At 40.9% G+C, this 57,671-nt stretch carries 50 protein-coding genes and 4 tRNA genes (2 of these 54 cut by a window edge); 8 read left to right on the forward strand and 46 right to left on the reverse strand.

Annotated elements, in window-relative coordinates:
• Window positions 1–390, forward strand: partial view of an NADP-specific glutamate dehydrogenase gene (gene gdhA / locus ACQKMH_RS18755; protein WP_427588944.1) — the final stretch only. Its footprint begins 993 nt before the window's first position; only the last 390 of its 1,383 coding nucleotides appear in the window; its start codon lies beyond the left edge, outside the window; it ends in the stop codon at window positions 388–390.
• A 206-nt stretch (window positions 391–596) separates the two neighbouring features.
• Here gdhA and rbsB read toward each other — a convergent pair whose 3' ends face one another.
• The 12 genes from rbsB to ACQKMH_RS18815 form a co-directional block, all read right to left on the reverse strand.
• Window positions 597–1,517 (reverse strand): ribose ABC transporter substrate-binding protein RbsB, encoded by a 921-nt coding sequence (rbsB, locus tag ACQKMH_RS18760; RefSeq protein WP_427588945.1) that lies wholly within the window; start codon window positions 1,515–1,517, stop codon window positions 597–599.
• Window positions 1,518–1,532: 15 nt separating this feature from the next.
• Window positions 1,533–2,477, reverse strand: a complete 945-nt coding sequence (locus ACQKMH_RS18765; protein WP_141992385.1) for an ABC transporter permease — start codon at window positions 2,475–2,477, stop codon at window positions 1,533–1,535.
• Between the two features lies 1 nt (window position 2,478).
• Window positions 2,479–3,960 (reverse strand): sugar ABC transporter ATP-binding protein, encoded by a 1,482-nt coding sequence (locus tag ACQKMH_RS18770; protein WP_427588946.1) that lies wholly within the window; start codon window positions 3,958–3,960, stop codon window positions 2,479–2,481.
• A gap of 15 nt (window positions 3,961–3,975) precedes the next feature.
• Entirely contained in the window at window positions 3,976–4,368 is a 393-nt protein-coding gene (gene rbsD / locus ACQKMH_RS18775; protein WP_427588947.1) for a D-ribose pyranase, read from the reverse strand.
• A complete protein-coding gene (gene rbsK / locus ACQKMH_RS18780; RefSeq protein ID WP_427588948.1) occupies window positions 4,365–5,249 on the reverse strand; it encodes a ribokinase in 885 nt (294 codons plus the stop codon). The genes rbsD and rbsK overlap by 4 nt, the downstream gene beginning before the upstream one ends.
• A complete protein-coding gene (locus ACQKMH_RS18785) occupies window positions 5,246–6,232 on the reverse strand; it encodes a LacI family DNA-binding transcriptional regulator (protein ID WP_427589010.1) in 987 nt (328 codons plus the stop codon). The genes rbsK and ACQKMH_RS18785 overlap by 4 nt, the downstream gene beginning before the upstream one ends.
• A 357-nt stretch (window positions 6,233–6,589) precedes the next feature.
• Window positions 6,590–8,401, reverse strand: a complete 1,812-nt coding sequence (locus ACQKMH_RS18790) for an IucA/IucC family protein (RefSeq protein ID WP_427588949.1) — start codon at window positions 8,399–8,401, stop codon at window positions 6,590–6,592.
• Window positions 8,402–8,423: 22 nt separating this feature from the next.
• Window positions 8,424–9,752, reverse strand: a complete 1,329-nt coding sequence (locus ACQKMH_RS18795) for a lysine N(6)-hydroxylase/L-ornithine N(5)-oxygenase family protein (protein WP_427588950.1) — start codon at window positions 9,750–9,752, stop codon at window positions 8,424–8,426.
• Complete coding sequence (locus ACQKMH_RS18800) at window positions 9,727–10,311, reverse strand: GNAT family N-acetyltransferase (protein ID WP_427588951.1); 585 nt, start codon at window positions 10,309–10,311, stop codon at window positions 9,727–9,729. The genes ACQKMH_RS18795 and ACQKMH_RS18800 overlap by 26 nt, the downstream gene beginning before the upstream one ends.
• The gene (locus tag ACQKMH_RS18805) at window positions 10,301–12,103 is read right to left on the reverse strand and encodes an IucA/IucC family protein (protein ID WP_427588952.1); all 1,803 of its coding nucleotides are present in this window, start codon (window positions 12,101–12,103) and stop codon (window positions 10,301–10,303) included. Before ACQKMH_RS18805 ends, ACQKMH_RS18800 begins: the two co-directional genes overlap by 11 nt.
• Before the next feature lie 2 nt (window positions 12,104–12,105).
• Window positions 12,106–13,614, reverse strand: coding sequence for a pyridoxal phosphate-dependent decarboxylase family protein (locus tag ACQKMH_RS18810; RefSeq protein WP_427588953.1), 1,509 nt, complete (start codon window positions 13,612–13,614; stop codon window positions 12,106–12,108).
• A 7-nt stretch (window positions 13,615–13,621) separates the two neighbouring features.
• Window positions 13,622–14,974 (reverse strand): aspartate aminotransferase family protein, encoded by a 1,353-nt coding sequence (locus ACQKMH_RS18815; protein ID WP_427588954.1) that lies wholly within the window; start codon window positions 14,972–14,974, stop codon window positions 13,622–13,624.
• Between the two features lie 257 nt (window positions 14,975–15,231).
• Here ACQKMH_RS18815 and ACQKMH_RS18820 point away from each other — a divergent pair, with 257 nt between their 5' ends.
• From ACQKMH_RS18820 to pepT, 5 genes are all read left to right on the forward strand, one after another.
• A complete protein-coding gene (locus ACQKMH_RS18820) occupies window positions 15,232–15,915 on the forward strand; it encodes a polyphosphate polymerase domain-containing protein (RefSeq protein WP_427588955.1) in 684 nt (227 codons plus the stop codon).
• Between the two features lie 36 nt (window positions 15,916–15,951).
• Window positions 15,952–16,644: a DUF4956 domain-containing protein gene (locus tag ACQKMH_RS18825; RefSeq protein WP_427588956.1), complete on the forward strand. Its 693-nt coding sequence runs from the start codon at window positions 15,952–15,954 to the stop codon at window positions 16,642–16,644.
• A gap of 69 nt (window positions 16,645–16,713) precedes the next feature.
• The gene (locus ACQKMH_RS18830) at window positions 16,714–18,465 is read left to right on the forward strand and encodes a CotH kinase family protein (protein WP_427588957.1); all 1,752 of its coding nucleotides are present in this window, start codon (window positions 16,714–16,716) and stop codon (window positions 18,463–18,465) included.
• 483 nt (window positions 18,466–18,948) lie between these two features.
• Complete coding sequence (locus ACQKMH_RS18835) at window positions 18,949–20,412, forward strand: alpha-amylase (protein ID WP_427588958.1); 1,464 nt, start codon at window positions 18,949–18,951, stop codon at window positions 20,410–20,412.
• 159 nt (window positions 20,413–20,571) lie between these two features.
• Entirely contained in the window at window positions 20,572–21,807 is a 1,236-nt protein-coding gene (pepT, locus tag ACQKMH_RS18840) for a peptidase T (RefSeq protein WP_427588959.1), read from the forward strand.
• Between the two features lie 65 nt (window positions 21,808–21,872).
• On the opposite strand, the gene ACQKMH_RS18845 is transcribed toward pepT, so the two are convergent.
• A complete protein-coding gene (locus ACQKMH_RS18845) occupies window positions 21,873–23,939 on the reverse strand; it encodes a catalase (RefSeq protein ID WP_427588960.1) in 2,067 nt (688 codons plus the stop codon).
• Between the two features lie 378 nt (window positions 23,940–24,317).
• Window positions 24,318–25,766: a DEAD/DEAH box helicase gene (locus ACQKMH_RS18850; RefSeq protein WP_427588961.1), complete on the reverse strand. Its 1,449-nt coding sequence runs from the start codon at window positions 25,764–25,766 to the stop codon at window positions 24,318–24,320.
• Between the two features lie 299 nt (window positions 25,767–26,065).
• On the opposite strand from ACQKMH_RS18850, the gene ACQKMH_RS18855 reads away from it, so the two are divergent.
• Window positions 26,066–26,398 (forward strand): heme oxygenase, encoded by a 333-nt coding sequence (locus tag ACQKMH_RS18855; protein ID WP_427588962.1) that lies wholly within the window; start codon window positions 26,066–26,068, stop codon window positions 26,396–26,398.
• Window positions 26,399–26,461: 63 nt separating this feature from the next.
• Here ACQKMH_RS18855 and rlmN read toward each other — a convergent pair whose 3' ends face one another.
• The 25 genes from rlmN to ACQKMH_RS18980 all read right to left on the reverse strand — a co-directional run bounded on the left by rlmN (window position 26,462) and on the right by ACQKMH_RS18980 (window position 49,065).
• Window positions 26,462–27,529, reverse strand: a complete 1,068-nt coding sequence (gene rlmN / locus ACQKMH_RS18860; RefSeq protein WP_427588963.1) for a 23S rRNA (adenine(2503)-C(2))-methyltransferase RlmN — start codon at window positions 27,527–27,529, stop codon at window positions 26,462–26,464.
• An 80-nt stretch (window positions 27,530–27,609) separates the two neighbouring features.
• Window positions 27,610–28,089, reverse strand: coding sequence for a 23S rRNA (pseudouridine(1915)-N(3))-methyltransferase RlmH (gene rlmH / locus ACQKMH_RS18865; protein WP_427588964.1), 480 nt, complete (start codon window positions 28,087–28,089; stop codon window positions 27,610–27,612).
• Between the two features lie 527 nt (window positions 28,090–28,616).
• Window positions 28,617–28,778 carry a CxxH/CxxC protein gene (locus tag ACQKMH_RS18870; protein ID WP_230161662.1) on the reverse strand — a complete coding sequence of 54 codons (162 nt, stop codon included), beginning with the start codon at window positions 28,776–28,778 and terminating at the stop codon, window positions 28,617–28,619.
• Between the two features lie 176 nt (window positions 28,779–28,954).
• Window positions 28,955–30,175: a S1C family serine protease gene (locus ACQKMH_RS18875; RefSeq protein WP_427588965.1), complete on the reverse strand. Its 1,221-nt coding sequence runs from the start codon at window positions 30,173–30,175 to the stop codon at window positions 28,955–28,957.
• 260 nt (window positions 30,176–30,435) lie between these two features.
• The gene (locus ACQKMH_RS18880; protein ID WP_427588966.1) at window positions 30,436–31,230 is read right to left on the reverse strand and encodes an MBL fold metallo-hydrolase; all 795 of its coding nucleotides are present in this window, start codon (window positions 31,228–31,230) and stop codon (window positions 30,436–30,438) included.
• Window positions 31,231–31,236: 6 nt separating this feature from the next.
• Complete coding sequence (locus ACQKMH_RS18885; protein ID WP_427588967.1) at window positions 31,237–32,034, reverse strand: two-component system regulatory protein YycI; 798 nt, start codon at window positions 32,032–32,034, stop codon at window positions 31,237–31,239.
• Window positions 32,021–33,358: a YycH family regulatory protein gene (locus ACQKMH_RS18890; RefSeq protein WP_427588968.1), complete on the reverse strand. Its 1,338-nt coding sequence runs from the start codon at window positions 33,356–33,358 to the stop codon at window positions 32,021–32,023. The genes ACQKMH_RS18885 and ACQKMH_RS18890 overlap by 14 nt, the downstream gene beginning before the upstream one ends.
• Window positions 33,355–35,187 (reverse strand): cell wall metabolism sensor histidine kinase WalK, encoded by a 1,833-nt coding sequence (gene walK / locus ACQKMH_RS18895; protein ID WP_427588969.1) that lies wholly within the window; start codon window positions 35,185–35,187, stop codon window positions 33,355–33,357. Before walK ends, ACQKMH_RS18890 begins: the two co-directional genes overlap by 4 nt.
• A gap of 5 nt (window positions 35,188–35,192) precedes the next feature.
• Window positions 35,193–35,900, reverse strand: a complete 708-nt coding sequence (yycF, locus tag ACQKMH_RS18900; RefSeq protein ID WP_034316131.1) for a response regulator YycF — start codon at window positions 35,898–35,900, stop codon at window positions 35,193–35,195.
• 281 nt (window positions 35,901–36,181) lie between these two features.
• Complete coding sequence (locus tag ACQKMH_RS18905; protein WP_427588970.1) at window positions 36,182–37,597, reverse strand: peptidoglycan DD-metalloendopeptidase family protein; 1,416 nt, start codon at window positions 37,595–37,597, stop codon at window positions 36,182–36,184.
• A gap of 410 nt (window positions 37,598–38,007) precedes the next feature.
• A tRNA-Phe gene (locus ACQKMH_RS18910) sits at window positions 38,008–38,080 on the reverse strand.
• 30 nt (window positions 38,081–38,110) lie between these two features.
• Window positions 38,111–38,186: transfer RNA gene (locus ACQKMH_RS18915), tRNA-Asp, on the reverse strand.
• Window positions 38,187–38,214: 28 nt separating this feature from the next.
• Window positions 38,215–38,286 (reverse strand) — tRNA-Glu (locus tag ACQKMH_RS18920).
• A gap of 8 nt (window positions 38,287–38,294) precedes the next feature.
• Window positions 38,295–38,370 (reverse strand) — tRNA-Lys (locus tag ACQKMH_RS18925).
• A 259-nt stretch (window positions 38,371–38,629) separates the two neighbouring features.
• Window positions 38,630–39,922 carry an adenylosuccinate synthase gene (locus tag ACQKMH_RS18930; RefSeq protein ID WP_427588971.1) on the reverse strand — a complete coding sequence of 431 codons (1,293 nt, stop codon included), beginning with the start codon at window positions 39,920–39,922 and terminating at the stop codon, window positions 38,630–38,632.
• Between the two features lie 292 nt (window positions 39,923–40,214).
• Window positions 40,215–41,579: a replicative DNA helicase gene (gene dnaB / locus ACQKMH_RS18935; RefSeq protein WP_063234298.1), complete on the reverse strand. Its 1,365-nt coding sequence runs from the start codon at window positions 41,577–41,579 to the stop codon at window positions 40,215–40,217.
• 149 nt (window positions 41,580–41,728) lie between these two features.
• Window positions 41,729–42,178 carry a 50S ribosomal protein L9 gene (rplI, locus tag ACQKMH_RS18940; protein ID WP_427588972.1) on the reverse strand — a complete coding sequence of 150 codons (450 nt, stop codon included), beginning with the start codon at window positions 42,176–42,178 and terminating at the stop codon, window positions 41,729–41,731.
• A complete protein-coding gene (locus tag ACQKMH_RS18945) occupies window positions 42,175–44,145 on the reverse strand; it encodes a DHH family phosphoesterase (RefSeq protein WP_427588973.1) in 1,971 nt (656 codons plus the stop codon). Before ACQKMH_RS18945 ends, rplI begins: the two co-directional genes overlap by 4 nt.
• Before the next feature lie 36 nt (window positions 44,146–44,181).
• Complete coding sequence (locus ACQKMH_RS18950) at window positions 44,182–45,129, reverse strand: YybS family protein (RefSeq protein WP_427588974.1); 948 nt, start codon at window positions 45,127–45,129, stop codon at window positions 44,182–44,184.
• A gap of 250 nt (window positions 45,130–45,379) precedes the next feature.
• Window positions 45,380–45,619, reverse strand: coding sequence for a 30S ribosomal protein S18 (gene rpsR, locus ACQKMH_RS18955; RefSeq protein ID WP_230161608.1), 240 nt, complete (start codon window positions 45,617–45,619; stop codon window positions 45,380–45,382).
• A 47-nt stretch (window positions 45,620–45,666) separates the two neighbouring features.
• Window positions 45,667–46,197 carry a single-stranded DNA-binding protein gene (gene ssb / locus ACQKMH_RS18960; protein ID WP_427588975.1) on the reverse strand — a complete coding sequence of 177 codons (531 nt, stop codon included), beginning with the start codon at window positions 46,195–46,197 and terminating at the stop codon, window positions 45,667–45,669.
• Window positions 46,198–46,266: 69 nt separating this feature from the next.
• A complete protein-coding gene (gene rpsF / locus ACQKMH_RS18965) occupies window positions 46,267–46,551 on the reverse strand; it encodes a 30S ribosomal protein S6 (protein WP_053348321.1) in 285 nt (94 codons plus the stop codon).
• 190 nt (window positions 46,552–46,741) lie between these two features.
• Entirely contained in the window at window positions 46,742–47,842 is a 1,101-nt protein-coding gene (ychF, locus tag ACQKMH_RS18970) for a redox-regulated ATPase YchF (protein ID WP_427588976.1), read from the reverse strand.
• 168 nt (window positions 47,843–48,010) lie between these two features.
• Entirely contained in the window at window positions 48,011–48,208 is a 198-nt protein-coding gene (locus ACQKMH_RS18975) for a DUF951 domain-containing protein (protein ID WP_427588977.1), read from the reverse strand.
• A gap of 20 nt (window positions 48,209–48,228) precedes the next feature.
• Window positions 48,229–49,065, reverse strand: a complete 837-nt coding sequence (locus ACQKMH_RS18980; protein ID WP_427588978.1) for a mechanosensitive ion channel family protein — start codon at window positions 49,063–49,065, stop codon at window positions 48,229–48,231.
• A gap of 395 nt (window positions 49,066–49,460) precedes the next feature.
• On the opposite strand from ACQKMH_RS18980, the gene yyaC reads away from it, so the two are divergent.
• Window positions 49,461–50,093, forward strand: coding sequence for a spore protease YyaC (gene yyaC / locus ACQKMH_RS18985; protein WP_427588979.1), 633 nt, complete (start codon window positions 49,461–49,463; stop codon window positions 50,091–50,093).
• 55 nt (window positions 50,094–50,148) lie between these two features.
• Here the strand turns inward: yyaC and ACQKMH_RS18990 are convergent, their stop codons facing one another.
• From ACQKMH_RS18990 to mnmE, 7 genes are all read right to left on the reverse strand, one after another.
• Entirely contained in the window at window positions 50,149–50,850 is a 702-nt protein-coding gene (locus ACQKMH_RS18990) for a DUF554 domain-containing protein (protein WP_427588980.1), read from the reverse strand.
• 65 nt (window positions 50,851–50,915) lie between these two features.
• Window positions 50,916–51,776: a ParB/RepB/Spo0J family partition protein gene (locus tag ACQKMH_RS18995; RefSeq protein ID WP_427588981.1), complete on the reverse strand. Its 861-nt coding sequence runs from the start codon at window positions 51,774–51,776 to the stop codon at window positions 50,916–50,918.
• Entirely contained in the window at window positions 51,769–52,530 is a 762-nt protein-coding gene (locus tag ACQKMH_RS19000; protein WP_230161592.1) for a ParA family protein, read from the reverse strand. Before ACQKMH_RS19000 ends, ACQKMH_RS18995 begins: the two co-directional genes overlap by 8 nt.
• 264 nt (window positions 52,531–52,794) lie before the next feature.
• Window positions 52,795–53,655: a nucleoid occlusion protein gene (noc, locus tag ACQKMH_RS19005; protein ID WP_230161590.1), complete on the reverse strand. Its 861-nt coding sequence runs from the start codon at window positions 53,653–53,655 to the stop codon at window positions 52,795–52,797.
• A gap of 408 nt (window positions 53,656–54,063) precedes the next feature.
• Window positions 54,064–54,780: a 16S rRNA (guanine(527)-N(7))-methyltransferase RsmG gene (gene rsmG, locus ACQKMH_RS19010; protein WP_230161588.1), complete on the reverse strand. Its 717-nt coding sequence runs from the start codon at window positions 54,778–54,780 to the stop codon at window positions 54,064–54,066.
• 30 nt (window positions 54,781–54,810) lie between these two features.
• Window positions 54,811–56,697 (reverse strand): tRNA uridine-5-carboxymethylaminomethyl(34) synthesis enzyme MnmG, encoded by a 1,887-nt coding sequence (gene mnmG, locus ACQKMH_RS19015; RefSeq protein ID WP_427588982.1) that lies wholly within the window; start codon window positions 56,695–56,697, stop codon window positions 54,811–54,813.
• A 21-nt stretch (window positions 56,698–56,718) separates the two neighbouring features.
• Window positions 56,719–57,671: the 3' portion of a tRNA uridine-5-carboxymethylaminomethyl(34) synthesis GTPase MnmE gene (gene mnmE, locus ACQKMH_RS19020; RefSeq protein ID WP_427588983.1), read on the reverse strand. It continues 433 nt past the right edge of the window; only the last 953 of its 1,386 coding nucleotides appear in the window; its start codon lies beyond the right edge, outside the window; it ends in the stop codon at window positions 56,719–56,721.

The following is a 57,671-nucleotide window of genomic DNA, read 5'->3' on the forward strand; positions in this document are numbered from 1 at the left end:
CCTTGTGCCACACAAAATGAAATCGATGAAGAAGCAGCAAAATTACTGGTCAAAAATAATGTGAAGGCAGTCGGTGAAGGTGCTAATATGCCTTCAACCCTTGAGGCCATTGATGTATTCCTTAATAACGGCATCCTTTTTGGACCAGCAAAAGCGGCAAATGCAGGAGGCGTAGCCGTGTCTGCACTCGAAATGGCCCAGAACAGTGCCAGAATGCCTTGGACTTTTGAAGATGTCGATGCCAAACTCCATGAGATCATGAAAAACATCTATAAAAACAGTGTGGAGGCTGCAGAAGCATATGGTGAGCCTGGCAACTTAGTTGTTGGGGCCAATATTGCCGGATTCCTTAAAGTGGCGGATGCGATGCTGACTCAAGGTATACTCTAGCTTTCAGTTGATTTAGGAGGCGGTTCCGACATGGGCCGCCTTACTTTTGTAAAAGAGTGATTTCACTTTTTGATACCCACTCATTCATATCAATTCAAGCTGAGTATCCACAATTAGATAACATCAATTGGATTAAAAACATTTCTTTCTTACTACAAAAAAGAGTGCCGGAAAAGTTCCAGCACTCTTTTTTGTTTGGTAGACAATCATTCTTTGGTGACCAATTTCAATGGAACCGATATTGTGTCATCCACTTTGTCGCCTTTTAAGATTTTTTCAGCCGCATTAACCGCTTCTTCACCGATTAGTGCCGGTTGTTGGGCAACTGTAGCTTTAAGTTCACCATTTTCAACTGCTTTCAATGCATCATCATTACCATCAAAACCAACCACGATAATGTCTTTTCCTGCTGCCTTGATTGCTTCAATGGCTCCTAGTGCCATTTCGTCATTATGAGCGAACACCGCTTGGATGTCTTTATTGCCTTGCAGGATATTTTCCATGACGTTAAGACCTTTTGTCCGGTCGAATTCTGCCGTTTGACTTGTCAGAACATCTAATTGCTTGTCCGCAATATTGTGGAAGCCTTCCCCGCGTTCACGAGTTGCAGATGCTCCAGATACCCCTTCAAGCTCCACTACTTTCGCTTTTTCGCCAAGCTCTTTAACTAGATATTCTGCAGCCATTTCCCCACCAGCCACATTGTCGGAAGCGATGAACGTTTCGATATCGCCTTCGTCGGAAGATCGGTCAATCGTGATAACGGGAATGCCCGCTTCATTTGCTGATTGAACGGCTGAAGATATTGCCGCAGAGTCAGTAGGATTCACAAGAAGGACATCCACATTTTGAAGAATTAAATCTTCAATCCCGCTAATTTGTTTTGCCGTATCATCTTGTGCGTCAACAACCGTGACTTTCATGCCTTTTTCTTTTGCTTCTTTTTCAATACCATCTTTTAAGGAAACGAAGAATGGGTTGTTTAAAGTAGAGATGCTGACTCCGACTTTCACGTCTTTCATGGAGTCTTTCTTTTCTTTCTTATCATCTTTAAGACCAGAATCCATTGAACAGGCAGCCAAGACCATTAAAGAAAGAACCATGATGATCGATACTATTTTTTTCATTGATTACACCTCTGCTTATGATTTTTTACGGTCAAGTAAGACCGCGATTAATATAACTGCACCTTTTACCACTTGCTGGTAGAAAGAGGATACACCAAGTAAATTCATGCCGTTATTCAAGGTACCGATGATCAGGACACCCACCAGCGTACCGAACAACCGCCCTTTACCGCCTGAAAGGCTCGTTCCGCCTAGCACCACGGCTGCAATGGCATCCATTTCATAGGATTGGCCTGCGGTTGGCTGTGCCGAATTCAGACGGGATGTTAAAATGGCACCAGCAATTGCTGCCATCGTACCGGCCAGACCGTATATGGCCACCTTAACTCGGTCCACTTTAATCCCCGAAATACGGGAAGCCCTTTCATTTCCGCCAATGGCATATGTTTTACGGCCAAATGATGTTTTATGAAGCAAGAACCATAGGATGAAGAAAGCGATAACCATCACAACAGCCGGTACTGGCAGTCCGAGGAAGTAACCTCTCCCAAGCATTTGGAACATTTCAGAATCGCCAATTCCAGTAATTGGCTTACCATCGGTATATACAAGCGTTAATCCACGGAAAATCGTCATGGTGGCCAGTGTTACGATGAAAGGGGCCATTTTTCCTTTTGAAACGAGAATCCCATTGATTACACCCATTATTGCACCTAGTAGAATGCCTACTAATATTGCTAAAATCGGATCTAATCCCGAGACCATCATACCAGCCATAAGTGCGCTGGATAGAGCTAAAATGGAACCGACGGACAAGTCGATGCCGCCTGTCAATATGATAAAGGTCATCCCAAATGCAATAAGTGCATTGATCGAGGTTTGACGCAATAAATTCAAAATATTATTCGGTTCCATGAATGATGGATTTAAAACGGTTATTACGATAAATAATAGTACCAAGGCGAGTAAAGGTCCAAATTTCTGCCAAATCCCGCTTTTCCCTGTTGCCTCAAGTTTCATCCTAGTTCCCTCCTGTCGCCAATGCCATAATTTTTTCTTGCGTCGCTTCCTGCTTTAACACTTCCCCAGCAATCTTACCTTCGTGAACCACAAGGATTCGATCACTCATTCCAATGATTTCCGGAAGTTCTGACGAAACCATGATGATGGCGATGCCTCGCTCCGTCAATTCATTCATCAACTCGTAAATTTCACGTTTTGCACCAACATCTATGCCTCGGGTCGGTTCATCCATAATTAAAACTTTAGGGGAGGTCCCGATCCATTTGGCTATTACCACCTTTTGTTGATTTCCTCCGGATAGATTGCCGATGATCGTTTCAGCAGAAGATGTTTTCACATGAAGTCGCTTAATCATCATTTCGGCAAAGTTTATTTCATCTTCCGTTTTTACGATTCCACTAGGAGCAAAACTCTTGAGATTCGGCAAGCCGATATTTTCCCTTACAGAAAAGTCCAGGATCAATCCCTCTTCTTTACGATTTTCCGTAATGAAAGCCAGGCCGTGTCGAACTGCATCCGTTGGTTTTCGTATGGAAACTTTCTTGCCTTCAATGGTAATTTCACCGCTGTCTATTTGGTCGACCCCGAAAAGGGCGCGCATTATTTCTGTTCTGCCTGCTCCCATTAATCCGGCTACACCGACAATCTCACCTTGTCGAACCGCGAAATGGATACCTTCAAAAAGCCCCTTTTTAGTTAAACCTTTTACATCGAGGACTATGTCGCCAGGATTCGCTTCACGATGAGGAAAACGATCCTCCAGCTCCCGCCCGACCATTTTTTGCACGACTTCATCAAAATTTGTATCTGCAATTCTTTTCGTATCGACTGTTTTTCCGTCACGCATTACGGTGATCCTGTCACAAATGGCGAATATTTCTTCCATTCGGTGAGAAATATAAACAAGCGATACACCCTTATTGGTAAGTCCCTTCATCACTTCAAAGAGCTTCTCTATTTCTCTATCAGTTAAAGCTGCTGTGGGCTCGTCCATGATGATGACTTCCGCATCCGTCATCAACGCCTTGGCGATTTCAATCATTTGCTGTTCCCCGACAGAACAAAGTCCGGCTTCCTTATCGAAAGGAAGAGAGATATTAAGCGTTTTAAAAATCTCCTTTGCACACGCTTTCATTTGTTTGTTCTTTAAAACACCGAAAGGATTAGACATTTCCCTGCCGATAAACAGGTTCTCTAGCACGGTCATTTCAGGCCAAATATTCAATTCCTGACGAATAAATGCCATTCCCGCCTCTTCCGCTTCCTTTGAATCCTTGAATGAGGTTTCTGTGCTGTTAATCTTAATCGTTCCTTGATCTTGCTTATGCAGCCCAGTCAAAATGTTCATCAAGGTTGATTTCCCTGCTCCATTTTCCCCCATAAGCGCGTGGATTTCCCCGGCTTCCAAAGAAAAATGAACACCTTCCAATACCTTGTTTTGACCAAATGCCTTATAAATATTGTCCATTTCGATTTGCATGCCTTTCACCTCTTTTTAAAAGAATACTCCAGATTGCAAAATGCAATTTGAATACGGCGTTGTCTCCCCTGTCCGGATTATTGCCTTTGCTTTACTTGTCAGCTTTTTAAATTCCTCATGGGAAACATATTCAATGGGTTCTCTAAATTGCTGCTCCATATATTGATGCTGCTCTGGATTTTTCTCTTTCACTTCAGTTGCGGCAATTACTTTTTCAACAACCATATCTTCGTGAATGGCCCGAACGACATCTTGAAATGATGGCGTTCCAGGCGTTAACGCTAAATCTATCTTAGAAACTCCTGGTGGCACCGGGAGTCCGGCATCACCTATGACTATATAGTCCGTATGACCAAGGTCAACAAGGACCTTGGCTATTGAACTATTGATGATTCCTTGACGTTTCATGCTTCAAGGCCCCTTTCGACTTCTTCCTTTGTCGGCATGCCACCTTGAGCTCCTAACTTCGTCACGGAAATGGAGGCAGCCCGGTTCGCGAATAACAAACATTCGTCATAACTTTTCCCTTCTGCCACAGCCACCGCAAAAGCTGCATTGAATGTATCTCCTGCGCCTGTTGTATCCACTGCTTCCACGACAAAGCTAGGAACAACCTTTTCTTCATTGCCATCAAAATAACGGACGCCATTCTTTCCTTCGGTAATGAATAATTTATTTGGATATTCAGTCAAGACCTTCGTTTGTTCTCTCCCATTGAACAGTATTTCGAATTCATGCTCATTCGGCGTAAGGAATGCTGCCTGTTGAATGACTGCCTCACTTAGCTTACGGGCTGGAGCTGGGTTCAAAAGCAATTTCTTTTGAAGCTTTTTACACAATTCAGCCAGGTATTCCACCGTTTCTTCAGGTATTTCCTGCTGAACCATGACGATATCCGCATCCTCAATGACTTTTTTCGCCTTTTGTACATATTCAGGAGTGATGAAATCATTCGCTCCTTTTACGACAATAATACTGTTATCCCCTTCTGCAAGGGTAATGTGGGCGGTACCGGAGGCAGACCCTGTAACCGGTTCCACATAGTTCGTATTTACATGATTTTTTTTCAGGTTTTCTAAGATGATTTCCCCATAAAAATCATCTCCTACGCATCCTATCATCGATACTTCTGCACCAAGACGGGCTGCCGCAACAGCCTGATTGGCTCCTTTTCCTCCAGGAACTGTTATGAAAGAATCCCCTAGAACCGTTTCCCCTGCTATAGGACGCTTAGCTGATGTCACCACTAAGTCCATTGAAGAACTTCCCACTACTGCAATTTTAATCATGGCTTTTCCGCCTTCCTTCTCGTTGTTTCTCTTTCCACAAAAGAAACAGGGAGCTTTTTGTGTGTTTCTTCTATTTTTTCCTGATTGATCTTTTTAATTAGTAATTCCGCTGCCTTTGCCCCCATCTCATAGGCTGGCTGTCGTATGGTTGATAATGGCGGATGCAATAACGTAGTGAAGGCAATATCATCATAGCCGATCAATTGTATATCTTCTGGTATCCGTATACCCCTTTTCAAAATCTCTTGCAAGGCGGCTGCTGCAACAATATCATTACAGGCGATGATTCCATCAGTTTCCGGATAAAGCTCGAACAGTTTCTCTACACAAGCTTGTCCACCTTGAAGGGTAAGGGAAGAATCCATGACTTGCACATTCACTTTTGCTAGTGTCAATTCCTCCAATGCAGCCTTGTACCGTTCAAATACAGGTTTTATTTCGACTGGACCCCTAATAAGCACGATATTTGAACTGCCTCTATCAATCAATACACGAGCTGCCAGCTTACCGCCTGTCTTTTGATCAGAATAAACAGCTGGTAATTTCTCTGCTGTACGGTCGAGAAGGACAACTGGAATTTCCAGGTTATCGAAATTTTCATTGGCCTCTTCACTAGTTGAAGCAATCATGCCCACTACATTATTCTGCAGAAACGTGTCAATATATTCTATTTCTTTGTCTCTCTTTTCATCGCTATTTCCAAAAATTAACCGATATCCAAATTGCTGCAGATAATCCTCTACACCTCTTGCCATTTCCGGGAAGAAGGGGTTCGTAATGTCCGGCAAAATCAAACCAACCAATTTGGATTTACGTTTGTAGAGGGATCTTGCCACTTCATTCGGTTTATAATTTAGTTTTTCAACGGCTGCCATGACCGCCTTTTTTGTGTCCTCATGTGCATAACCGCTGCCATTCATAACTCTGGAAACCGTTGCGACAGAAACTCCCGCTTCCTTTGCAACATCCCGAATCGTTGCCAATATATCACCCTCAATAATTTTGTGTAACCGTTTACACAATAGCTTATCACCAATTTATATGAACGGCAAGTCCTATTCCAAAGTAATTTTTAGGCAATTTGGACCAACGAGGATAACACAATGCTTTTTTACGCGTACATTTAATATTTATCGAACTCTATCGTTTCTTTGCGTTACGCCTATATAGGCTTTTTCTCAAAGTTGATTAGAACTGGTGTAACCCGCGGAAAGCGAGTACCCTACGTTCCAATCAACGTTCGGATTTTTACAAACCCTAAAAAAAACTGTAGACGTACTCAATGATTATCGAGTTTGTCTACAGTCTGAAACTGCTCAAAGATCTGAGCCAATTTAACTTTATTGCGTTTTTGCCGGTAACTTTTCATAAAGGGCATTATTCACATACCCAAACTCAGATGCATGAGGACGATCCTCTCCATCGCTATATCCATATTGAAGCATCCGATTTCTATTCAGGCAGAGCTTTGTTAATTTTGGCGCAAAGAAATTGAATGTATCAAAACGATCCTGTAACATAGGGAATTTTTTCTGATGTGAAAGGATTGTTTGAGCGACACCTTCCCAAAAAACATTCTCATCCAAAAGGGACCTCTTCATCAGAAGTGTTGACAAATATCGGAAATGACAGATGAATAGTCCCGTGAAAATGAATTGAACTAGCCCCTCGGGAGTTTCACTTCTCAATACTTTTCTTAAATCATCAGGAAGGCTGCTTAATTCAGGAAGCGGCTGATCACTGACGTTTACATCATCCACAAAGTCCTTGATGGCTAAACGGTGTGGCTTGTAATCCTTCAAAACTAAAATGGTATTTTGACCATGCGGCGAGAAGACCAATCCATATTGATAGATAAAATGTAGTAATGGTGAAAGAATGACGTCGAATAATTGTGCCGTCCAGGCTTCTGCAGTCAATCCGGATTTTTCAATAAGGCTTTCCACATACGGTTTCCCTTTGCTGTCCACATGTAAAAGGGCCGCAAGCGTAATCGGCTTTTCGTCTTCTTCCATATAACTGTAAATGCTTTCTCTCCAAATTCCACCAAGCATCTCTAAATATTGGTAAGGTACATTCTCTAGCTTGGAAAAATACGGGTGATCTACGTTTAAACTGGCCACTTCACCAGGAAGCACTACTTTGCATTCTTCTTTCAAGAATGCATCATTTTCATAAATGTTCTTTATGTATGTTGTGATTTTTGGGGCAATGACTGTGCGCTCCGCTGGTAATCCACGGTAGACTAGCGTATTTAAAATGCTCATCGGCAGCTTGACGTGATGTTTATCCTTATTCGATACATTAACGAATGTCCGAATGGACTGCTGCGGCAGATACTCATCAGGACCATTTCCCAAAGCTACAATCAGACCTTTAGCCAAATCATCGGTAAAGTTCTGGATGATTACATTCTTCCACTGCCATTCATGGACGGGAAGATAGAAATAGTTTTCTGCGTTCAGCCCTTTCTCTGTCAATCTTTTTGCAAATGATTTTTGGGTTTCACCATCCAGTTCATTCTCCATCAATTGCTTATAGGATAGCGTTTCAATTGAATTGAACTCACCCCTCGTTTTATGGACAGCAATCCAAGATAACTGAACTTCTTTCTGATTTTCTGGAGCAAACTTCAAATAGTCATCAAAACCGAAACCGATCCGTCCTTTGTTATAAGCAATCCAAGGGTGACCGCTCATTTCTCCTTCAAGTAACGCATAATCCAGTTCGACTAAATCATCCGCGTCCTGTTCAGGTTTGGATAGCAATTGGAGATCCGCAAGCAGCGTATGATGGAATTCCTTGATTAAATGTCCTGTTGTTTCTGCAGTCATCCCAATTAACGGTTGGATGTCTAAAATGAATTGAATGGCATCAGTGGCCTGTGTTAAACCTTCCGTTTCACATACCTGAATCGACTCAGCCTGTACATCATAGCTGTCAAAAAGACGGGCCGACGCCAAAAATCGGTAAGATTTCCCCTCATTTATCTTTAACTCATATAGGTTTCCTGCTGCATTTTCGTTCAAGACAGCTGGATGGATCATATCTTCATACATATATTCAGAAATCATCTTAGCCAGCAGGTTTTGGTTTACTATCGACCAATTCTTTTCCGAAACTGCCTGTTCCACTTCATTTATGAACTGCATATAATGCTCCCCTTCCCTTCTCTTAGTAGGCCATGACTGGTGATTTTACACGGAATGACTGAAAAGCACCCTTAGGCTCGGATGGATAAACTTCTTTACCTGCCAATTGATTGATAATAATGGAATTTCTGAATGCCCCTAAGCCGAGATCCGGAGCACCCACGCCATGTGTATGCATCTCGCCATTTTGAATAAATAGGTGATTCGGCGCAGATATGGCCGTTCCTACCCGATAGTCTTTCGTTATTGCAAGACGTCCCAAGTCATCGCGGACTAAAAGGTCTTCCATGGTTTCAAGGAATGCCGGAAGGGTTGATTTATAGCCCGTTCCAAAAACAATCGCCTCTGTGTCCACATCAAATTCGCTATCTTCCACCCACTGTCGGCATTTCACTCCCCAGCCATTTTCAGTAGGGGTTACCGCCGTAACTTCCGTCATTGCCCGAAGTTCAATGGAAAGTTCGGCATTTCCAATCGACTTTTCATACATCTTGTCAAAAATGGCTGCAATTGTCGTAGCGCTGATCCCTTTATACAATAAATCCTGTTTCGGCAGAATTTCATCCTTCTTTTCCTGTGGCAGCCGATAAAAGAAATCAAGGTAATCCGGTGTGAAGTATTCCAACCCAAGTTTTGAATATTCCATAGGGAAAAATCCCTTGGATCTTGTATACCAGTTTAGCTGGAAGCCATATTTCTCCTGCTCATTCAGCAGATCCAGAAAGACCTCGGCTGCACTCTGTCCAGATCCGACAACCGTAACTGATTTTTTCTTTAAGATATTTTCTTTATTCCGTAAATAATCGGCCGAATGCAGGATGCTCTCTCCCATATATGGATGAAAGGCCGACGGAACAGTCGGGGCGCTGCCAACTCCCATGACCACATGACGACTATAATAGACTTCGATCTTTTGTGTTTGTGCATCCCTTACACTGATTTGATAGAAGGGTTCATCTTGATCCCCTATATATTCAACCGCCTCCACCGCTTTTCCAAAACGGCAGCTATCTAGTTGATGGGCAGTCCAGCGGCAATAGTCGTTATATTCTTTTCGTGGAATCAAGAATTTTTCAAGGAAGTAGAAATGATAGAGCCGATCATGCTGCTGTAAATAATTCAGGTAACTATATGGGCTTGTCACATCTGCCATGCTAACTAGATCAGCAAAGAACGGTACCTGCAAAGTCGTCCCTTCCAACAGCATCCCTTCATGCCAATTAAATTCCTGCTTTTTCTCAAAAAAGACGGCATTCAACTCCGGGGTTTTCTCCAAAAGGGCCGCAAGCCCAAGGTTAAACGGACCTATCCCTATTCCTACCAAGTCATAGATAGATTGTTGCTTCTCCATACTTCCACTTCCTCTCGAAATTCCCTCGTGTACATGACATAAGTAATGCAGTTTTGTCAGGGAGCTCAATTTCTTTAATTGGGGTAAACCCGCACTTTTCAAATAAGTAAATCATTTTTTCATTTCGAATATCCGGTTCAGCCATCACTTTGTTTGTGGTTGAAGTTAGTAGTTGGAATTTCACCATTGCACGTAAAAACGGCAAAGCCAGTCCTTTTCCTAGATAATCCGGATCACCAATGAGTAAATGAATACCTTGATCTCCCTCTTCGGATTCATAATAATCTTCAATGATATCGCCTTTTACCCAATACGATTCCCAATAGCTCATGGGAATTGAGTCCAGGCATCCTAAATAGAGTGTTTGGTGTGCATCAGCCAATGCCTTATTCAAATGGACAGCAAATTTTTCTTTTGTGAAATTTAAATTCCAGTAGGGTATCACATGTTCCTCATGCATCCATCCATGCAGGGTATCAATATCCCTCTCAAATTCAACTTTGACAAATGAAAGCTGTTGATTATGGTCCTTCAACATTTCTTCATAACTATTTTTCATAGACGGCCATAACCCCCTGCGCGAACGGATTTTCAATCGTTGTATAAACGGATTGCGTCTCAAGTGAGCCAACAAGTTCATCCAAATCATGAAATCGCGTCAGTAAATTAGCCTTACAAGATAATTCCCGGGCATGAAGCAACTTTGAAACAACTCGATTCAACCCTTCATCTTCGCTCTCCCTACTGCTTGTTTCCAGCTGTTCCTGAACGAGCTGTAACAGGTTCTTTTCTGATACTAATCCTTCCGTACCAAAATTATTGATCAAGCCTAATAAGTGATTAAAAAAGAAATAATATTGCAATCTTTCTTCAGCGACTTCATCAGAACAAATCGTGAAGCTTTTTTCACTTAGTTCAGGCAAGATCTTCAGCAGCCTGTCCACTTTGGACTCACAATAGTAATACCCTTGATTATCACGATAATAAAAAGTGGATGGATACCCATCTTGAAGTTGGATGATGGAATTCTGCTGATGGGCTTCTAAGACAATTCCATACTCTTCAAATAGCCAAAGCATCGGTTTTAATGTCATTGACAGATAGGTTTTGAACCAATCCATACTTACTTCTTCGGTACTGCGGTTTTCTTCAGCTGATAATTTGCGGATGATCGCTCCAAGCCTTGACGGTGCACCATAGGCATTATCCTGACATAAACCGGCAATCAGGCTTGCTTGTTTATTATTTTCATAAAAAGGGTTTTCCCGAATATCAACATCGAATCCTGATTCCTGCTCAGTCGTTTTGATTGTTAGATAAGCAGGGTCCTTTATAATTCGGAAGGAAGGGTGCCGTTCTTTTAGTTCGTCGCCCACTTTAGAATCTATTAATTTTGCAATTTCCACACCACGATCTAATTCTTTTTGCAGATTTGCACGTAAAGAATTCGTGATTTTAACCGGAACGGAAAATTTGTACATATATCTCGATGTGGCACTATATACCGTTCTAAAAGAAGAGGTTGCCGTAAATTTTTTCCCAAGAGGCCCCGCATAAACTAGTGTTCCTTGCTCGATTAGCCTCTTGACCTCTTCTTTTTCGATAAGCACTTTTGCCTGAAGCGGATGTGCTGGGATGATGATATAATGGCTTTCCCTTTGGCAATGCGTTGCACGGAATTCACTTGAAATTTCCAAGTCACCAGCTAATTCCTGTTTAATGATCTCACTTGCCGATCGGACTTCACTAGAATCTTGGATGACAATCGAAGGTTCCGCCAGAAAGTAGTGCAGCTGAAACTCCCCTTTTAATTCGGGTGAATATATCCATTCATCTTTTTCAGAAATGCCCTGCTTACTTTTCGGTGTCGGGTGGAACAGGTGCCCGAATAAAAGCGACTGCTCTGCTTCAATGTAGGTAAAATCAGGACTTTGAAGTGCATCAATATCTTCTGTCCTGGCTTCAACATATCGTTGAATATTTTGGCTGCTTAGGATGACACGCAGCATCAATTCATCTTCACTATCCGTTCGGCCCTGCTCATTCAATAATTCTTTGGAAACAATCGAGACCATTGTCACGTAATCTAATTCATGCACTTGTTTGGATGCCGTTTGGTAGTATATCGGGAAATTGAAAATATGACGCCCCGTTTCAGACCAATATTCAAGCGGAACAAGCAAAGCAATATCTTGGGATATGAGCTTACTGACCAATAATGTATCCTGTATGGATCCCTCCAAATTTGGCCAATTTTTCATTTCTTCTAAACTGCAATTCCCGGTTTCCCGGAAATAACAATTCAGAAAGCTTTGCATTGTCGCCCTTTCAGCTATTTGCTTACCATTCATCTTCATTCCTCCATCATCTTGAACATTTCACCTAATACTCGAATTTCGTCTAAAATGTCCTCTATGTGCTCTAGCCTTGTCATTGGATTCAATAGTGTCATTTTTAAATAAACCTGTCCTTCAAAACGTGTTTTCGCTAAAAAGGCCCGTCCGCTTTTCAGTAATTCTTGTTGAATCTGTTTATTTAATAAATTTACTAACTGATCACTTTCTCCCTCGGGATTATAACGGAATACAACCGCATTCAATTCAGGGTCTTTATTTAATACTGTGAACCCTTCCTCTTTATCGATCTTCACAGCCACTTCACGTGCAAGGTGACAAGTATAGTCAATCATTTCGGCAAAGGTATCCAGTCCAACGACCTTCAATGACATCCAGAGTTTCAGTGCGTCGAATCTTCTCGTCGTTTGAACCGATTTATTGACTAAGTGAACCATGCCCTCCGCTTCATCTTCCTGTGGATTCAAATAATCGGCATGATGCTGGATATATTGAAATGAGTTGCGGTCCGAGACAAGAAAAGCACCACAACTGATGGGTTGATAGAATAATTTGTGAAAATCAACCGTAATCGAGTCGGCCTGTTCAATTCCGCTGATTAACTCTTTGTAATCCTTACTTAAAATCATCGCGCCGCCATATGCGGCGTCGACATGCAGCCATATCCCGTTCTTCCTTGCAGTTACGGACAATTCATGCAATGGATCGATTGATCCAAAATCCGTTGTTCCACACGTTGCAACGATGGCAAATGGAAGTAAATCCTGTTCCGCTAAAAGCAGCAGCTGATGATTTAATTCATCTATGGACAAGCGATGATTTGAATCCGTTTTAATCGTGATGACGGCCTGTTCACCAAGCCCCAGCTGTGCTGCTGATTTACGAACCGTAAAGTGGGCAGCCTCGGAGCATAAGATCCGCAATTTCTTCGCCTCGGCCGGCAAGCCGTGCTGTTGAACGTCCACACCCCAGACACGCTTACAATAAGCGTCCCTCGCCAATAGCAGGCCCATATAATTAGATTGGGTTCCACCACTTGTGAAAATCCCATCTGCTTGTTCCGGCAACCCCACCTGTCTGCACAGCCAATCTATTAAACGCTCTTCCACGAAGGTGGCCGTCGAGCTTTGGTCCCATGAATCCATGGATTGATTCAACGTACCTATAACCATTTCGGCAGCCACGGCAGGTATTAACGTCGGGCAATGCAAATGTCCGATACAAGCAGGGCTATGCACATTGATGCTGTCATTAATAACAAACTCTGCCAGCTCAGCCGCTACGGCTTCCATTGTCTCCCCCTTTGGAGAGTTTAGGGTCAGCTCGCTTAATCTTGCTTCTATTTCATACGGTTTTTTCCCAGAGTATGGTGAGTTGTTCCCTTTTAAAAAGTTCATTAGCCTTTTTTCAATGATTTTTAATGACTGGCTGTAGTTATTGAAACCTTCTACGTTATTCAAGAACAATGGTGAATAGGCAAAATCTGTTTTATTTATCATTTCAATCATTAATCATTCACCCTCTTGCAACAGCTGCACGAACAGCTTGTTCAAAAATCGCAGTGGCTTCGAGAAGCTGGGATTCCGTTACGATCAATGGAGGCAAGAATCTCACTACACTTCCATGTCTGCCGCCAACTTCCAAAATCAACCCTCTTTGAAAACATTCCTGTTGAATGGCACTGGCAAGTTCTGAATTTGCAGGATAGCTTCCATTCGAATTTTGCGGTTCTTCATGATTGATCATTTCTACACCGACCATTAATCCCCGGCCCCGAACATCCCCGATCTGCTGAATATCTTTTTGCAAATCTTTAAGAATATCCTGTAAGATTTCTCCCATTTCAGCGGCATGCTCCACAAGATTGGTCTCTTTCATGAACTTTAAAGTTGCTGTTCCTGCCGCCATCGCCAATTGATTTCCACGGAATGTACCGATATGTGCACCTGGAGACCATAGATCCAGCTCTTTGTTATAAATCACCACCGATAATGGGAGACTTCCGCCTATTGCTTTGGATAGTACAAGAACATCCGGAATGATTCCTGCGTGTTCAAAGGCAAACATTTTCCCTGTACGGCCGATACCTGATTGAACTTCGTCGATAATTAGCGGAATGCCCTTCTCTTTTGTTATTCTTCTGATTTCCTTAAGCCATGGAATAGGAGCGGGAATGGAACCTCCCTCACCTTGTACTGCCTCTAAAATCATTCCTGCAGGTGCCAATAATCCGGACTCAGGATCGTTCAATAGGTTTTCGATATACTGGCTACTGATTTTATGACTTTCTTCTCCGCCTATTCCAAAAGGACAGCGATATTGATAGGGATACGGCAGGAATTGTACATCTGGCATTAACCCTTGTATTTTTTCCTTCGGTTTTGTATTACCGCTGATTGACATGGTTGCATGGGTTGCCCCGTGGTAAGCTCCTTGGAACGATAAAATGCTTCTGTTGCCAGTGGCTGTTTTAACTAATTTAAGTGCTGCCTCAATGGCATCTCCGCCAGTAGGACCACAGAATTGAATTTTGGCATTTTTCCTAAATTCTTCAGGCAGGCTTTCAAAAATTTCATCAACAAACTGCTCTTTAATTGGCGTCGTAAAGTCCAATGTATGTAAAGGCCGTTTATCCTTAAGAACTTTTTCCATTTCTTCAAGCACAGCCGGATGATTGTGTCCGAGTGCTAATGTTCCAGCCCCGGCAAGAAAATCAATATATCGTTTTCCATCCATGTCTGTTAGGTAAATCCCCTCCGCTTGATCGATGGCCATGGGTAATCGTCTAGGATAAGATCGGGCATTTGATTCCCTTGTATTTTGTTGTTCCAGTAATTGATCATTTTTTGTAAGCATATTCGTTACCATAGTGAGCCCTCCATGTATTGAATTAATTGAGAATAATTATCATTATCATGGAATTTATTTTACTGATAATGATAATTATTCTCAATGAGTAAATACACTCATTTTTCTTCTATTAATTTCCAATAAAATTAAGAAAAGGTTAAAACTGGGGCATATTCTCTACTTATCTATTGAATAAAAAAATGTTCTTAAGGTTTTATTAAGATTCTGTTTATAAGCTGAACGCAGTAAAAATTCATAGAAAAGGAGGAACAACAATGAATGGTTTAAAGGGCAGGCGGGAACTCAAACATGCAATCACCAAAGCGGATTGTCACTTATTAAGAAATAATCTGCAAAACTTCATGAGGCTTGATCCCCATGGGCTGGATGGGAAATATTTAATTCGAAGTGTCTATTTCGATAACTTTGACAATAAAATCCTACGGCAAAAAACAGAGGGGTTCTATCATAGGGATAAGTTCAGAGCCAGACTTTATGATCATAATACTGATTTCATCAATCTAGAAAAAAAGAGTAAGCGGAATAACCTTACCTATAAACAGAAGTGCAGGCTATCTGCTGGAGAATACGAACGGATACGTTCAGGAGATATAGATTGGATGTCCGAAGATTCAAGGGATATCCTTAGGGATCTTTACGTTCAGATGACCCTTTTCCAAATCAAGCCGACAACCGTCGTTGACTATGAAAGGGAGGTATTTATCTATGAATATGGAAATGTACGGGTCACTTTTGACAGCAACGTGAAAACGAGCTATCGGGATACGGACTTCCTGAATCCCGAATTAATCATGGTTGATGCTTTAGACCCAGATTGGGTCATCCTGGAAATAAAGTTTGATGAATTCCTTCCAGATATCATCAAACAATTGTTATCCATCATCGATACTAGAAAAACAGCTTTTTCAAAATATCAACTAAGCAGAAGATACGGCTGATTTCAGCTAAACATATAATATTTGGAGGAATAGCACATGGATACAACGACCACTAGCACTTTTAATGACATTTTCAAATCAAGTTTTTTGGACAAGACCGAGAGCTTTTCCATCATTGACTCCCTAATTGGGTTACTGTTGGCATTTGCCATCGGTTTGTTCATTTACGTCATTTATAAGAAGACCTTTTCCGGTGTGATGTACTCACACAATTTCAATATTTCCCTCATCATCATGACAATGGCCACGGCTTTGATCATCATGGGTATATCAACTAATATCGTTATCTCCCTGGGTATGGTAGGTGCACTCTCCATCGTACGATTCAGGACGCCGATCAAAGATCCGATGGACTTGGTCTTCCTATTCTGGGCAGCGGCCTCCGGGATTTTATGCGGGGCAGGATTGATTCCACTGGTTATCATCGGTGCCATTTTAATAGGTATTGTCATGCTCATATTTGCGAATCGGATCACTGTTGAAAATCCATTTTTATTAATCGTTAAATATTCAGATGCATCCATTGAAAAACCGTTAGAAGAAATGATATCCAACAAGGTGAAAAAGCATTCCGTCAAATCGAAATCCATCATGGCGGATAATAACCTCGAAGTGACCTATGAAATTCGATTAAAAGATAATAATGCGGAATTCATTAACCAAGTCAAGGACATGAACAGCGTGCACTCTGCCATCATGTTAAGTTATGATGGCAATTTTACAGCTTAAGATAGATGGCGGACATAAAAATCCATGCCCACCCCTCTATATAAGAATACAGGAGGAAGGAGCCTTGGCATGTTAAAGACAAGATATGTTGTAGCGACCATTGGATTACTGATCATAATTTTTATAGCAGTGATGTTTTTCCTTCCCGATCTTCAAGTTGAAAAAGCCACAAAAGGAAATACTTATACAGAATCTGTATTTGATCAAAGTAAGGTGACAACCGTAAATATAACATTGGCTGATGAAGATTTAGATTCCATCCTGGATAACCCCTCTGAAAAGGAAATCGTTGACGCGGATGTAACGATCGATGGGGAGACGGTTAAAAATGTAGGATTCCGTACCAAGGGAAACCTTTCCTTGAATTCCGTTGTTCAAATGGGAGATTCCGATCGTTACAGCTGGAAGATAGACTTTGATTATTATCAGGAAGATCAAGATTTACACGGCCTGAAAAAGTTGGCCCTCAATAATAATTACAGTGATCCCACCTATATGCGAGAATATCTTTCCTATGAATTAATGGACAAGATGGGCATAGCGACTCCAGGACATTCCTATATGTACGTGACCATCAACGGTAAGGAATGGGGCCTTTATCTAGGTGTGGAAGCCATAGAAGAAACCTTCCTAAATACCAACTTCACTGAAGGCACTGGCGACCTCTATTATCCGGATGGTACGGGAAGCGATTTAAAGTGGATCAGCGAAGACATTGATGACTACACCGGAATAAACTTGAAAACAAACGATCATTCGGACCAATCCGCCATGATCAAAATGCTTGATGCCATCAATAATGGGGGGAATTTGGAGGAAGTACTGAATGTCGATGAAATGCTACGCTACTTCGCAGCCAATACTGCCCTTGTCAACCTCGATCACTATCAGGGAGATAAAAAGCACAATTACTACCTATATGAAGAGAACGGGGTCTTTTCCATATTGCCTTGGGACTATAATATGTCATTTGGCGGTTATTCCGGTGGTGGCGGACGACAGGCGGGTGCCTTCGATCAAGAAAATAATAATGAAGGCAATGAAGTGGCAGCTGACCAAAAAGATGAAGCGACGGCTAAGAGTAACGACGATACTGCTAAGCAGGATGACAAGGAACTCCTTGGAGAAGCCCCGAATAAGAACGGTGGCCGGATGATGGATATGAGTTCCAATTTCATGAATGAAAGTAATATCAACTTCAGCATTACCGAACCGGTTTCAGGTACTACCCTTGAAGAGCGCCCTTTATTGAATGCCCTGCTTTCCAAAGACGAGTACCGTGAAAAATATTATGATTATCTAGACGACATTGCCAAAGATTTTTTCTCTGAAGAAAATATGACAGCAATGACCACTGAAATCACTACATTAATCACACCATATGTGAAAAAGGATCCGACCAAATTTTATACAATGGACGAGTATACAGAAGCAACGTCAGGCGAGGAAACCCTTGTCGACTTCGCTTCCCAACGAGCTGAATCCATCTTGGCACAGCTTTCTGGTGACCTGGTTGTGGAAGCTGAGACAGAAAGCAGTATGGGCGGTGGAGCTCCTGATATGGGCGATGACGCAAATGACGGCCAGCAACCACCAAACATGGGCGGCGGCGAGAATGGGGATGCTGCCATGCAACCCCCTGACATGGACCGCGACGGCAATGGTGCACCTCCTGGCATAAACGGGAACATGGGCCAAAAGGGGACAGGTAACAGCGGCTCCTCCAAAGATACGATCATTCTATCTTCCGTGCTCCTATTCTTATTATTTGGTGCAATGGCTTTCGCTCACTTCTTTAAACGAAGAGGCAAAAAAGGATAATAGACTATCCCCTCCAATACAACAAAAAAGGTATCCCAAAATATTCGGGATACCTTAGTTTGTAGGCAAAAGAGGTTCTATCTAAATTTTATAACAAAGTTGCCCGCGGAAAGCGAGTACCTGGAGGGGAAATCAACGGTCAAATTGTAAAAGCCATCAAAAAACTGTGGGTAAACTTGATTTTCATCGAGTTTATCTACAGTCTGAGGTATCCCAATTTAATCGGGATGCCTTTTTTATTGATGTAGCCTATGCTTTTTCCGGGTTATTCCTCCACATTTGAATAATTTTTAGCTGCTAATCAATATAAAATACCCTTTTTTGGTATAAAATAGTAAAATAGAGAGGTAGATGAACCTCTATCCAGAGGGTTGTTCACTTGTTTATCATTTGATTTTAGAGGGTAAAGGTTTCCATTATTACTTTATCCGATCGTACAGTTTCACTTTTGTTAAAAATGGGTCGGTGTCAGGGGGGGAACGGATGAAAAGAAATCATACGATGATGCAATTTTTTGAGTGGCATCTTGAGGCAGATGGTTCTCATTGGGACAGATTGAAGTATGCAGCCTCAGAGTTGAAGGATATAGGCATTGACTGCGTTTGGCTTCCGCCAGTTACCAAAGGGCAATCCGTTGGGGATAATGGATATGGAATATATGACGGTTACGATTTGGGGGAATTTGACCAAAAAGGAACAGTTCGTACCAAATATGGGACCAAAGATGAATTGCTGCAAGCAATAGCCACCTGTCATAACTACGGACTTTGTGTTTATATCGATTTAGTCATGAACCATAAAGCAGGAGCTGACGGAACCGAAAAATTTGAAGTCATTGAAGTCAATCCAGACAACCGAATGGAGGATATCTCAGAACCATTTGAAATGGAAGGCTGGACAAAATTCGATTTTCCAGGCCGTAATAATCAATACTCTGATTTCAAGTGGAACCATACTCATTTTAATGGTACAGACTATGATGCCAAAAACGACAAAATGGGAGTATATCGAATCACAGGCGAAAATAAGCACTGGAATCAGCATGTCATCGATGAATTTGGAAATTATGATTATTTAATGTTTGCCAACATCGATTACAGTCTACCGGAAGTTCGTCAGGAAATGATTAGCTGGGGGAAATGGATGGTTGATACGTTAAAGTGTGATGGTTTTCGTTTAGACGCCGTTAAACATATCGATTATGAATTCATCAATGATTTTCTCAAAGAGCTCATTCCTTATACAAAGGAACATTTCTTCATGGTGGGCGAATTTTGGAAAGCGGATGTTAAAGCTTGTCAAACATACTTAGAGCAAACCAATCATGACCTCAACTTGTTCGATGTTTCCCTGCATTATAAATTCCATGAGGCCTCAAAAGCCGGAACAGACTTCAACCTCTCAACCATCTTTGATGACACCCTCGTCCAAACCAATCCGGCGGAGGCCGTTACTTTTGTCGACAACCATGATTCCCAACCTCATGAATCACTGGAATCTTGGGTAAAGGACTGGTTTAAACCATCAGCATATGCACTAATCTTACTTAGACTTTGCGGTTACCCCTGTGTCTTTTATGGGGATTATTACGGAATCGGCGGGCCTTCTCCGGTACCAGGGAAAAAGGATATATTAGATCGCCTCTTATATGCAAGGTATGAAAAAGCTTACGGAGAACAGAAGGATTATTTTGATGACAAAAATACGATAGGCTGGGTCCGTATGGGGATTGAAGAGCTACAAGGCTCTGGTTGTGCCGTCGTTGTCTCCAATGGAGATCACAACAGTGAAAAAAGGATGTTCGTCGGTGAACATCGGGCTGGCGAAGTCTGGAGTGATTTAACTTATCATAGAGATGATCACATTACCATTGAAGAAGATGGTTTCGCGACCTTCCCCGTTCATGGAAAAAGCGTATCCGTATGGGCCTTGAATAATCCACTCTAAAAAAGATAGCAAAGAACAGCATGTCATTTGCGGATATGCTGTTCTTTGCTGAGCTATCCTTCCCCCGCCATGGATGCAATAGTATGCTTTCCGGTAAAGATAATTTTTCCATTCCAACCAATCATGGTAAGATAAGGTAAAAAAGGAGCTGAAGGAAAAGTGAAAAATGATATCATTAAACGATTTACTTCCTATGTGAAAGTGGACACGCAATCGAATGGGGAAAGCCCCTCATGCCCCTCTACCCCCGGACAGCTAACCTTGGCAAATACATTGGTAAAGGAACTGCAATCCATTGGGATGGAGGAAGTGACAATTGATCAAAATGGCTATGTCATGGCAACCTTGCCAGCCAATTCAGATAAGGATGTCCCGACAATCGGATTTTTGGCTCATATAGATACAGCAACGGATTTCACCGGCAAAGATGTAAAACCGCAGATTGTTGAAAACTATGATGGCGGTGATCTTACTTTACATGAAAAATTGGATGTCATCCTTTCACCGAATGATTTCCCTTCGCTTAAGGACTATATAGGGCATACATTGATCACGACGGATGGTACAACCCTGTTAGGCGCGGATAATAAAGCCGGCATTGCCGAAATCATGACTGCCATGGATTATTTGATCCAACATCCTGAAATCAAGCATGGAAAAATTCGTGTGGCCTTTACCCCCGATGAGGAAATCGGCAGAGGGCCACATAAGTTTGATGTAAAAGCTTTTGATGCCCAATTTGCCTATACCGTGGACGGTGGCCCACTTGGGGAACTTGAATATGAGAGCTTCAATGCAGCATCGGCCAAGATACTGTTCAAAGGAGCGAATATTCACCCTGGTACAGCCAAAGGAAAAATGGTGAACTCGGCTAAAATTGCCATGGACTTTCATAGCAAACTTCCAGTGGCAGAAGCGCCGGAATATACGGAGGGTTATGAGGGATTTTTTCATCTGCTTTCATTCCATGGTGATGTGGAAGAGACCAAGCTTTCTTACATCATCAGGGATTTCGACCGCCAAAAATTTAACGATCGTAAGGAATATATCACGAAGGTCACCGAAGAATTAAAAGAAAAATATGGTCAAAGTCGCGTCCAGCTTAATTTGGAAGACCAATACTTCAACATGAAGGAAAAAATTGAACCAGTCAAAGAAATCGTCGACATTGCCTACGAGGCAATGGATAAACTCGGAATAAAACCTAAAATCTCGCCAATACGCGGAGGTACAGACGGATCTCAATTATCGTATATGGGCCTTCCAACACCCAATATCTTTACGGGTGGCGAGAACTTTCATGGCAAATATGAATTTATTTCCGTCGATAATATGTTAATGGCCACCAAGGTGATTGTGGGCATTACCTCGCTCTTTGAAGAAAAAGTGAAGTAACTTGAAACGAAATGTCTTTATTGAAAAACCCCCAGACTCCAAGTCCGGGGGTTTTTCATCCAAAATTAAAAGCGTGACCAGTGACGGTGTTTAGCAATTGCCTCGATAAAGTCAGAACCACTATTATTATTATCGGTAACAGTTACAATGCCCATGGCTGGATCAGTGGAAACTATGCCTGCCATTGATAAGATTTCGGCTCCTTCTTTTCCCACACCAATCGCTTTGAAATGATTGTAAGCTTCATCAACAAAGTACATGGGCTCCTTGGATGCCTTCAGAGCATCAACACTCTCCTGACCTCCTGCCACGTATACCGCATCGAAAAGTACCGAATCGGCTGTCAGGAATGTCTGATTCACCTCGATTTCCTGTCCTTTTGAGCTTGTAATCATTCCTCTATTATTACTAATGATCTCTGCAGTTATCCCTGCCGATTTAAATGATTCCAAGACTTGATTTACCTCGGAACCGTCGAAACCATCTGCAGCCAAGATTGCCACTTTTCTTGTTGCAGCCGTATTCACTTTCTTTTGCTCTTGGCTTAAAGCAGGAGAAGACAAATCCATTTCGACTTGATTCTTGTTTGTTGGTGGATTCACTCCCACTCCAATGGCAATTGTTTTAGCCAGTTCAACATCTACATTGCTGAACATCTCGACAATTTGCTGCTGAACGTCCTTACTTTTCACTTTTCCCACTTCAAAGTGGAAAGCCTGAATAATATGCTCCTTCTCCACTTCCGTCATGCTATTCCAAAATAGTTTAGCCTGACTGTAATGATCCTTGAAACTTTCACTGCGTTGACGTACCTTCCTGCCATCGACTTTTTCCTGGTAATGTGTATAACCGCCCTCCTCTTCTGAAGCAGTTTCCGGAGAGTTACCTGCCAAGGAATTCTTATGATAGCTTACCTGACCTGGATTTATTGACATTCGGTGCATGCCATCGCGTTGATTGTTATGAACAGGCGCAACCGCCCTATTTATCGGAATCTCATGGAAGTTCGGACCTCCTAATCTGGATAACTGTGTGTCGGTGTATGAGAATAAGCGTCCCTGAAGCAGCGGGTCATTGGAAAAATCAATTCCCGGTACAACATGCCCCGGATGGAAAGCAATCTGTTCCGTCTCTGCAAAAAAGTTATCTGTATTTTGGTTCAAAACCATTTTCCCGATTATTTTCACCGGGACTTGTTCTTCCGGCCATAGTTTAGTAGGATCGAGAATATCAAAATCGAATTTGAACTCATCTTCCTCCTTAATCAATTGCACGCCAAATTCAAATTCAGGATAATTTCCTGCTTCGATTGCTTCCCACAGATCTTGGCGGTGAAAATCAGGATTTTTTCCTGCAATTTTCTGTGCCTCATCCCAAACAAGCGATTTAACACCCAGTACAGGCTTCCAATGGAATTTTACGAAATGGGCCACACCTTCTTCATTCACAAAACGGAATGTGTGGACACCAAACCCCTCCATCATTCGGAAACTTCTTGGTATGGCCCTATCGGAAAGATGCCACATGATCATATGTGCCGTTTCTTCATTGTTGGCGACAAAATCCCAAAAAGTATCATGGGCAGATGCGGCTTGAGGTATTTCATTGTGAGGCTCAGGTTTAACCGCATGAATTAAATCTGGGAACTTCATAGCATCCTGAATAAAAAATACCGGGATATTATTTCCGACCAAATCATAGTTTCCTTCCTCGGTATAAAACTTGGTAGAGAATCCCCTGACATCACGAACCGAGTCTGCCGATCCGCGGGATCCAGCTACAGTGGAGTATCGAACAAATACTGGTGTCTTGATTGAAGGGTCTTGAAGAAACTTGGCCTTTGTATATTCAGCCATCGGCTCATACACCTGAAAGTATCCATGTGCTCCTGACCCACGTGCATGAACAATCCGCTCAGGAATCCGCTCATGGTCAAAATGGGTCATTTTTTCACGGAAATGAAAGTCCTCCATCAATGTTGGACCGCGGGTTCCTGCTTTCAAAGAATGTTCATCCTCAGAAATACGCAAACCTTGGTTAGTCGTCATCTTTTTCCCGTTATCGTCGACTCGATATTGGGCCAACTGTCGATTCTTACTGTGTTCATTGACTTTTTTGTTTTCATTTGTCATCCTTTTCATTCCCTCCATGTCTAAAAAAATTCAGTAAGTCGTGTTGTATGTATTTTCCTTATAATCTGGAATAATCGCGTTATCTTTCCTCATATACCACTCTATTTTGACAATTAAACAGAATTACAGAAAAAGATGCCTCCACTCCTTTATAATGAAAAATCCCCAGCTATTAATCACTGAGGACGTGGCGACCGCTACATTTCAGGATCATATTTTACCCACCAGCGAGCCATAGGAGGAACTGACTGACAGGATCATTCATCAGGTGAAAAAATACTTAATGATATAAAAAAATAATGATTCACTTAAAAATACATACAAAAAAGAAGCGGCAAGACAAATTTTCGTCTTACCGCTTCTTTCTTTTGTAGACCATCAGTTCTTAAAGGCTTCAGATACCTTCAAAAGCTTGCCTTTGACTTTCGTGTTCTTCATCACTTTCAACACAAGCGGTCCCTTTTCATTCAAAATCTCCACATAGGAAACATTATCCTGAATCGTTATAATCCCGATATCCTCCGCATTCACTCCATCAATCTTGGCGATGGTGCCTACAAAATCAACGGCCCTGATTTTCTTTTTCTTTCCGCCATTGAAATATAGCTTCATGATTTGTTTATTCAATTGTTCACTTTTATCTTTTTTTATCTTTGGACGAGCTTCCAATTTCGCTTCGAAATCCGTTCGTTTATTTGAGACATCTTCTTTTGAAGGAGCAGGTATTTTAGGGATTTCAAATCCGATATATTCTTGAATCTCAGTAAGGAATTTGTCTTCATATGGTGTCACAAAAGTAATCGCTTTTCCTTTTTTACCTGCACGACCCGTTCTTCCGGTTCGATGTACATAACTTTCTTTTTCCAATGGCAAGTCATAGTTAATGACGTGGGTTATATTATCAATATCTATTCCGCGTGCAGCAACATCTGTCGCAACCAAATAGCGAAATTCACCTCTTCTGAATTCATTCATCACTGCAAGGCGGTCTTCCTGAAGCATCCCGCCGTGAATCATATCACAAGGATAATCCAGATCCATTAGCTGTTCACATACTTGATCGACCCTATCTTTCGTCCGGCAAAAAATGATGCAACTATCAGGATTTTCCGTGATGGTAACGTCCCTAAGCAGGGAAAACTTATCATCCTCTTTCACTTCAATGAGAGCATGATCAATTTTCTCAGTGGTTAAACCCTTTGCTTTGATTTCGATATCCAAAGGATCTTTCATATATTGCTTACAAAGCTTCTTTATACTATCAGGTAACGTAGCAGAGAACAGCATGGTTACTCGATCTTTCGGAAGCTCTTTAATAATGGCTTCCACCTGTTCAATGAAGCCCATATTAAGCATTTCGTCCGCTTCATCAATAACTAAATGAGTTAGGCGTTCCAAGACGAATGTCCCTTTCTCGATATGATCGAGAACACGGCCCGGTGTTCCTACGACTACATGGCTTTTTTGTTTCAATTCCGCTTTCTGCAGAGCAAAAGGATGTTTTCCATAAACCGCAGTAGCCTTGATCCGTTTAAATCTTCCTATATTCGTAATATCCTCTTTTACCTGTACAGCAAGCTCACGTGTCGGTGTTAAAATTAGCGCCTGTGGCTTATTCTCCTCCCAATCGACCATTTCGCAGATCGGTATGCCGAATGAAGCGGTTTTTCCACTTCCTGTTTGGGATTTAACGACAAGATCCCGCTTTTTCAGCGCCACTGGAATCACTTCACGCTGCACTTCTGTTGGATTTTGATATCCCAAGCCTTCTAATGCCCTTACAATTTCAGCGCTTAATGTATAATCAGTAAAACTTAATTCATTCATATAACAGCCTCTTTTATTGTTTAGTATCTTGCTTTATTGTTTCCATAATCGTAATTTCCTTATACAAGGTTCTATTATACGCGATATGCATCGATAAACCTTGTAATAACCAAATTCAATTGTCTTATTTCAATATAATGAACCTTCCTTCAGCATTAAAAAGTATCGTCATCCAGATTATCATGATCGTGATTAACCAAAATGGACCATACTTCTTTCAATATGCTAAAATATGTATGATATATAAGCGGCAAAAGGGTGTAGATTAAATAACCGATATCCAAAAGGAGAGCTGATTTATGATAATCGTAACCAATAGAATCAGAGTCAAAAAAGGGATGGGGGCAGTCATGGCTCCAGGATTTACTGCACCAGGACCACTTGATACTACGGAAGGTTTTGTAAAAGTTGAAGTTTTATTAACGCAAAACTTATCGGATCACGACGAATTAAGCGTTAATATGTACTGGGAAAACCTTGACAACTTTACTGCTTGGAGAAATAGTGATGCGTTTAAAGCTGCACATAAACGACCTGAACCAAGTTCCGATGAAGCTAAAAAAGAATCTCCTATTTTAGGCAGTGAGCTTACCACGTATGAAGTTGCGTCGGTAAAAGAAATAGCTAAATAATAAAATCACACCAAAAGAGGCCGCGAAATATGCGACCTCTTTTTATTGTTTTCTTTTAGTAAATTATTGGGCTTCGGCTTTCTTGATTTGTTTGCTTCTTAGCTGCCCGCAAGCTGCATCAATATCCGTTCCATGCTCTTGGCGGATTTTACAATTTACGCCTCTTTTTTTCAACGTATCATAGAAAGAAAGAACGGACTCTTTCTCACTTCTTTGGTATTGACTATGCTCATCTACAGGATTATATGGAATCAGGTTGACATAGAGCCGATGTTTTTTGTCTTCAAGAAGATTGGCAAGTTGCTCGGCTTCTGCTTGATGATCATTGACATCTTTCAAAAGGATATATTCAATCGTGATTCTCCTATTCGTCTTCTCCAAATAATAGTCAAGTGATTTCATTAATTTTTCGATCGGAATACCTCGGTTTATTTTCATGATCCGGGTCCTGAGCTCATTATTCGGTGCATGCAATGAGATTGCCAGATTCACCTGTAATTTCGTATCGGTGAATTCATAAATCTTATTGGCAAGTCCACTCGTCGAAACAGTAATACGCCTTGCAGCGATCGCAAGACCCTTATGATCCATGAGCACCTTTAAAAAGTCTATCATATTTTCAAAGTTATCAAACGGCTCGCCAATTCCCATTACAACAACATGGCTGACAACATCTTCTTGTTCCAATTTATCTAGATGGAGTTGAACATTCATAATTTGCTCCACTATTTCGCCGCTGGATAAATCACGGCTTTTGGCCAATAATCCACTTGCACAGAAACTGCAGCCAATATTACATCCGACTTGAGTGGTGACACAAACTGAAATTCCATATTTATGTCTCATCATGACCGTTTCGATAAGATTCCCATCCTGTAATTTAAACAAGAACTTAATCGTACCATCCGCTGATTCTTGCTTAACGTGCTCAGTCAAAGTCTGGATGACAAAGTGCTCCTCCAGTAATTCAAGGCACTCTTTATTCACATCTGTCATTTCAGAGAAATTCGTCACACGTGTCCGATAAAGCCACTCCCATACTTGTTGTGCTCTGAATTTTTTATGGCCATGGTCCAATAGCCATGCAGTCAATTGTTCGAATGTTAAACCATAAATGGACTCTTTATTCATTCGTTACCCTCTTTTCCTTACATTAAAATTTAATAGTATTACCCATTTACCTTACAAGCCATTCCTCTGAATTAGCTCATTCATTTATGATATGGTTCATTTCGATTTATCCGAAAAGCTCGGTAGATTTGCTCCAATAGGACCAGTTTCATTAATTGATGCGGAAAGGTCATTTTGGAGAAGGACAGTGCATAATCACTTCTTGATGTCACCTCGGAGCCAAGCCCGAGTGACCCGCCAATAATAAAGGCAATCTTGCTTTTCCCATAAGTAGCGAGCTGATCGATATGGGAGGCTAGCTGTTCGGAAGTAAGCTGCTTTCCATTGATCTCAAGCGTTATTACATAGGTGTCCGGGCTGACCTTGGCCAGGATTCGTTCACCTTCTCTTTGCTTTACAATGTCCATGTCCGCAGCACTCAGGTTCTCCGGAGCTTTTTCATCCGGTACTTCAACAAGTTCTATATTAGCATAAGCACTTAACCTTTTTGTATATTCAGCAATTCCTTGCTTTAAGTATTTCTCTTTTAGCTTACCAACAGTAATAATCGATATTTTCATATATATCCTCTAACTTTCCTTATGTTGTCGTTTCAGTTGTAGGATTTACCTACCTATTATCATACCTTAGACTGACATATAAGCAAAACACGCATATTCTTTCCAGTAGTTAATACATGCATTCCCTATTCATATAAATCCACCCGACCTTTAAAATAAAAACCGCTGCCCCTAAAACGGCAACGGCAACCTTCATGATTTTATGTTTCACGATGTAATGCAAATGGGTGGGAAAAATCTTCACCGCTGTACCTTTCCTTCCCGTACTTACAAATTGAAATGTTACCCCTTGTACTTTTCAACGATAAGCCTATCATGTGCCTTTCGGCTTCCCAGCATTTATGGTCGTTTTTCCAAGAATCATTTGTAAAACATAAAGTTAAATCTACAGCGATTCCTCACGCCATTCTCGCCTTCGCAAAATGTTAAGAACAGGTTAAGAACAGGTTAAGAACAGGTTACAAACATGTTATCCACAAAAGTTATCCACATATCCACAAATTCTATCCACATCTTGTATGGGAATATTAGTTCCCTACTAGATATATTGCCACGTTTCGACAATATTCACAGGTTGTTGATAACTGTTTTTCTTCAGAAACCTGTGTTAAAACGGGGTATGTTTCACATTCGTAAACCACTTCATCCAGCGCCATGTCCACGTGTTCCTGACAGCAATATAATTTCATCACTAATTCCTCCTTCCTTACTTTTCATTCAAAGTATCGCGAACTCATTTATCCACAAGTAAAGCTCATTTATTTTATTTCCGTATATATCCACAGGTAATCGTAACAAAAAATAAAAAAATCGCAAGAAAATATAAAGGACAGGAAGCATTATCCTGCCCCTGCCCTTTTGCGCTTTATATTTCGCTGCTAGAAAGCGTGACTTCCGTGGATTCTTTCTTTCCATCTCGATAATAAATGATTTTAACCTTATCACCGATTTTCTTATCATTGTAAAGGTATTTTCTTAATTCTACGACGTCATGGATTTTTTCATTATCCATTCCCACGATGACATCGAATTCCTTTAATCCAGCTTTAGACGCAGGAGAGTTGCTTTGAACACCTGTTATAGCAACTCCCGAAGTAACTTTCCTTGGCAGCTTTAATGTATTCTGCTGGTGGTATTGAGAAATTTCCTCAACAGATGCTAAATTAACACCCAAGAATGCACGTTTCACTTCACCAAATTCCTCTATATCATTAATAATAGGAATTACTGAATCGATTGGGATGGAAAGACCGATTCCTTCCACTGCATTTTCAGCAATCTTCATGGAATTTATTCCGATGACCTGCCCTGACATATTAACGAGTGCTCCCCCGCTGTTGCCTGGGTTAATCGCCGCATCGGTTTGAATGACCTCTGCGTTCCAATCCACTTGCCCGTCCTCATTGATATCCACCTCTATCGTACGCTCCAAACCGGAGATGATCCCTTGTGTGATCGATCCAGAAAATTGGAGGCCTAAAGGGTTACCAATGGCAATCACAGGCTCCCCAGGCTTCAATTTTTCAGATTTTCCGAACTCAGCAATGGTTTTGATTTTATCGCCCTTCACGACAATGACTGCTAAATCTGTCCATGGGTCACTACCTTGTAGCTCCGCTGGCAACTTAGTTCCATCACTTAATGTCACTTCAAGTTCATTAGCGCCTTCAATAACGTGATTATTCGTGACAATATAGGCCTTGCCACCTTCTTTTTTGTAGACGACACCAGAACCAGTGCCAGCTTCAGCTGAACTGTCCTCTGCGTTGTCCCCTTGGCCCCAGAAGTTCGTCTTCTGAATGTTAGTGATGCCGACTACTGCGTCGCTGGCCTTATCAACAGCACCTGTAACGGCACTTGTTACATCTACAGTAAGGTTTTGCTGTGACTGATTCGTCGGATTATTCCCCGTTGATTTCTCCGTTGTCATCTCGTTACGATCGTTATTTAACAGCCCACTTCCCGGAAAAACCAATAAAATAAGTAAGGCCCCGATGATGGCGCCTCCCAAGCCAGTTAAAAAATAGCTCGCATGGCTCTTTTTCCGCTTATTTTGGTTCTCATCATTCTGATCATAATAACCCAAGACCGCTCCATCCTCTCATTTTAGGAATGAATTATAGCAATTCTATTGTTTGGTATCCTCCTTCAATTATACTCATTTACCGAAATTTTTCTAAAAAAATGTATGCCTTCAAATTAAAACCTGACTGGAATTCAGCGATTTTTCTTTTTACCTATACAGTTCTAACCAAACGATACCCCTTTTAATCCGATTAGTAACTTACGAATGGAAATTATAAATAAAAAAGAATGAACAAGGTTCCCCTCATCCATTCCTTTTATTTATAACGTAACAAGTTCTGTTGGTCTTTTTGGGTCAGTGTCATATAAGGAAAATTGTTCTCCAACGACGATACCTTTTGTTTTTAACGTCTGTTCTACCGACATTCTTGCTAAATCCTTCATATTGTTATCAAGACTTAAGTGGGCCAAATAAATCCGCTTGGTCTTATCACCGGCCACTTCACTCATCGCAAGGGCGGCATCTTCATTACACACATGTCCAACATCACTTAAAATCCGGCGCTTAATGCTCCATGGATATTTTCCCATCCTCAGCATGGACACATCATGGTTACTTTCGAATACATACGCATCGGCATTCGAGATAATCCCTTTCATCCGATCACTTACATACCCTGTATCCGTGATGACCACGAGCTTTTTATCTTCATGATGAAAGACGTAAAACATCGGCTCTGCGGCATCATGTGAAACACCAAAAGATTCTATATTAAGGCTCCCGAACGTTTTGACTTGTTCCATTTCGAATGTGAATTTTTGTTCGGTAGCTATTTCACCGATTGAACGTTCCATGGCATTCCATGTCTTTGCATTCGCATATATCGGGAGTTTATGTTTTCTGGCAACCACGCCTAGGCCTTTAATGTGGTCACTGTGTTCATGGGTAACAAGGATTCCGGTTAACTTAGACATATCACGGCCTATATCCTGAAACAATGCTTCCAACGCCTTACCGCTTAATCCGGCATCGACAAGGAAAGATTGATCCCCCGTTTCCACGAAAAAGGCATTTCCTGTACTCCCGCTCGCGAGAACACTAAAATGCATAGTCATCTATACTCACTCCAGTATTTTTTCTTCTGTATTTAATTCAATGACCTCTCCATCAAAAGCATTTACAAAGAGATCCGTTTCGTCATTAAGGACCACCCACCATGTTGGCACAAGTAAATGTGACACAGATGTCGTCTGCAACGAATTATAAAAACCCAGTTTTACATTGGTGACTTTGCTTTTTGGATCAATATCTCCATGATCATACAATGCTCTAATAGCAGTTAAGGCAGATACCAATTCTTTAGGTTTATTGAATTTCTCAATTCCCTCTAAGTACATCTGTTCATAGGAGACGATTTCACCCTTTTTGTTCAAATATAAAGTGACCTTCCCCTTACTATTGTTATAAAACATCTTTTTATCTTCCACTTGGTAGCAGATGATAGTCTGGTTGATTTGATCATAGCTCCAAAAGTGATACTCACTTCCCTTTAATATATACTCCTTCAGGAACATATCAACGTCTGCAGCTTGAATTTCCGCTTTCATGCCAACCGGTGTTTTAAATGTACCCACAAGCTTCTTATCATCGATGATTTTTGCTTTTTGATTTTTCAGGTACTGTAAATCTTTCTTATCGAAAGTCTTGCTTTTGGCAATCAGGAATTGATCCTTCAACTTTTGTTTCGGAAGTGGGACTTCGATTGAAATCTCATCTTCCTTCAAAAGTTCATCCGTAGAGGACTCCGTAAAACTTTCATATTGGTAGTCATTGATCTTTTCCAGAAATTGATAAAGAAGAAAAATATTCAAAACGAAGAAAACCATGATGAAAATTGACTTTGTATTATTCCAATCCATTCTGATCGCCTCCCGTAGTTCCTTCGAAAGGCACAATAAACCATTTATCACCGATGCGATAATACCAAGTGGGTTCAAGTGTAACGAGGGTGACAAGTTTGGAATCAAGAGATTTATTCAATTTATAACCAATCGAGATGTCCTCCACGCTCTTGAAATCGATATTATCTTTTGCTTTCAACTGATTCAATACTTCTCTGCCACTTGGTAAAGGCACTTCCGATCCTTCCGAAGGAAGGACCGAGGCAAGTGAAAAGTACGGGCGTTCATAGCTATAAATTTCTTCTTTCCCCCAAATTTGCTCGATTTCAGTCATTCCGTATTCATTGAAAGCCGGATAACCATTTACGAATAAACGGAATACCACTCGTTGCTCATTCTCCGACATATAGGCAAAACGGTAATTGTTATCTTCCCAACCAGCGTGATCATTGATGAAATCAATGCTTTTTTGCAAAAGGTCACTGGAACTGTCAAAAAACTTGCTCTTTTGGGCCGGATTGATATAAGAAATAAGGTAATTCTCTTTATTGATCGTCATCAGTCTTGTTCCATCCGTGTATTCCTCACCGACTGAAACGGAATCCTGCCGTACAAACTTTGGAAAAGTAAATAACGCATTTTTCAGGTTTCCAATATCCAAATAATCAATATAATATTCAAATCTGTTTACCTTTACTGGCTTTTCAGGAACGAACAGAGTCCTTTTGCTGTTTATGGTTTCGGCCGTGTATTCAGGGTGCTTATTATAAGAACCGGTATAAAACTTATCCATAAACTCTCTTAGTCTTTTAGAATCGACCATCCCTTGATAGATTTTCTCTTGATCGTAGGAAACAAAATAAACGGCGGATTCATTACCACTGATATCCTTTTGTTTAATGATGATTCGATCAAATGAAGATCCAGGCACTTCCTTATCCGAAATGTCCAATACCGTCTTATAGAGAGAGATGGGGATATCATCAGAAAATTCGATTTCAATAGACCCATCTTCATGGACAAAATCATCAAATTTCCTTTGCAGCCTTTTTACGGATACCTCTTTTACGCCGGTGAAGCTCCATTGAACAAATTCTTTTTCCATTTTACCTATTTCCTCTGGGTTGACAGTCCGGAAATGTTGCCCATTACCATGAAAAAGGATACTAACAGGTTTAATGACATCACTCACAATCTGAACATCGCTTTTAATCTTTATAAATTCCGACGATTGTTCAAATGGATCATATTCAGGCTCGTACGTCCAAATGCTCCATGTCAAAAATATGCTTGTCCCAACTAAAATAATCAGTATGATACTTTTTGCACGTTCAAAATTCATGACCAATCATCCTCTTCTTCCTGTTCGTAAGGAAGTGTAAAGAATACCGTAGTTCCTTTTCCATCCACACTTTCCGCCCATATTTTCCCGCCATGCGCCACGACCATTTCTTTTGCAATCGCTAAACCTAGCCCTGTACCGCCTAAGTTTCGCGACCTCGCTTTATCCACACGGTAGAAGCGGTCGAATATTTTATCAATGACGTTTTTCGGGATACCCACTCCTTGATCAGTGATGCTCACAATGATAAAACCATCGGATACCCTGACGCGGAAAGTCACTTGACCCCCTTCAGGTGAGTACTTCAATGAGTTGGAGATGACATTATAGAGAACCTGAGTGATTTTATCTTCATCAATATCGACAAAATAAGCTTCCTTAGGCAAATCACGCTTAAACGTGATATCATCATTTTTCGTCATTTCAAAACGATCGATGATATGGTCATAGAATTTATTGAAATTCACCCAGCCCGTTTTAAGCCTGTAATCTTTACTGTCCATTTTCGAAAGCTGCAACAAATCATTAACAAGCCTGATCATCCGCTCCGTTTCATTTTGGGTCACACTTAAGAAGGATGGAGCTATATCTTCGTCCTTCCAAGCACCTTCAGCCAATGCCTCCAGGTAACTTCTCATCGTTGTAAGCGGAGTTCGCAGTTCATGTGACACGTTGGCCACAAATTCCCTGCGTTCACCCTCGATCTTTTCCTGGTCTGTTATATCATGCAAAACAGTAATCAAACCATTAACGAATCCCGTTTCCTTTTGAATGACCGAAAAGTTCCCCCTCAAAATGAAAGGCTGATCTTTTTTGCTGTAATCAAGGATAACGGACTCCCGCTCTTCCAGTAAATCCTCAAATTTATATTCTTCTTCAAGACCCAAAACCTCAATGATCGGTTGGTTCATGACTGTTTCACGCGAGACATTCAATAATTGTGCCGCAGGCTCATTAATCAAGTTCACCCGCCCGCGCCTGTCAGTTGAAATTACACCATCCGTCATATTGGAAAGGACAGATGAAAGCTTACGCCGCTCTCCCTCTGTGCTTGATTGCGACTCTTGAAGCTTTTTAGTCAAATTATTGAATGTAACGGCAAGCTGGCCAATTTCATCATCGCCATATACCCTAACTTTTCTCGAGAAATTCCCTTTCGCCATCACCAGGGCCTGTTTTCTCATATCAGACATGGGGCGGGTGATCGTTCGAGCGAGCAGGATCCCCAAGATGGCCGTAATCGCCAGGGCAATGGCTGTACCCGTCATGAAGATACTATTGATTTCATCCATCTGTTCAAAGACATTTTCCATCTCCGCGATCACATAGACGGCACCAATGACCTCACCATTTGCTTCAACAGGTGTCGAAAGAACCCAGAGCCGTCTTCCTGTTTTCTGATCCCGGAATATGTCATAATCTTCTTTTCCATAAATCAGCGTATTCTTAATAAGGACTTCCGTTGTCTTTTTCCCTACAATACCCTGGTTACTTGGGGCGGAGGTTCCAATTACCCGTCTGCTGCGAGTGTCGATAACACGTACTTCCGAAATATCATTCGATGAATTATCCCGGTCTTTCAGTATCATATCAATCGCTTCCTCGAGGGTTGGGTCTTCCTCTCCCCTCTCTTTTTCCATTTCTTCACCAATACTATAGGTAAGCAAGTTAACGTGACCTTTTATTGATTTCGTGAAGTTCCCGACAAGATTTTCTTCCAATTCCCCAACAAAATATACCCCGATTATTTGCATCGCTACGAAAATGAGCAACACATATATCAGAACAAATTTAAAATGAATAGAACGAAAAAAACCAACCTTTTTCATAGGAACTACTCCTGTTCAGGGTTACGCAGGTAATAACCGACCCCTCTTCTAGTTACAATCCAACCAGGATGGCTTGGATTGTCTTCAATCTTCTCGCGAAGACGTCTAACGGTTACATCGACCGTCCGTACATCACCAAAGTAATCATAGCCCCACACGGTTTGTAATAAATGCTCCCTTGTCATGACCTGACCAATATGCTTCGCTAAGTAATGAAGCAATTCAAATTCACGATGAGTTAATTCAATCGTATCGCCTCGCTTGGATACCACATAAGCATCCGGATGGATAGTGAGCGTGCCTATTGTAATTTCCTTCGGTTCATTTTCTTGATCCGGGACCGGGACAGCTTGCTGTCGTCTTAAATTAGCCTTAACGCGGGCAATTATTTCCCGGGTGCTAAATGGCTTTGTCACATAGTCATCCGCTCCAAGCTCTAATCCCAAGACTTTATCAATCTCTGAATCCTTAGCCGTTAACATGATGATTGGCGTTTCGTACTTCTTCCTTACTTCCCTGCAAACTTCCATCCCATCGCGCTGCGGTAGCATGATATCAAGTAAAATCAAATCAGGTTGCCGTTCTTCTACCATTTTGAGGGCTTCATTGCCATCATAAGCACAAAAAACTTCATAGCCTTCTTTTTTAAGATTGAATTGTAAAATATCAGCAATTGGCTTTTCATCATCCACTACCAGAATTTTCTTATCCATGTACTTATCTCCTTTTTAATGACTAACCTGAATCTATTAAAAATCGTGTCCTTATCCGGGACTTTTTTTTCACTTTTCCTTCTGATTCACCTTATCTAGCATCCTCGTTCAACAAATATCTATATATATACCCAATAAAAGGGGCTGAACACCCGAATGAAAGCAAATTGTATCTATTCTACTTTATCATTTTATAGGCATTAAATCACCTTTTTCCTATTATTCTCATCTATGTAGGAAGCAGAAGAAGTCTTCGAATATTCTCCGAAGACTTCCATCGATTACTGACTTATATAGTTTAGCGGATTTACAAGAGATCCGTTTTTATATACTTCGAAATGGAGGTGGACTCCGGTGGAGTGCCCTGTTGAACCCATCATGCCAATTTTCATGCCTTTTTCAATCTTTTGTCCTGGCTTTACATTAATTGAATCCAAATGGGCATATACTGTCTTATACCCATTATTATGATTGATCGTAATCTTATTTCCATACCCTCCGGCGTTCCCTGCAGTTTCAATTATTCCGTGATCCGCTGCCGTGATGGTCCTGGTGGCTGGCCGGGCAATATCAATACCTTTATGAAGTTTCCCCCAGCGCTGACCCTGTTTACTGGATATATATCCCCCATCTGCAGGCCATGCATATGTACCGCTCCCCTGCGAAGGAATGACCTTCGTGCCTTTTCTGGTGATTTCCGTTTTGGCTTTTTCCGTAATTTCCTTTTTTACGATCGTTTCACTGATTTTTTTTCCATTTGTTTCAGATACTGTATAGGTGAATGCTTGAATTCCTTCATTTCCTGCTTGTTCAGTAATAAGTTCACCCTTTGGAAGTTCGTCATCCTCCTTCACTTTCTTTTCAAAAGGAATCCGCTCTTCTTTCAATACTTCTCTTTCCACCACTACATCCACATAAGGCATAAGCTGGGTCACATAGAGACGTTCCCCCTCTTTAATACCTTTACCCTCATCCCGTCCAGGATTTAGCTCCAACAGCTGATCCAGGCCCATATCATGCCCAGCAGCAATTGCTTCAAGATCCTCATCTTCCCTAGCCTCATAGATGGACTTTTCTTCCTTGCCTTCTTCTATCATGGAAAGGGTTTTATCGACGGTCATGATCTCATCTGGATCGACCATTGTTTCTTTAAACGTAACCGGAACTGAAAATTCGATATCCACAATTCTGCTTCCTGGTTCTTTTAACGATTCCGCATCATTTTCGCCTTTTTTAGCAGATTCATATTCAGCGTATTCCTCTTCATCCACATACAATAAGTTAATCTTCTTCAAAACTTCCTCAGCATCAGCCATTGATGGAACATAAGCGACCTTCTGATTATCGATGTCGATTTCATATGCCTTTGCCTTTACACTCAACTGATCTTGAATTCCCTTGACAACCTGATCGTCTTTTACTTCTTCATCAAATACCTCTTCAGGTACAAACGTAAGTTGGGTCTCACTATCGAATGTATACTCAGGATAATGTTTCTGTGCTTTTTCTACTTTACCTGTTACAATCTTCTCTATTTCCGTTTCATCCGTCACACTTCCGATGAACTCGTCGTTCATATAAACATGCTGAATGGTTTTTGTTTCCGGTATCCCTGCAGCACTTGCCCGATTTCCTGCAAGCAATAAAATGACGGAAACCATCAACAGGATGATCCCTTTACCCTTTGAGCTAAACATATATTGTCCTCCTTAATGGCTCAGTCACCAATTAAGAAACTAAAAAATTTTATTTTGAGATTTATTAGTCCAATTTAAATATCAACGCGTATATGACTGATTTTTATAATTATTTTCCACTCATAACTCTACCATAATAAGAAAAAAAACAAGAAATAGACTTCATAATGTAATAGAACTGTATAAATGGTGTCAACAAGTACCAGTAAATATGTTTATAAGGCAGGAGGGATAAAAAATGAAAAAGAGGGTGGACGTAAGCCCAGTAAGGTTAGAAGCGAGGTATATGACCAATTGGTTTAAATTGGAATGTTACAAATCGTTAACAATCCATTAACAAGATTTCATTTGTAATACATCTAGTTATATAACAAAAAAAACGCCCTTAAGGAAAGGCGTTTTACTAAGGATGGCTCAGGACGGAATCGAACCGCCGACACAAGGATTTTCAGTCCTTTGCTCTACCGACTGAGCTACTGAGCCATATATTCATTTCAGAACAAAAAAATAAAATGGCGGTCCCGACGGGAATCGAACCCGCGATCTCCTGCGTGACAGGCAGGCATGTTAACCGCTACACCACGGGACCAGTAATGAAATTATATTTTTTAAGGAAGTGACCCATACGGGATTCGAACCCGTGTTACCGCCGTGAAAGGGCGGTGTCTTAACCGCTTGACCAATGGGCCGAAAAAAATGGTGAGCCATGAAGGATTCGAACCTTCGACCCTCTGATTAAAAGTCAGATGCTCTACCAACTGAGCTAATGGCTCGTACAATGAAATGTCACTTTGCAAGATGTGAACCTTACTTCGTCGTGCATGTTCTATTGTGACGACGCTTTTGATAATACCATGGATAATATAGTTTAGGCAATAGTTTTTCGAAAAAAATTTAAATTTTTCTTAACTTTTTCCTTCTCCATTACTGTTCCAACCATCAATATGGTAATTCCGGCTAATTTGAGGATGTGTGAATCCTAATAATGAAAGAAGAAGCCGGCAGAAAAAAAGCCAGCTTCTTTTTCATGAATTACGCTAGACGCCAAGGGCTTCTCACGACATTTGTTTGGTTACGGTCAGGACCGACAGAGAAAGTAGTCAAAGGAATGCCTACTAATTGAGATACGCGCTCTACATAGTGGCGAGCATTCTCTGGAAGCTCATCCAATGATTTGCACCCTGTGATGTCTTCTGACCAGCCTGGTAGCTCTTCATAGACTGGTTTACATTCACCAATCGCTTTCAAAGTCGCTGGTACCTCATGAATGATCTCGCCTTTATATTCATAAGCTACACAAATCTTGACAGTTTCAAGACCTGATAATACGTCAATCGAGTTCAATGATAAATCGGTAATCCCGCTGACACGGCGTGCATGGCGAACGACAACAGCGTCAAACCAGCCTACACGGCGCGGTCTGCCAGTTGTTGTACCATATTCACGGCCAATTTCACGGATTTGGTTGCCGACTTCATCATGCAATTCTGTAGGGAAAGGACCATCACCAACACGGCTTGTATATGCTTTACATACACCAACCACATGGTTAATTTTCGTAGGACCTACACCAGAACCGATCGTAACACCACCTGCAACCGGGTTAGATGAAGTGACGAATGGATATGTTCCTTGATCGATATCAAGCATAACCCCTTGTGCCCCTTCGAATAATACCCGTTTCCCTTCATCAAGTGCATCATTCAATACAACGGATGTATCACAAACATACTTCTGCACTTGTTGTCCGTACTCATAGTATTCTTCCATGATATCTTCGATTTTGAAACCTTCCGTCTCATAAAAACGTTCAAACATACGGTTTTTCTCGACAAGATTTTGAGACAATTTTTCCTCGAAAATTTCACGGTCCAAAAGATCTGCCATGCGGATTCCGTTACGAGCAGCTTTGTCCATATAAGCAGGGCCGATTCCTTTTTTTGTCGTTCCAATTTTATTAGCGCCTTTACGATCTTCTTCAACTTCATCCAATTTGATATGGTAAGGAAGAATGACATGTGCACGGTTTGAGATACGAAGATTATCCGTACTCACTCCATGACTATGTAAATAAGCCAGCTCCTCAACAAGAGCTTTTGGATCAACTACCATACCATTTCCAATGACACAAATTTTATCACTATAAAAAATCCCTGACGGAATTAAATGCAGTTTATAGGTAACACCGTTAAATTTTATTGTATGCCCTGCATTATTTCCACCTTGATAACGAGCAATGGCTTCCGCATTCTGGGATAGAAAATCTGTTATTTTACCTTTACCTTCGTCTCCCCATTGTGTACCGACTACTACAACTGATGACATCTGAATAAAGCACCTCCAAAGGTTCACGTAATACCGATTATTAACCGGTTCTTATCAAACAAACCTATTTTATCAATAATCCAAAGTGGAAGTCAATACAAAATCCGAACATTACACATTTTAAAAAATAATTTGTTCGTAAATATCAAAGATGTGAATTATTTTCGTTTTTTAAATTGGATTTGGATTGTCAATCTTTATTCTACCCTTGCGTTTCTTTTATTATTATCAATGTCCGTTCATTTTTTCAAAATAAGAACAGCCCGCCATTGCATGAATGGCAGGCTGTTCCCTACGCCCCGGGAGACATCGAATCATCATCGAATCGGCGTTCAAGGTTAACGAATTTATTATATTCTTTCACGAATGCAAGCGAAACCGTGCCTACTGGACCATTACGCTGTTTCGCTATAATGATTTCAATGATATTTTTGTTCTCGGATTCCTTATCATAATAATCATCACGATATAGGAATGCAACGATATCAGCATCTTGCTCGATACTTCCTGATTCCCGGATATCAGACATCATCGGGCGCTTATCCTGACGCTGCTCCACTCCCCTGGATAACTGGGAAAGGGCGATGACGGGCACTTTAAGTTCACGGGCGAGCGCTTTGAGTGAACGTGAAATCTCGGATACCTCTTGCTGACGGTTGTCGCCTGAACGACCATCGCCTTGAATCAACTGCAAGTAATCGATCAATATCATGCCAAGGCCATGTTCCTGCTTCAAACGACGGCATTTTGAACGGATTTCACCAATCCTCACACCTGGCGTATCATCGATATAAATGCCGGCATTCGACAAGCTTCCCATCGCCATCGTCAGTTTACGCCAATCCTCATCCGTTAAGGAACCTGTCCGTAAATTCTGGGCGTTGATATTCCCTTCAGCACAGAGCATACGCATAACGAGCTGCTCTGCACCCATTTCAAGACTGAAAATCGCTACATTCTCCTCCGTTTTGGTCGCAACGTTTTGAGCGATATTCAATGCAAAAGCGGTTTTACCTACTGAGGGACGTGCACCAACTATGATGAGATCATTACGTTGGAACCCAGCTGTCATTCGATCCAGTTCAGCAAACCCTGTCGGTATTCCCGTAACATCCCCTTTACGGGTAGTCAAAACTTCTATGTTATCGTACGTCGCAACCAATACATCCTTAATATTTTGAAAAGACCCGGAATTTTTACGCTGGGCCACTTCCATGATCGTTTTTTCTGCTTCCCCGAGCAGCTCCTCGACCTCGTCCTCGCGACTGTAGCCTTCCTGGGCGATGTTGGTCGCTGTCCTGATCAAACGACGCAGCAATGACTTCTCCTCGACGATGCGGGCATAATATTCAATATTGGCAGCGGTCGGCACCGATCCGGCCAATTCACTTAAATAAGAAACCCCGCCAACTTCTTCAAGGTTTTTTGTCGCAGCCAGTTCCTCTGTCACCGTAATTAAATCGACAGCTTTTCCTTCGTCATTCAATTTAAGCATCACATTAAAGATTTTTTGATGAGAGCTTCTGTAAAAATCCTCCGGAATCAAAACTTCCGATGTAACGGTCAATGAAGAGGGCTCAAGAAAAATGGCACCTAGTACGGCTTGTTCGGCTTCTATATTTTGAGGGGGAATCCTATCCTGAAATTGTTCTATCATATCTTAAAACCTCCCATTCTAAGAGGATACCTTTTTACTTATTAATAAGTTTCTAGTTAAAAAGAAAAAAGTGAAAGGACAACATGCCCAATCACATTTTTCGTCTATCTCTATTTTATCAATTTTTCACAGATATGAAACAACTAAAATTAGTTAATTTCTTTCACATGCACAGTCAGTGTCGCAGTGACTTCAGGATGAAGCTTGACAGGCAGTTTGGTATGCCCTAAAGAACGGATACCGTCAGCAAGCTCCATTTTCCGTTTATCAATCTTGATGTCATGTTTTTTCTGAAGCTCTGATGCAATTTGTTTAGTCGTGATGGAACCAAATAAACGCCCGCCCTCACCGGCTTTAGCAGATAGTTCAACTGTTAATTTCTCCAATTGCACTTTCAATTCTTCTGCATGTTGCAGTTCTTCCGCAGCAAGTGATTGTTCTTTATTCTTCTGAGCTTCCAACGTTTTTACATTTGTATTATTTGCTTCAACGGCCAATCCTTGTTTAATCAGGAAATTATGTGCATATCCATCTGCGACATTTTTAACTTCCCCTTTTTTTCCTTTACCTTTAACGTCTTTAAGAAATATTACTCTCATTCTTTTTGTCCCCCTTCTAAATATTCATCTATCGCTGCTTTTAATCGACTTTCAGCTTCATCAATGGAACATACTTGCTGTGTGGCGGCGTTTGTTAAATGTCCGCCTCCATTCAACATTTCCATGATCACCTGTACATTGATATCACCGAGAGAACGCGCACTTATGCCTACTGTATCATCCGATCGCTTAGCCATTACGAAGGAAGCAACAACGCCATCCATGGTCAAAAGCGTGTCCGCAGCCTGAGCAATGAGCACCTGATTGTGGATCTGATCGGTTTTTGCCGAGGCAATGGCAATTCCCTTTTTATAAAAGATAACTTCTTCAATGAGCTTCGATCGTTTAATATAAGTATCCACGTCTTCTTTTAAGAATTTCTGGACAAGTACCGTATCCGCTCCATGTGCCCTTAAGTAAGAGGCTGCATCAAAAGTACGTGAACCTGTTCTTAATGTGAAGCTTTTCGTATCGACTATGATACCGGCAAGAAGCGAGGTAGCTTCCAGCATATCTATCTTGCTCCGTTTCGGCTGATATTCAAGCAGTTCGGTTACAAGTTCTGCTGTTGAAGATGCATATGGTTCCATATACACGAGCAATGAGTTTTTGATGAACTCTTCACCTCGGCGATGATGGTCAATGACTACAACCTTATCAATCCGATTCAATAACCGCTCTTCAATGACCATCGAAGGTTTATGTGTATCGACTACAACCAGTAAGGTCTCATCCGTAATCATTTCAAATGCATCATCAGGCGTTATAAACCGGGCATACAGTTCTTCTTTATTCTTGATTTCCTCCATTAACCGAAGGACACTGCTATCAAGCTGCTGGGTGTTAATGACAATATAGCCTTCCCGTTCATTCATTTGGGCAACTTTCAGGATGCCGATTGCCGAACCGATTGCATCCATATCCGGGTTTTTATGGCCCATGACAATGACTTTATCGCTATCAAGAACTATATCCTTCAATGCATGGGAAATCACACGTGCACGTACCCTCGTGCGTTTTTCCATCGGATTGGTTTTACCGCCATAGAATTTCACTTTTCCATTCGCTTGCTTTATGGCTACCTGATCACCACCCCGTCCCAAAGCTAGATCCAGGCTTGACTGTGCAAGCGTCCCCAATTCAGGTAAGGACGAAACGGCCGAGCCAACTCCGATGCTCAAGGTCAACGGTACATTTTGCTTGGCTGCCGTTTCCCTGATTTCATCCAAAATCGAGAATTTTGCCTTCTCAAGTTGATGAAGGATGTGTTCATTAAATACCGCAATGAATCGTTCCGATGAAACCCGTTTAAAGAATACACCATTATCTCTTGCCCATTTATCAAGAAGTGAGGTAACCAGGCTATTAATGCTGCTCTTACGCTGATCATCCATCCCTTGTGTCAAATCATCATAATTATCAAGGAGAATGATCGCAATTGCCGTCCGCTCATCTTCATATAACTTCTCAATTTCCACTTGCTCCGTCACATCGAAAAAGTAAAGGAGTCTTTCCTCTCGCTTATGGACCACTTTGAATTTCCGATCATGGAGCGTAAGTGTCTCTGTCTCAATCTCTTGCTTAATTAACGGAACGATCGAGTCTGCGACATCGTAAAGCGATCTTCCCGCCAAGGAATCTTCACTAAAACATGAAGCCAGGAATGGATTGGTCCATTCAATGTAATAATCTTCATTAAAGAGCATGATCCCAATTGGCATTTCCAATAACGCTTCTTCGCCAACCTTCTTTAATCGGTAGGATAAAGTCGTTATATACTCTTCTGTCTTACGTTGTTTTTTTTCTACCATTCTTAATGTTAAATAAAATAAACCAGCAAGAATCAGCAGTCCAATAAGTGCAATAACCCAATTATAAAAAGCCAGCACGCCCAAAAGTACCACGCCGGCGGCCAGCATCCCATACAAAGGGGATTTAATCGAGTATTCTTTCAAATAAGATGGCATAGTTTCAGCTCCTAAAAGCATCTGTTTTACAAAAGGCTATTTCCTCTTCTTGATTGTCTCCCTGAAAGGAAAGCCTAAATCTATTATACCTAAAAATCGTATGACCGTAGTAATAATCGGAAGCGGCAGCAGCAAGGAAACAACCAAGATTGAAACAGGTATGGCCTTAGCCCATGACTTCACATGAGCGATATAAAAAATCAGAGAATATCCTTGTAATAAAATGAAGAACTGCAGAATGAAAAATAGGTTCGTTATGGCCATATATACAAAACTGTTCTTGTCCGTATTCACAAATAGAGCAAGAAGCATCGTAATTAAATAATACCATAAAAGGCTTTTCGGGAGTCGAAGATCTCGAAAATGAGGCCATTTTAACGTCTTTTCACTGAACCTCTTCACAATGGGGTGTGCAGCCAAGAAAATCAATAACACCATGATGACGGACATCAGCACAAATAAACTTGGCATTAGCGTGTTCAACATATCGATCGATTCATACAAACGCTTTTTGACTTGTTCTGTCGGTTCCTGTCCAAAAGATTCCATGATGCCAACTGAATGATCAAAAGACTCCTTGACCATGACCATCGATTCTTCTATGTAATTAACATCCGTTATTAATACTGAAGCTGCATATATTGCTAAAGTGCCTCCAAGGAAGACAAGGACTGCGCCTATGAACATAGGTGCCATCGGTTTGTCTTTTTTCAAAAAATAGCCGATCGCAATACCCGTTGCTCCCATAAGTAAAGTCAAGGGAACAGACAATATCGTCGCGATAAGGATCGTCAATAGCGATGCAACAAATAGGTAACCAATGCTCCACGATAACTTTTGTTTGATTGTGACCAGAATGAAAGGAATGGGTAAAAAGAAAAGAGTGATGATACCCACTATCGGGACATGAATGGTGATGAACAATAAAATGCAATATAGTGCCAATAGGGCTCCGCCCTCCGCAATTCGTCTCCCGCTATTCATCTATTTTTTCACCCCCCTGTTATTATTAATATGAATGTCTTATCTTCATCTTTATATTGTATCCGTTACGGCTAGGATATTTCAAACATCACATTCTTTTTTCAAAATATGATTATTTTTTCGTTGGAAAATCTCCTTTTAACAATGAATATCTTTATAAAAAAAAAACCGCATTTTTGCGGATTTCAAGAACAAGAACACATCTAATAAAAAAGGCACATAAAGGATAACTCCTCAATGTGCCAATTTATTATTCACCAGATACATATGGTAGTAATGCCATAGTACGTGAGCGTTTAATAGCAATCGTTAATCTACGTTGATATTTAGCGCTTGTACCAGTTACACGACGTGGTAAAATTTTACCGCGTTCTGAGACGAATTTTTTAAGAAGATCTACATCTTTGTAATCAATTTTAGTGATTCCGTTAGATGTGAAATAACAAACCTTTTTACGCTTACCGCGTCCTTTACGTCCACCCATTGCCATAATAAATTTCCCTCCCTGCTTTTTGAATTTTCATTTTAAACGGCTGTTTAAAACGGAAGATCGTCATCTGAAATGTCGATTGTCTTACCGTCATTTGCAAATGGATCATCATCTACACGAGTGTAGTTGTTATTGCTCCGTTGATTCTGATTAGGATTTTGTCCATACGAATTGTTGTCATTTCCGTTATTATTGTTGTTATAACTTCTTTGACCCCCACCGTAAGAACCGCCTTCATTTCTTTCACCCGCTGAACTGCTTCGTGGTTCAAGGAATTGAACGCTCTCAGCCAGAATCTCCGTCACATATACGCGTTTGCCGTCTTGTCCTTCATAATTACGTGTTTGGACACGTCCATCCACGCCAGCTAAACTGCCCTTTTTCAAGAAGTTAGCTACATTTTCTGCCGGTTTACGCCAAACTACACAGTTAATGAAATCCGCTTCACGTTCACCCTGCTGATTCGTAAAACCACGGTTAACAGCTAAAGTAAAGGTAGCTACGGGAACTCCATTAGGTGTATATCGTAATTCAGGATCTTTAGTTAAGCGTCCTACCAAAACTACGCGATTCATCATCAGAATCAACCCCTAAGTTACAATCTTGTTTCATGTGAAACAAGATTAGAATTTATATTAAATATCGGATTATTCTTCTTCTCTAGTAGCCATATGGCGAATAATGTCTTCACTGATTTTAGCAAGACGATCGAATTCTTGAATCGCAGCACTTTCAGCGTTAACTTTAAGAAGCATGTAGTAACCATCACGGAAATCATTGATTTCATATGCAAGACGGCGTTTACCCCATTCTTTTGCTTCTACTTCCGCACCATTATCAGAAAGGATTGTGTTGAAACGTTCAACTAAAGCTTTTTTAGCTTCTTCCTCAATGTTTGGACGGATGATATACATAATTTCGTATTTTCTCATCACTGTCACCTCCTTTTGGTCTAAGCGGCCCAATTGGGCAAGGAGCAATTATTTATAATTACTCACAAGATAAAATTATAGCATAGTTAAAGAGGCTTTGCAACGAACGGTTTGACTTATTACAATTTATTGAAATCTAGTGATTAAAGACTCAAAAAACCCTACAAATGAACTGTAGGGTCTTTACATCTTAAACGTTAAAACGGAAATGAATTACATCACCATCGTTAACGATGTATTCTTTTCCTTCCAAGCGAACTTTTCCTGCTTCTTTTGCAGCACTGTGACTACCCGCTTCAAGCAAATCGGTATAAGAAACCGTTTCGGCACGGATGAAACCACGTTCGAAATCTGTGTGAATGACGCCTGCACATTGAGGGGCTTTCATACCTTTTCTGAAAGTCCAAGCACGCACTTCCTGTACCCCAGCTGTAAAGTATGTTGCCAATCCAAGCAGATTATATGAAGCACGAATCAATTGGTCAAGACCTGACTCCTCGATGCCAAGTTCAGAAAGGAACATTTCTTTTTCTTCACCTTCTAGCTCTGCAATCTCTTCTTCGATTTTGGCACAAATTACGATCACTTCTGCATTTTCCTTCGCAGCATAGTCACGAACTTGTTGAACATATTCATTATCGTCGGCATTTGCCACTTCGTCTTCGCTCACATTTGCCACATAAAGCGTTGGCTTCGCTGTAAGCAAATGCATGCCCTTCACGATTTTTTGCTGTTCTTCAGAAAATTCAACTGAACGAGCTGGTTTTTCATTTTCCAATGCTTCTTTCAAAGCTACAAGAATTTCATGTTCAGCCACAGCGCCTTTATCTTTTTGCTTGGCCATTTTTCCGACACGGTCGATGCGTTTGTCAACGGATTCCAAATCGGCAAGAATCAATTCAAGGTTGATGACTTCAATATCATCAATTGGATTTACCTTTCCAGAAACATGAGTAATGTTGTCGTCAGCGAAACAACGGACGACTTGGCAAATTGCATCCACTTGACGGATATGGGAAAGGAATTTATTACCCAATCCTTCTCCTTTGCTCGCTCCTTTTACAATCCCGGCGATATCCGTGAATTCAAATGCTGTCGGTACCGTCTTTTTGGGTTGAACCAATTCAGTCAATTTTTGTAAACGGTGATCTGGCACTTCCACAATCCCGACGTTTGGGTCAATCGTACAGAAAGGATAGTTGGCAGATTCCGCACCTGCCTGTGTTATTGCATTAAATAAAGTGGATTTACCTACGTTAGGCAAACCAACTATACCAGCTGTTAAAGCCATTTATATTTCACTCCTTCAAGATAATTCGTACATGTGGGAAAAGACTGGTCCACAAAAAAAGACCCTCCAATTACCTAAACCTTTCCCAATTATAGATTTCGCTTCTTAAAAAGACAAGTAAATCATTGTGATCGCAGAACTAGTTTCTTTCCAAAAAAAAAAGCATGATCACTCCTCATGCTTTTGTAGAACTTTTTTCATTTTCTTCGCGAATTCACGTCGAGGCAACATTACGCTATGACCGCAGCCTTCACATTTTATCCGGATATCCATACCAAGCCGAATTATTTTCCACTTATTTATTCCACAAGGATGTGGTTTTTTCATTTCCACAATATCCTTAAGTGAAAATTCTTTTTCTTCCATACCCATGAGCCCCCTAATTTCTACGACTCGCTGCCATTATACGTGGATTTAATCCCACTTGAATCAAGAGCAGCACTTATTTCTTTCCTCAATATCCTACTGATTTCGACATGGCGCATAGGCTTTGTCTCCGCTGTAATCCGAAGGACGATTTCTTCAGGGCTTATTGTTTCAATGCCTAAAAATTCAGGTGTTTTAACCAAGGCTTCATATTTGCCTTCCATGCTGTTTAAACGATCAATCAGCACCTTTTCGGCAAGCTCCACAGATCCATCATTAGGTATCGTCACATCAACAACAGCCTTACTGTTCAAAATGGAGTAATTCGTAACTTGAATGATGCTGCCATTAGGTATGAAGTGCAATTCCCCTGCACTGGTTTTGATCTTCGTTGTACGAAGCCCAATCTCAATGACTTCCCCTTCAAAACTATTGATTTTAATATAATCTCCAACTGAGAATTGGTCTTCAAAAATTACGAAAAATCCTGTGATTATATCCTTGACCAAACTTTGAGCTCCAAACCCAATGGCCAAACCGATTACACCCGCACCAGCAAGTAATGGCATTACGTGAAGTCCAAAAATTTCCAAAATCATCATCAAAGCGATGAAATTGATAACATAGGTAATGATATTTTCAAGCAACTTAATGAGTGTCGTTTCCCTGCGTTCTGAAACACGTATGGGACTTCTTAAACGAGCTTTGAAAAATTTATTTAAAATGGTCTTTCCTATTGTAATAATAATACGTGATAACAACAGAACAAGGAAGATTTTAATAATCCCCTCGCTCACCAGCAGCCATATTTTTTCATCCAAAATCTCTTTAGTAACGTTATCATAAATGCGATCCATCTTTTCCTCCTGCCCATTGCAAAATACTGCAAAACTTTAATATCTTCTCTTGTCTATGAAATTCCACATAGAGATATTCCTCTACCCCTCATGCTGTGAAATAACCATCATTAAAAGAACTTTTATCTATTTTATCAATAAATAAGGGTTTCTGTACAAAAAAAATATGGGTATATAGGTAAAAGAATTAGAAGGTTTTTTCCCGGATAATCAAATAATCTATTACTAGAATGTATAAATGAAAGCAGTTGGTAGAGATAGAAACATCAATCCATTCCCTTTCACCTGTTTGCATGCTCTACAAAAAATTCCCCGATCCATTACGTTAAATGCCGTATAATTTTCCCTTTTTATCCGTATACTGTAATACCGAATAAAGTAAAGGAGTTGAGCCGATGAATCTGAATTCTAGTCTATTTAATAATAAAAATAGAATGAGTCGCATCCTGCATGAAGATACGGATGCATCCAAACAAATTTCCCAGGAATTAATCAACCTTCTACCAACCGGAAAGCTTCAACCTATCGTCATTGTCTGTATAGGCACAGACCGTTCTACAGGCGATTCCCTCGGACCACTTGTCGGCACTCTGCTTAGTGAAAAAACTGAAAACAGCTCTTCTTCATTCCATGTTTATGGTACTCTAGATGACCCTATTCATGCGATGAATTTACAGGAAAAATTAAATGAGATAAAAAAGATTCATACCAATCCCTTTATAATCGGAATTGATGCTTGTTTAGGGAAAATGAAAAGCGTCGGGATTGTTCAAATCGGGCAAGGCCCAGTGAAACCCGGTGCTGGGGTCAATAAAGATCTTCCTTCCGTTGGTAATGCCCATATTACAGGAATCGTGAATGTAAGTGGGTTCATGGAGTTCATGGTCTTGCAAAACACTCGTCTTAATCTTGTTCTAAAAATGGCCAAAATCATCGCCGAGGGGCTTTACGAAGCACAAAATCTTTATCCAGTAAAGCCGGCCATCACTCCTTTCACTTGGTCATTCAAGCAGGAAAAAACCCTTTGAAAAGATAAACTGATTATAAAAAAAAGAAGGAAGGGGATATCCCTTCCTTCTTTTTTTATACATAATACATAATAGTAACTAGAATGGCTGTAATCAATATGCCCGGAAGCAGATTAGCCACCCTTATTTTGGTGACACCAATAATATTCAAACCGATTGCTAAAATCATGACTCCCCCAGTTGCCGTCATTTCCAATATGAAGGAATCCATTAATGCAGTCGGTATCATCGTATTGATTTGCCTTGAAAAGATCGCTATGAAGCCTTCATAAAGAATGATGGGCACTGCTGAAAAAAGTACACCGATGCCAAGCGTACTAGCGAGGACTAGTGCTGTAAAACCATCAATGATCGCTTTTGTTATCAAAACATCATGATCATTCCGGATACCACTATCCAGGGCACCGATAATGGCCATCGCTCCGATGCCAAATATGAGCGTAGCCGTTACGAAACCCTGAGATATCGAAGTTCCTTCCTTAGCTTTCATCCTCCGTTCAATCCAATTCCCTAAGGAATTAAGCCTCGCCTCAAGATCCATCCATTCCCCAAGGACGGCCCCCCCAACCATACTTAAAATGACGATTAAGAACTGATCACTTTTAAATCCCATCTGCAAGCCTAAGACTATAACGGCTAAACCGATGCCACTCATGACCGTTTCTTTTATCTTTTCAGGTATATGTTGTAAAAACCTTCCCAAAATCGAACCGATTAAAATGCAGGCACCATTTACCAAAGTCCCTAATAATACCATCTCAACCACCTAATTTTCTACAGAACACCCTGCTGTTTTTCCTTAATTCTTTCATAAAGAGGGATTTAAGAGGAAAGGTCCTCCTGATCGATCAAGCCCAAAATTCTCTCTAAATCTTCTTTTGAAAAGAATTCAATTTCTATTTTCCCTTTTTTCTTGCTTTGTTTTATCGTTACACTCGTTCCTAGTCTTTCACGTAGACTTGATTCCCGTTGCTTTATGAAAATATCTTTTTTCTCTTGTTTCTTAGATTTGGTTTCACGTGAAACGGTATCATTCAATTGATGTATATATCGCTCTAGCTGTCTGACATTCATTCCTTCTTTGAGAATCTTATCCACTACTGGATTAAGCAACTCTTTTTTCTTTAAACCCAGTAATGCACGGCCATGCCCCATGGAAATTTTGCCTTCAGAGATATAACTCCTTATCCCTTCAGGCAAAGAGAGTAATCGAACATAGTTCGCAATATGTGGTCGGCTTTTACCTAACCGACTGGCCAACTGTTCTTGTGTGAAATCCAATTTTTCTAACAAAGTTTGATAAGCTGCCGCTTCCTCAATCGGATTTAAATCTTCCCGTTGCAGGTTTTCCAAAATAGCCAGTTCCATCATTTGCTGTTCATTCAATTCCCTTACCACAACGGGAACTGTCTTTAAACCAGCTTCTTTCGCAGCGCGATAACGCCTCTCTCCAGCCACGATTTCAAAACCCTTAATACTTTTCCGGGCAATAATCGGCTGTAATATCCCGTGTTCCATGATCGATTGCTTTAATTCTTCTATAGCTTCAAGTCGGAAGCTTTTTCTGGGCTGATAAGGATTTGGCCTTAATTCCCTTATTTTGATTTCCCGCACGATTTCATCTTTACTGATCTCACCATTGTTGAAAATTGCGTTAAGTCCTTTGCCAAGTCCTTTAGCCATTTGATACCACTTCCTTTGCCAGTTCTAGATAGACCTCCGCTCCTCTTGACTTTGGATCATATATAATTATTGGTTCTCCATGGCTTGGTGCTTCACTCAATCGGACATTGCGGGGAATGATGGTTTGATACACTTTATCCTGAAAGTATTTTTTGACTTCCTCTATAACCTGGAGACCTAAATTTGTTCTGGCATCCAACATCGTCAATAGCACACCTTCGATTTTCAAATCATGGTTCAAATGCTTTTGGACGAGACGGACCGTATTTAATAGTTGACTCAAGCCTTCCAATGCATAGTATTCACATTGTACAGGGATCAAAACGGCATCAGCCGCTGTTAATGCATTCAGCGTAAGCAATCCTAATGATGGAGGACAGTCGATTACAATGTAATCATATCGACTTTGCACCTCTTCCAATGCCCTTTTTAATCGGACCTCCCTTGAGATGGTTGGAACCAGTTCGATTTCCGCTCCTGCAAGTTGAATTGTCGCAGGTATAACATATAAGTTTTCTACCTTTGTTTCCAAGATAACGGTACTGGCTTCAACATCATCGACCAATACATCATAAATACATTGTTCCACATCCGCTTTATCAATACCTGCACCGCTTGTCGCATTTCCCTGCGGATCAATATCGACCATTAAGACTTTCTGTCCTATGTATGCAAGACAAGCACTTAAACTGACAGAAGTTGTCGTTTTTCCAACACCGCCTTTTTGATTGGCAATGGCGAGAATCTTACCCACGAATTCACCTGCTTTCAACTATATTCATAACGCTATATTTAATCAGTTTTATCGTAAATCCATTTATTTTCTTTCTATTTTATCATGAATGCTACAGGAAGAAATCGTTTTCTTAAATTCCTCCTGATATTTGAAATTTAGCTAAACCTTACAAAAATCCCGAAAAAATTGCACCATTTTTAACGTAACAGATGCTAGTGTTATCTAGAAAATAAAAAAAAGCTTGGTAATCGGAGACTACCAAGCGGGGCTAAGGATAGAGGATCAAGTTTTTTTCTTGGGTATTTTAATCGTGAATTGATAATACTCCTCGAATTCTTCTTCCTCTGCATCCAGATTTATTCCATTGTCTGTAACCATACTGAGTGATTGACGTATCGTATTTACGGCAATTCTCATATCTTTACTAAACGCCTTTCGCTTAGGTTTCGGCTTTTGAACCGTACCCGTTAAGAGCTTGACGACCTGCTCTTCTGTTTGCTTGACGTTTAACCCTTTTTCGATGACTTCCGAAAGTAGTTTAATCTGCTTTTCAGGACTTTTTAACGGTATCAACGAGCGGGCATGGCGTTCCGTAATTTGCTTTTGAAGAAGTGCATCTTGAACTTCCTGGGGCAGCTTAAGCAGCCGAAGCTTATTAGCAACGGTAGATTGTCCTATTCCCAGTCTTTGTGCCAAGGCTTCTTGGGTTAAACTATGCAACTCCAATAGTTTACCGTAAGCCAAAGCTTCTTCAATCGGTGTAAGCTCTTCACGCTGAAGGTTTTCTATCAGCGCAACGGAAGCCGTTTCTGTATCGGTGAAATCTTTAATAATTGCAGGTGCCAATTCCCAGCCCAGCTTTTGCATAGCCCGAAAACGGCGCTCACCTGCAATGATTTCATATTTTCCCTGTCCATAAGCCCTTACTACAATTGGCTGAATGATCCCGTGTGTATGAATCGTTTGAGCCAATTCCGCGATTTTATCGTCATTAAAAACGGTCCTTGGTTGAAATCGATTAGGCACAATATCAGAAATCGAAATTTTTCTTATCTCTTCATTATTATTGCTAGGTGTCTCCATCTCTAGTTGCTGTTCTTCTTTTTCGCCAAACCCAAAGAACCGCGAAAAAGGATGCTTCATCTTCCTACACCACCTTTTAAAACTCCCAAATAACATATTCTCTATTTAAAGGACAAGTCCTGCATACATTTCCCGACATGGTTATACATATGGTCCTTCACTGTAAAAAACATGTCGACTGGCGTCATCAAGGCAATAATGAGGATGAGACGGCCAGTAATTATATATCTCAGCCGGCTTGCCCAAGATTATTTCCCTGAAAACAAAAAGAAAAATCGCCGACTTTCTAGCCCTGCTTTGAAAACCTGGCACACGATTGACATTGCACCTGAAAAATTGCCTTCATCTTTGCTTTATATGATTAATGAATAAAGTCATACCTTTATAGTAAAAGAAAATTAGGACAAGTACCAGCCTAATATATGAATCATCTACGTCCAATATGGAAACGTCGAAGTAGTATATAGGTTATTCAATAGGCTGTTTATTCGGTGTCCCTGGTTTTCTTGGGTATTTTTTAGGAGTTTTCTTCACTTTTTTAACGGTTATGATGTTTCTTTCACTATTTTCCTCTGGCAATGTGAAGGGATGAATTTCTTCAATTTTTCCGCCTAACGTAAAAATGGCTTTCTTCCCTGTATCCATTTCATCCTGTGCACTAGCCGCTTTCATGGCAATGAACGTCCCATCCGGTTTAACAAGTGGCAAACATAGTTCACTTAAAACGGACATCCTAGCTACCGCCCTTGCCATGACAATATCATAGGATTCGCGATGCTCCGGTTTTTGCGCGAAGGTTTCCGCCCGGTCATGATAGAAGGAAACTCCCTTTAATTGCAATGAATCAGCAAGGTGATTCAAAAAAGAGATTCGCTTATTCAACGAATCCACAATCGATACGTGGATATCGGGGAAACAAATCTTCAATGGAATACTCGGAAACCCAGCACCAGCCCCAACATCGCAAATCCGATAAGATTTGTTAAAATCGAAATAAAAGGCAGCACTGATTGAATCGTAAAAATGCTTTAGATAAACTTCTTCTTTATTAGTGATGGCAGTCAAGTTCATCTTTTCGTTCCATTCCACCAATAAACGATAATATGTGTCAAACTGATCAAGCTGGTGAGGAGAAAGCTCAATTCCCTTCTCCTGCAGCGCTTGTTGGAACTGTTCTATATTCATGTTTTCTTCAATCCTTTTCGGGTATTTCCATTACTGAGATACTCGGGCAATCTTACCTTGTTCCAAATAAACAAGCAAAATGGAAACATCAGCTGGATTCACACCGGAAATTCTTGAAGCCTGAGCTACTGATAGCGGGTGGACCAACTTTAATTTTTGACGTGCTTCCGTTGCTAGACCAGAAATGGCATCATAATCGATATTCTCTGGAATCTTTTTATTCTCCATTTTTTTCAGACGATCGACTTGTTGCAAGGATTTTTCAATATATCCTTCATACTTGATCTGGATTTCGACTTGTTCCGTCACTTCATCGCTCAGTTCGACATCACTTGGAGCCAACCTTTGAATATGGGAATAATCCATCTCAGGTCGTTTCAATAAATCAGACGCACGGATTCCATCCTTCAACTCACTGCCACCACTTGCAGTAATGACTTCTTGAACCTCTTTAGTCGGTTTGATGAAATTTGATTTCAGGCGTTCTTTTTCCATTTCAACCGCTTCTTTTTTCAAAAGGAAACGGTTATAGCGTTCTTCCTTGATCATTCCAATATTGAAACCAATTTCCGTTAACCTTAAATCGGCATTATCATGTCGCAATAATAAACGATATTCTGCACGTGATGTCAGCAATCGGTAAGGTTCATTCGTACCTTTGGTTACAAGGTCATCAATGAGAACACCAATATAGGCATCCGAACGGCTTAAAATCAGTTCTTCTTTACCTATCGCATTCAATCCTGCATTTATGCCGGCCATCAGCCCTTGACCTGCAGCTTCTTCGTAGCCGGACGTCCCGTTAATTTGGCCAGCTGTATACAAATTTTTGATTTTTTTCGTTTCTAGAGTAGGCCATAGCTGTGTAGGAACGATTGCATCATATTCAATTGCATATCCGGCACGCATCATTTCCGCCTTCTCGAGGCCTGGGATCGTTTGAAGGATTTTTACTTGTACATCTTCTGGCAGACTTGTAGACAGCCCTTGTACATAAACTTCCTTTGTATTGCGACCCTCAGGTTCAAGGAAGATTTGATGGCGTGGTTTATCATTGAAACGGACAACCTTATCTTCTATTGATGGACAATAACGAGGTCCAGTTCCCTTTATCATTCCGGAATACATCGGTGAACGGTGTAGATTATCATCAATGAGCTGGTGTGTACCCTCATTCGTGTACGTTAACCAGCATGGTAATTGATCAGTGATGAACTTAGTGGTTTCATAAGAAAAAGCACGTGGCACTTCATCGCCAGGCTGAATTTCCGTTTTGCTGTAATCTATGGATGAACTATTGACACGCGGTGGTGTTCCTGTTTTAAAACGAACCAAATCGAACCCTAATTGCTCCAAGTGTTCAGAAAGCCTGATGGAAGGCTGCTGATTATTTGGACCGCTTGAATATTTTAGTTCCCCTAAAATGATTTCACCACGTAAATAGGTACCCGTCGTGATTACGACAGTTTTCGCACGATATACTGCGCCTGTTTTAGTAATGACACCGGTACAAACATCATTTTCTACAATTAATTCCTCTACCATCCCTTGAATCAATGTCAAATTTTCCTGGTCTTCTATCGTCTTTTTCATTTCTTGTTGATAGAGAAATTTATCTGCCTGTGCACGCAATGCACGAACAGCAGGACCTTTGGCAGTATTCAACATCCTCATTTGAATATGGGTCTTGTCGATATTTTTCCCCATTTCACCGCCTAAAGCGTCAATTTCCCTAACGACTATCCCTTTTGCCGGCCCGCCAACGGACGGATTACAAGGCATAAAGGCGACCATATCCAAGTTAATGGTGATCATTAACGTTTTAGCGCCAACTCTTGCAGCTGCAAGGCCTGCTTCACTACCAGCATGTCCAGCACCAATTACAATGACATCATAGCTACCTGCTTCGTATTGCATGTTCTTTTCCTCCTTTGACAATTATTTTCCTAAACAAAATTGTGAGAACAATTGGTTGATTAAATTATCCTGAACGCTTTCACCAATGATTTCTCCAAGGAGCTCCCATGCTTTCGTGAAATCAATCTGAACCAAATCAATTGGTGTACCCATTTCAATCGCTTCAACTGCATCTGAAATTGACTGTAATGCCTGTCCTAGCAAGGCTATATGCCTGGCATTGGAAACATAGGTCAAGTCTCCCGTTTCTAAAGAACCTTCAAAAAATAAAGAAGCGATGGCCTCTTCCAATTCATCGACCCCTTTATCCTCAAGCAATGAGGTGGAAACAACTTTATGGGATGTTGAATTTTCTTTAACCTTAGCCAAATCAATTTTCTGTGGAAGATCGGTTTTATTGATTATAACGATAACATCCATTCCCTCGACAGCTTGGAATAGTTTCTCATCTTCAGCGGTAAAATCATCTGAATAGTTCAATACCAGTAATATTAGATCGGCCTCTTTCAATACTGCCCGAGACCGTTCAACTCCAATTCGTTCAACGATATCTTCCGTTTCTCTAATTCCAGCTGTATCGACAAGCTTAAGCGGTACACCGCGAACATTGACATACTCCTCAATTACGTCACGTGTTGTACCAGGAATGTCAGTTACAATCGCTTTATTTTCATGAACTAAGCTGTTAAGCAAAGAAGACTTCCCGACATTCGGGCGTCCTATGATAACCGTTGCCAGTCCATCCCGCAGGATTTTCCCTTGCTGGGCTGTGTGAAGCAGTTTCTCTATTTCAGTCTTCACATAACTGCCTTTTTCCAAAAATAAACGATGCGTCATTTCTTCGACATCATCATATTCCGGATAATCTATGTTTACCTCTACTTGAGCGAGGGTCTGTAAAATTTCTTGACGCAGGTTTTGGATTAATTTCGAAAGCCGGCCCTCCATTTGACCTAATGCGACATTCATGGCTT

Source organism: Peribacillus sp. NPDC097895 (assembly GCF_050277555.1).
In the GTDB taxonomy this organism is placed as follows: domain Bacteria; phylum Bacillota; class Bacilli; order Bacillales; family DSM-1321; genus Peribacillus.

What these genes read in the sequence shown, in the direction of transcription:
- ACQKMH_RS18885 (WP_427588967.1), bottom strand. Translation starts at nt 32,034, where the DNA reads ATGGATTGGAATAATACAAAGTCAATTTTCATCATGGTTTTCTTCGTT.
- ACQKMH_RS18820 (WP_427588955.1), top strand. Translation starts at nt 15,232, where the DNA reads ATGAATGGTTTAAAGGGCAGGCGGGAACTCAAACATGCAATCACCAAA.
- yyaC (WP_427588979.1), top strand. Translation starts at nt 49,461, where the DNA reads ATGAATCTGAATTCTAGTCTATTTAATAATAAAAATAGAATGAGTCGC.
- rpsF (WP_053348321.1), bottom strand. Translation starts at nt 46,551, where the DNA reads ATGAGAAAATACGAAATTATGTATATCATCCGTCCAAACATTGAGGAA.
- walK (WP_427588969.1), bottom strand. Translation starts at nt 35,187, where the DNA reads ATGAAAAAGGTTGGTTTTTTTCGTTCTATTCATTTTAAATTTGTTCTG.
- rbsK (WP_427588948.1), bottom strand. Translation starts at nt 5,249, where the DNA reads ATGATTAAAATTGCAGTAGTGGGAAGTTCTTCAATGGACTTAGTGGTG.
- ACQKMH_RS18890 (WP_427588968.1), bottom strand. Translation starts at nt 33,358, where the DNA reads ATGAATTTTGAACGTGCAAAAAGTATCATACTGATTATTTTAGTTGGG.
- ssb (WP_427588975.1), bottom strand. Translation starts at nt 46,197, where the DNA reads ATGATGAATCGCGTAGTTTTGGTAGGACGCTTAACTAAAGATCCTGAA.
- dnaB (WP_063234298.1), bottom strand. Translation starts at nt 41,579, where the DNA reads ATGATAGAACAATTTCAGGATAGGATTCCCCCTCAAAATATAGAAGCC.
- ACQKMH_RS18945 (WP_427588973.1), bottom strand. Translation starts at nt 44,145, where the DNA reads ATGCCATCTTATTTGAAAGAATACTCGATTAAATCCCCTTTGTATGGG.
- ACQKMH_RS18815 (WP_427588954.1), bottom strand. Translation starts at nt 14,974, where the DNA reads ATGGTAACGAATATGCTTACAAAAAATGATCAATTACTGGAACAACAA.
- ACQKMH_RS18855 (WP_427588962.1), top strand. Translation starts at nt 26,066, where the DNA reads ATGATAATCGTAACCAATAGAATCAGAGTCAAAAAAGGGATGGGGGCA.
- ACQKMH_RS18830 (WP_427588957.1), top strand. Translation starts at nt 16,714, where the DNA reads ATGTTAAAGACAAGATATGTTGTAGCGACCATTGGATTACTGATCATA.
- ACQKMH_RS18930 (WP_427588971.1), bottom strand. Translation starts at nt 39,922, where the DNA reads ATGTCATCAGTTGTAGTAGTCGGTACACAATGGGGAGACGAAGGTAAA.
- rsmG (WP_230161588.1), bottom strand. Translation starts at nt 54,780, where the DNA reads ATGAATATAGAACAGTTCCAACAAGCGCTGCAGGAGAAGGGAATTGAG.
- ACQKMH_RS18765 (WP_141992385.1), bottom strand. Translation starts at nt 2,477, where the DNA reads ATGAAACTTGAGGCAACAGGGAAAAGCGGGATTTGGCAGAAATTTGGA.
- ACQKMH_RS18795 (WP_427588950.1), bottom strand. Translation starts at nt 9,752, where the DNA reads ATGGAGAAGCAACAATCTATCTATGACTTGGTAGGAATAGGGATAGGT.
- ychF (WP_427588976.1), bottom strand. Translation starts at nt 47,842, where the DNA reads ATGGCTTTAACAGCTGGTATAGTTGGTTTGCCTAACGTAGGTAAATCC.
- ACQKMH_RS18845 (WP_427588960.1), bottom strand. Translation starts at nt 23,939, where the DNA reads ATGACAAATGAAAACAAAAAAGTCAATGAACACAGTAAGAATCGACAG.
- ACQKMH_RS18835 (WP_427588958.1), top strand. Translation starts at nt 18,949, where the DNA reads ATGAAAAGAAATCATACGATGATGCAATTTTTTGAGTGGCATCTTGAG.
- ACQKMH_RS18850 (WP_427588961.1), bottom strand. Translation starts at nt 25,766, where the DNA reads ATGAATGAATTAAGTTTTACTGATTATACATTAAGCGCTGAAATTGTA.
- ACQKMH_RS18800 (WP_427588951.1), bottom strand. Translation starts at nt 10,311, where the DNA reads ATGAAAAATAGTTATGAAGAAATGTTGAAGGACCATAATCAACAGCTT.
- ACQKMH_RS18995 (WP_427588981.1), bottom strand. Translation starts at nt 51,776, where the DNA reads ATGGCTAAAGGACTTGGCAAAGGACTTAACGCAATTTTCAACAATGGT.
- rpsR (WP_230161608.1), bottom strand. Translation starts at nt 45,619, where the DNA reads ATGGCAATGGGTGGACGTAAAGGACGCGGTAAGCGTAAAAAGGTTTGT.
- rlmN (WP_427588963.1), bottom strand. Translation starts at nt 27,529, where the DNA reads ATGAATAAAGAGTCCATTTATGGTTTAACATTCGAACAATTGACTGCA.
- rplI (WP_427588972.1), bottom strand. Translation starts at nt 42,178, where the DNA reads ATGAGAGTAATATTTCTTAAAGACGTTAAAGGTAAAGGAAAAAAAGGG.
- ACQKMH_RS18950 (WP_427588974.1), bottom strand. Translation starts at nt 45,129, where the DNA reads ATGAATAGCGGGAGACGAATTGCGGAGGGCGGAGCCCTATTGGCACTA.
- rbsD (WP_427588947.1), bottom strand. Translation starts at nt 4,368, where the DNA reads ATGAAACGTCAAGGAATCATCAATAGTTCAATAGCCAAGGTCCTTGTT.
- ACQKMH_RS18870 (WP_230161662.1), bottom strand. Translation starts at nt 28,778, where the DNA reads ATGAAATTATATTGCTGTCAGGAACACGTGGACATGGCGCTGGATGAA.
- ACQKMH_RS18975 (WP_427588977.1), bottom strand. Translation starts at nt 48,208, where the DNA reads ATGGAAGAAAAAGAATTTTCACTTAAGGATATTGTGGAAATGAAAAAA.
- ACQKMH_RS18805 (WP_427588952.1), bottom strand. Translation starts at nt 12,103, where the DNA reads ATGAATGGTAAGCAAATAGCTGAAAGGGCGACAATGCAAAGCTTTCTG.
- ACQKMH_RS18825 (WP_427588956.1), top strand. Translation starts at nt 15,952, where the DNA reads ATGGATACAACGACCACTAGCACTTTTAATGACATTTTCAAATCAAGT.
- yycF (WP_034316131.1), bottom strand. Translation starts at nt 35,900, where the DNA reads ATGGATAAGAAAATTCTGGTAGTGGATGATGAAAAGCCAATTGCTGAT.
- ACQKMH_RS18790 (WP_427588949.1), bottom strand. Translation starts at nt 8,401, where the DNA reads ATGCAGTTCATAAATGAAGTGGAACAGGCAGTTTCGGAAAAGAATTGG.
- ACQKMH_RS18880 (WP_427588966.1), bottom strand. Translation starts at nt 31,230, where the DNA reads ATGACTATGCATTTTAGTGTTCTCGCGAGCGGGAGTACAGGAAATGCC.
- ACQKMH_RS18990 (WP_427588980.1), bottom strand. Translation starts at nt 50,850, where the DNA reads ATGGTATTATTAGGGACTTTGGTAAATGGTGCCTGCATTTTAATCGGT.
- rlmH (WP_427588964.1), bottom strand. Translation starts at nt 28,089, where the DNA reads ATGAAAATATCGATTATTACTGTTGGTAAGCTAAAAGAGAAATACTTA.
- rbsB (WP_427588945.1), bottom strand. Translation starts at nt 1,517, where the DNA reads ATGAAAAAAATAGTATCGATCATCATGGTTCTTTCTTTAATGGTCTTG.
- ACQKMH_RS18810 (WP_427588953.1), bottom strand. Translation starts at nt 13,614, where the DNA reads ATGATTGAAATGATAAATAAAACAGATTTTGCCTATTCACCATTGTTC.
- ACQKMH_RS18905 (WP_427588970.1), bottom strand. Translation starts at nt 37,597, where the DNA reads ATGTTTAGCTCAAAGGGTAAAGGGATCATCCTGTTGATGGTTTCCGTC.
- ACQKMH_RS18770 (WP_427588946.1), bottom strand. Translation starts at nt 3,960, where the DNA reads ATGCAAATCGAAATGGACAATATTTATAAGGCATTTGGTCAAAACAAG.
- ACQKMH_RS18980 (WP_427588978.1), bottom strand. Translation starts at nt 49,065, where the DNA reads ATGGATCGCATTTATGATAACGTTACTAAAGAGATTTTGGATGAAAAA.
- mnmG (WP_427588982.1), bottom strand. Translation starts at nt 56,697, where the DNA reads ATGCAATACGAAGCAGGTAGCTATGATGTCATTGTAATTGGTGCTGGA.
- noc (WP_230161590.1), bottom strand. Translation starts at nt 53,655, where the DNA reads ATGAAGCATCCTTTTTCGCGGTTCTTTGGGTTTGGCGAAAAAGAAGAA.